The organism is Synergistaceae bacterium (assembly GCA_017540085.1).
GTDB lineage: Bacteria > Synergistota > Synergistia > Synergistales > Aminobacteriaceae > JAFUXM01.
Genome location: JAFYBQ010000011.1, coordinates 1 through 57,671 on the forward strand (window position 1 = coordinate 1; position 57,671 = coordinate 57,671).

56 protein-coding genes (1 of these 56 running past the window's edge) are annotated in these 57,671 nt (G+C 46.8%); 39 read left to right on the forward strand and 17 right to left on the reverse strand.

The window, feature by feature from the left end; genetic code table 11:
* A partial coding sequence (locus IKQ95_01795) for a hypothetical protein (protein MBR4195427.1) occupies positions 1–249 on the forward strand: 249 nt, incomplete at its 5' end.
* An 8-nt stretch (positions 250–257) separates the two neighbouring features.
* A complete protein-coding gene (locus IKQ95_01800; protein ID MBR4195428.1) occupies positions 258–455 on the forward strand; it encodes a hypothetical protein in 198 nt (65 codons plus the stop codon).
* A 6-nt stretch (positions 456–461) separates the two neighbouring features.
* On the opposite strand, the gene IKQ95_01805 is transcribed toward IKQ95_01800, so the two are convergent.
* The 5 genes from IKQ95_01805 to IKQ95_01825 all read right to left on the reverse strand — a co-directional run bounded on the left by IKQ95_01805 (position 462) and on the right by IKQ95_01825 (position 7,793).
* Positions 462–629 carry a hypothetical protein gene (locus IKQ95_01805; protein ID MBR4195429.1) on the reverse strand — a complete coding sequence of 56 codons (168 nt, stop codon included), beginning with the start codon at positions 627–629 and terminating at the stop codon, positions 462–464.
* 140 nt (positions 630–769) lie between these two features.
* Positions 770–2,434, reverse strand: coding sequence for an Ig-like domain-containing protein (locus tag IKQ95_01810; protein ID MBR4195430.1), 1,665 nt, complete (start codon positions 2,432–2,434; stop codon positions 770–772).
* Positions 2,410–2,610 carry a hypothetical protein gene (locus IKQ95_01815; GenBank protein MBR4195431.1) on the reverse strand — a complete coding sequence of 67 codons (201 nt, stop codon included), beginning with the start codon at positions 2,608–2,610 and terminating at the stop codon, positions 2,410–2,412. Before IKQ95_01815 ends, IKQ95_01810 begins: the two co-directional genes overlap by 25 nt.
* 82 nt (positions 2,611–2,692) lie before the next feature.
* The gene (locus IKQ95_01820; protein ID MBR4195432.1) at positions 2,693–3,316 is read right to left on the reverse strand and encodes a hypothetical protein; all 624 of its coding nucleotides are present in this window, start codon (positions 3,314–3,316) and stop codon (positions 2,693–2,695) included.
* Between the two features lies 1 nt (position 3,317).
* Complete coding sequence (locus tag IKQ95_01825; protein ID MBR4195433.1) at positions 3,318–7,793, reverse strand: hypothetical protein; 4,476 nt, start codon at positions 7,791–7,793, stop codon at positions 3,318–3,320.
* Between the two features lie 358 nt (positions 7,794–8,151).
* Between IKQ95_01825 and IKQ95_01830 the strand changes: the two genes are divergently transcribed.
* The 8 genes from IKQ95_01830 to IKQ95_01865 are packed head-to-tail and all read left to right on the forward strand — an operon-like array spanning position 8,152 to position 14,256.
* Positions 8,152–9,543: a hypothetical protein gene (locus tag IKQ95_01830; protein MBR4195434.1), complete on the forward strand. Its 1,392-nt coding sequence runs from the start codon at positions 8,152–8,154 to the stop codon at positions 9,541–9,543.
* A 52-nt stretch (positions 9,544–9,595) separates the two neighbouring features.
* Complete coding sequence (locus IKQ95_01835) at positions 9,596–10,060, forward strand: type I restriction-modification system subunit M N-terminal domain-containing protein (GenBank protein ID MBR4195435.1); 465 nt, start codon at positions 9,596–9,598, stop codon at positions 10,058–10,060.
* Positions 9,988–10,257, forward strand: coding sequence for an N-6 DNA methylase (locus tag IKQ95_01840; protein MBR4195436.1), 270 nt, complete (start codon positions 9,988–9,990; stop codon positions 10,255–10,257). The genes IKQ95_01835 and IKQ95_01840 overlap by 73 nt, the downstream gene beginning before the upstream one ends.
* Positions 10,233–10,691, forward strand: coding sequence for an N-6 DNA methylase (locus IKQ95_01845; GenBank protein MBR4195437.1), 459 nt, complete (start codon positions 10,233–10,235; stop codon positions 10,689–10,691). The genes IKQ95_01840 and IKQ95_01845 overlap by 25 nt, the downstream gene beginning before the upstream one ends.
* A gap of 9 nt (positions 10,692–10,700) precedes the next feature.
* Positions 10,701–11,015: a hypothetical protein gene (locus tag IKQ95_01850; protein ID MBR4195438.1), complete on the forward strand. Its 315-nt coding sequence runs from the start codon at positions 10,701–10,703 to the stop codon at positions 11,013–11,015.
* Positions 11,012–12,235 (forward strand): restriction endonuclease subunit S, encoded by a 1,224-nt coding sequence (locus tag IKQ95_01855; protein ID MBR4195439.1) that lies wholly within the window; start codon positions 11,012–11,014, stop codon positions 12,233–12,235. Before IKQ95_01850 ends, IKQ95_01855 begins: the two co-directional genes overlap by 4 nt.
* 3 nt (positions 12,236–12,238) lie before the next feature.
* Positions 12,239–13,516 carry an AAA family ATPase gene (locus IKQ95_01860; protein MBR4195440.1) on the forward strand — a complete coding sequence of 426 codons (1,278 nt, stop codon included), beginning with the start codon at positions 12,239–12,241 and terminating at the stop codon, positions 13,514–13,516.
* Complete coding sequence (locus IKQ95_01865; protein ID MBR4195441.1) at positions 13,516–14,256, forward strand: TIGR02646 family protein; 741 nt, start codon at positions 13,516–13,518, stop codon at positions 14,254–14,256. Before IKQ95_01860 ends, IKQ95_01865 begins: the two co-directional genes overlap by 1 nt.
* A 120-nt stretch (positions 14,257–14,376) precedes the next feature.
* Here the strand turns inward: IKQ95_01865 and IKQ95_01870 are convergent, their stop codons facing one another.
* On the reverse strand, positions 14,377–14,964 hold the full coding sequence (locus IKQ95_01870; protein ID MBR4195442.1) for a recombinase family protein: 588 nt from the start codon (positions 14,962–14,964) through the stop codon (positions 14,377–14,379).
* Between the two features lie 227 nt (positions 14,965–15,191).
* Here IKQ95_01870 and IKQ95_01875 point away from each other — a divergent pair, with 227 nt between their 5' ends.
* The 15 genes from IKQ95_01875 to IKQ95_01945 all read left to right on the forward strand — a co-directional run bounded on the left by IKQ95_01875 (position 15,192) and on the right by IKQ95_01945 (position 32,025).
* A complete protein-coding gene (locus IKQ95_01875; GenBank protein ID MBR4195443.1) occupies positions 15,192–17,444 on the forward strand; it encodes an amino acid carrier protein in 2,253 nt (750 codons plus the stop codon).
* A gap of 23 nt (positions 17,445–17,467) precedes the next feature.
* Positions 17,468–20,266, forward strand: coding sequence for a response regulator (locus IKQ95_01880; protein MBR4195444.1), 2,799 nt, complete (start codon positions 17,468–17,470; stop codon positions 20,264–20,266).
* A 19-nt stretch (positions 20,267–20,285) separates the two neighbouring features.
* Positions 20,286–21,038, forward strand: coding sequence for a response regulator (locus tag IKQ95_01885; protein ID MBR4195445.1), 753 nt, complete (start codon positions 20,286–20,288; stop codon positions 21,036–21,038).
* A gap of 11 nt (positions 21,039–21,049) precedes the next feature.
* The gene (locus IKQ95_01890; GenBank protein ID MBR4195446.1) at positions 21,050–21,694 is read left to right on the forward strand and encodes a DUF1311 domain-containing protein; all 645 of its coding nucleotides are present in this window, start codon (positions 21,050–21,052) and stop codon (positions 21,692–21,694) included.
* Positions 21,695–21,698: 4 nt separating this feature from the next.
* The gene (locus tag IKQ95_01895; GenBank protein ID MBR4195447.1) at positions 21,699–22,436 is read left to right on the forward strand and encodes a response regulator transcription factor; all 738 of its coding nucleotides are present in this window, start codon (positions 21,699–21,701) and stop codon (positions 22,434–22,436) included.
* A gap of 2 nt (positions 22,437–22,438) precedes the next feature.
* Positions 22,439–23,773: a sensor histidine kinase gene (locus IKQ95_01900; protein MBR4195448.1), complete on the forward strand. Its 1,335-nt coding sequence runs from the start codon at positions 22,439–22,441 to the stop codon at positions 23,771–23,773.
* A 52-nt stretch (positions 23,774–23,825) separates the two neighbouring features.
* Positions 23,826–24,086, forward strand: a complete 261-nt coding sequence (locus IKQ95_01905; GenBank protein MBR4195449.1) for an AbrB/MazE/SpoVT family DNA-binding domain-containing protein — start codon at positions 23,826–23,828, stop codon at positions 24,084–24,086.
* A gap of 171 nt (positions 24,087–24,257) precedes the next feature.
* Positions 24,258–24,668, forward strand: a complete 411-nt coding sequence (locus IKQ95_01910) for a hypothetical protein (protein ID MBR4195450.1) — start codon at positions 24,258–24,260, stop codon at positions 24,666–24,668.
* A gap of 80 nt (positions 24,669–24,748) precedes the next feature.
* On the forward strand, positions 24,749–25,048 hold the full coding sequence (locus tag IKQ95_01915) for an SH3 domain-containing protein (protein ID MBR4195451.1): 300 nt from the start codon (positions 24,749–24,751) through the stop codon (positions 25,046–25,048).
* Positions 25,049–25,096: 48 nt separating this feature from the next.
* Entirely contained in the window at positions 25,097–29,329 is a 4,233-nt protein-coding gene (locus IKQ95_01920) for an InlB B-repeat-containing protein (GenBank protein MBR4195452.1), read from the forward strand.
* Positions 29,330–29,356: 27 nt separating this feature from the next.
* Entirely contained in the window at positions 29,357–29,503 is a 147-nt protein-coding gene (locus IKQ95_01925; protein ID MBR4195453.1) for a hypothetical protein, read from the forward strand.
* A 61-nt stretch (positions 29,504–29,564) separates the two neighbouring features.
* The gene (locus IKQ95_01930; GenBank protein MBR4195454.1) at positions 29,565–30,317 is read left to right on the forward strand and encodes a hypothetical protein; all 753 of its coding nucleotides are present in this window, start codon (positions 29,565–29,567) and stop codon (positions 30,315–30,317) included.
* A complete protein-coding gene (locus IKQ95_01935) occupies positions 30,280–30,534 on the forward strand; it encodes a PqqD family protein (protein ID MBR4195455.1) in 255 nt (84 codons plus the stop codon). Before IKQ95_01930 ends, IKQ95_01935 begins: the two co-directional genes overlap by 38 nt.
* A 58-nt stretch (positions 30,535–30,592) precedes the next feature.
* Positions 30,593–30,955, forward strand: coding sequence for a S26 family signal peptidase (locus IKQ95_01940; GenBank protein MBR4195456.1), 363 nt, complete (start codon positions 30,593–30,595; stop codon positions 30,953–30,955).
* Positions 30,877–32,025, forward strand: coding sequence for a nucleotidyltransferase family protein (locus IKQ95_01945; GenBank protein MBR4195457.1), 1,149 nt, complete (start codon positions 30,877–30,879; stop codon positions 32,023–32,025). Before IKQ95_01940 ends, IKQ95_01945 begins: the two co-directional genes overlap by 79 nt.
* 120 nt (positions 32,026–32,145) lie before the next feature.
* Here IKQ95_01945 and IKQ95_01950 read toward each other — a convergent pair whose 3' ends face one another.
* The 5 genes from IKQ95_01950 to IKQ95_01970 all read right to left on the reverse strand — a co-directional run bounded on the left by IKQ95_01950 (position 32,146) and on the right by IKQ95_01970 (position 35,850).
* Positions 32,146–32,781: a hypothetical protein gene (locus IKQ95_01950; protein ID MBR4195458.1), complete on the reverse strand. Its 636-nt coding sequence runs from the start codon at positions 32,779–32,781 to the stop codon at positions 32,146–32,148.
* Between the two features lie 307 nt (positions 32,782–33,088).
* Complete coding sequence (locus IKQ95_01955; protein ID MBR4195459.1) at positions 33,089–33,679, reverse strand: hypothetical protein; 591 nt, start codon at positions 33,677–33,679, stop codon at positions 33,089–33,091.
* 12 nt (positions 33,680–33,691) lie between these two features.
* Positions 33,692–34,213, reverse strand: coding sequence for a hypothetical protein (locus tag IKQ95_01960; GenBank protein MBR4195460.1), 522 nt, complete (start codon positions 34,211–34,213; stop codon positions 33,692–33,694).
* Positions 34,179–34,889 carry a hypothetical protein gene (locus tag IKQ95_01965; protein ID MBR4195461.1) on the reverse strand — a complete coding sequence of 237 codons (711 nt, stop codon included), beginning with the start codon at positions 34,887–34,889 and terminating at the stop codon, positions 34,179–34,181. The genes IKQ95_01960 and IKQ95_01965 overlap by 35 nt, the downstream gene beginning before the upstream one ends.
* 517 nt (positions 34,890–35,406) lie before the next feature.
* Positions 35,407–35,850, reverse strand: coding sequence for a Stealth CR1 domain-containing protein (locus IKQ95_01970; GenBank protein ID MBR4195462.1), 444 nt, complete (start codon positions 35,848–35,850; stop codon positions 35,407–35,409).
* Between the two features lie 323 nt (positions 35,851–36,173).
* Here IKQ95_01970 and IKQ95_01975 point away from each other — a divergent pair, with 323 nt between their 5' ends.
* The 10 genes from IKQ95_01975 to IKQ95_02020 all read left to right on the forward strand — a co-directional run bounded on the left by IKQ95_01975 (position 36,174) and on the right by IKQ95_02020 (position 45,683).
* Positions 36,174–38,666, forward strand: a complete 2,493-nt coding sequence (locus IKQ95_01975; protein MBR4195463.1) for a leucine--tRNA ligase — start codon at positions 36,174–36,176, stop codon at positions 38,664–38,666.
* 62 nt (positions 38,667–38,728) lie between these two features.
* Positions 38,729–39,121 (forward strand): ester cyclase, encoded by a 393-nt coding sequence (locus tag IKQ95_01980; GenBank protein MBR4195464.1) that lies wholly within the window; start codon positions 38,729–38,731, stop codon positions 39,119–39,121.
* A gap of 103 nt (positions 39,122–39,224) precedes the next feature.
* A complete protein-coding gene (locus IKQ95_01985) occupies positions 39,225–39,845 on the forward strand; it encodes a prepilin-type N-terminal cleavage/methylation domain-containing protein (GenBank protein ID MBR4195465.1) in 621 nt (206 codons plus the stop codon).
* A gap of 18 nt (positions 39,846–39,863) precedes the next feature.
* Positions 39,864–40,793, forward strand: coding sequence for a hypothetical protein (locus tag IKQ95_01990; GenBank protein MBR4195466.1), 930 nt, complete (start codon positions 39,864–39,866; stop codon positions 40,791–40,793).
* A gap of 15 nt (positions 40,794–40,808) precedes the next feature.
* On the forward strand, positions 40,809–41,822 hold the full coding sequence (locus IKQ95_01995) for an LD-carboxypeptidase (protein MBR4195467.1): 1,014 nt from the start codon (positions 40,809–40,811) through the stop codon (positions 41,820–41,822).
* A gap of 45 nt (positions 41,823–41,867) precedes the next feature.
* Entirely contained in the window at positions 41,868–42,785 is a 918-nt protein-coding gene (locus IKQ95_02000; protein MBR4195468.1) for a hypothetical protein, read from the forward strand.
* A 78-nt stretch (positions 42,786–42,863) separates the two neighbouring features.
* The gene (locus IKQ95_02005) at positions 42,864–43,775 is read left to right on the forward strand and encodes an AEC family transporter (protein ID MBR4195469.1); all 912 of its coding nucleotides are present in this window, start codon (positions 42,864–42,866) and stop codon (positions 43,773–43,775) included.
* Positions 43,776–43,851: 76 nt separating this feature from the next.
* The gene (locus IKQ95_02010; GenBank protein MBR4195470.1) at positions 43,852–44,004 is read left to right on the forward strand and encodes a hypothetical protein; all 153 of its coding nucleotides are present in this window, start codon (positions 43,852–43,854) and stop codon (positions 44,002–44,004) included.
* Positions 44,005–44,019: 15 nt separating this feature from the next.
* A complete protein-coding gene (locus IKQ95_02015) occupies positions 44,020–44,709 on the forward strand; it encodes a hypothetical protein (protein ID MBR4195471.1) in 690 nt (229 codons plus the stop codon).
* Positions 44,625–45,683, forward strand: coding sequence for a BACON domain-containing protein (locus IKQ95_02020; protein ID MBR4195472.1), 1,059 nt, complete (start codon positions 44,625–44,627; stop codon positions 45,681–45,683). Before IKQ95_02015 ends, IKQ95_02020 begins: the two co-directional genes overlap by 85 nt.
* Before the next feature lie 29 nt (positions 45,684–45,712).
* Here IKQ95_02020 and IKQ95_02025 read toward each other — a convergent pair whose 3' ends face one another.
* From IKQ95_02025 to IKQ95_02040, 4 genes are all read right to left on the reverse strand, one after another.
* A complete protein-coding gene (locus IKQ95_02025; protein ID MBR4195473.1) occupies positions 45,713–46,276 on the reverse strand; it encodes an RNA 2'-phosphotransferase in 564 nt (187 codons plus the stop codon).
* 50 nt (positions 46,277–46,326) lie between these two features.
* Positions 46,327–47,571, reverse strand: coding sequence for a dicarboxylate/amino acid:cation symporter (locus IKQ95_02030; GenBank protein MBR4195474.1), 1,245 nt, complete (start codon positions 47,569–47,571; stop codon positions 46,327–46,329).
* Between the two features lie 157 nt (positions 47,572–47,728).
* The gene (locus tag IKQ95_02035; GenBank protein MBR4195475.1) at positions 47,729–49,621 is read right to left on the reverse strand and encodes a hypothetical protein; all 1,893 of its coding nucleotides are present in this window, start codon (positions 49,619–49,621) and stop codon (positions 47,729–47,731) included.
* A 110-nt stretch (positions 49,622–49,731) separates the two neighbouring features.
* Complete coding sequence (locus IKQ95_02040) at positions 49,732–51,336, reverse strand: mannitol dehydrogenase family protein (GenBank protein ID MBR4195476.1); 1,605 nt, start codon at positions 51,334–51,336, stop codon at positions 49,732–49,734.
* A 210-nt stretch (positions 51,337–51,546) separates the two neighbouring features.
* On the opposite strand from IKQ95_02040, the gene fusA reads away from it, so the two are divergent.
* A complete protein-coding gene (gene fusA / locus IKQ95_02045; protein ID MBR4195477.1) occupies positions 51,547–53,625 on the forward strand; it encodes an elongation factor G in 2,079 nt (692 codons plus the stop codon).
* A gap of 134 nt (positions 53,626–53,759) precedes the next feature.
* A complete protein-coding gene (locus tag IKQ95_02050; protein ID MBR4195478.1) occupies positions 53,760–54,905 on the forward strand; it encodes a hypothetical protein in 1,146 nt (381 codons plus the stop codon).
* 46 nt (positions 54,906–54,951) lie between these two features.
* Here the strand turns inward: IKQ95_02050 and IKQ95_02055 are convergent, their stop codons facing one another.
* A complete protein-coding gene (locus tag IKQ95_02055) occupies positions 54,952–55,983 on the reverse strand; it encodes a hypothetical protein (protein ID MBR4195479.1) in 1,032 nt (343 codons plus the stop codon).
* Positions 55,984–55,991: 8 nt separating this feature from the next.
* Positions 55,992–56,150 carry a hydrogenase expression protein HypA/HybF gene (locus IKQ95_02060; GenBank protein MBR4195480.1) on the reverse strand — a complete coding sequence of 53 codons (159 nt, stop codon included), beginning with the start codon at positions 56,148–56,150 and terminating at the stop codon, positions 55,992–55,994.
* 209 nt (positions 56,151–56,359) lie between these two features.
* On the opposite strand from IKQ95_02060, the gene IKQ95_02065 reads away from it, so the two are divergent.
* Both IKQ95_02065 and IKQ95_02070 read left to right on the forward strand, forming a co-directional pair.
* Positions 56,360–57,343 (forward strand): CAP domain-containing protein, encoded by a 984-nt coding sequence (locus tag IKQ95_02065; GenBank protein ID MBR4195481.1) that lies wholly within the window; start codon positions 56,360–56,362, stop codon positions 57,341–57,343.
* A 65-nt stretch (positions 57,344–57,408) separates the two neighbouring features.
* Positions 57,409–57,671, forward strand: partial view of a galactose ABC transporter substrate-binding protein gene (locus IKQ95_02070; GenBank protein ID MBR4195482.1) — the beginning only. It continues 754 nt past the right edge of the window; the window shows 263 of its 1,017 coding nt (coding positions 1–263); the start codon lies at positions 57,409–57,411; its stop codon lies off the right edge, out of view.

Sequence of the window (57,671 nt, forward strand, 5' to 3'; positions counted from 1 at the left end):
GGGGTCAAAACTCAAGACGATTTATGGGGCAAAGAGGGCATCATCACTCAGATAAGCAAGGCTCTGTTGGAACGAATCCTTAACGCCGAGATGGATTTCCACCTCAATAACACAGACGAAGGACGCGCAGCGGGCAACACAAGGAACGGATACGGCAAGAAAACGCTCAAGAGAAAGTGTCATAGAAAAATCTCATACACAGTTTACTTGACAGACCCGCTAAATATAAAAATATCCGAAAAGGAGTGAGTGATATTATGGGCGGTCAGGTTCTTGAACACGAAGGCAAAACTATTTACAACGCGGGTATTAAAGAAGGTATCGCGCTGGGTGAAGAACGCGGAATGCGGAAAGCTAATCTTGAAACCGCCAGACGCTTGCGCGATATGGGCATGAGCGACAACGATATACACAAAGCTACTAATATCTCGTTTGATGACTTGCAAATGCTCTAATTTAAGCTACATATTGCTAATCACCGCGAAAAGATATATTTTATAGACAAACCTCAATGCACCATCGAACAAATTATATACTGCGATGAGAATAACGGCTATTCCATCATCAGGTGCAATTCTAGTGTTTACCGCGAATCTTTTACCGCTGTAGGCATTATGTTTGATGTCCATATCGGCAGTGTCTTCTACCTTTATGGCTCTTGGAAACTTCATCCTAAATACGGCTGGCAGTTCTCTTTCCAGCAATGCATATAAACTCCCCTTTCATCTGAAAAACAGAGGGCAGGATAAGCCTGTCCCCCTGTGTGTTCTTAATATGATTTGCGCCTCAAAAGCAATGCCAGTCCCGGAAAAACGAATGCTAAAACAGTATCTGTGTTCCAAAGAGTATCACATCCGCTACTACTGTTGTTAATAGTCAAAGTGCTAGCCGGGTGAATTGTGTACTCCCATATTGCAACATCGCTGTCATCGCAAGTCTCCCTGTCACCCTTCGTGTACGCAAGAAGGATGAAGTCCGTTGATGAGGTAATACTTTCTCCTAGCGTGATAGATCCCGTGTACTTGAGATTCGGCTCAATCTCAGCACTGGAGGTGGAGATGCAATAGTATATCTCGCGATTTCCGACATCTGCGCTCAAGATTATTGTCTGAGGGCCATCGTATTCACCATTCGGAAGCGAGGCGGACGGAGCGGGCAGGTTAGGGATGCCGGCCTCGTAAACACAGCTCGTTAATGTGGTATCCACCCATTCAGCAAGCGTTGCGCCATCCGGCAGTGATACTTTTCCATCTGTCACCCATATGATTGGCTCGATGGGGTGCGAATCCGTATACTCATTCAGCTCCACCCAATCGCTGGTATCATCATTAGGGTCTTCATGAACATAGTACGTGGTTTTCTCATCCCAGTCTATAGCCCTGTCTTCTGACGTGCCATCAGAGTAATAAACAGTTACCGTTTTAGGCAGGTATGCTTCTATCGCACCATGTTCGACAAAAACATCAGGGATTTCACCAACGCCTATAATAACCTTGCCGCTAGTACTAGCAACAAGACTGTTAGTACGTCTGCCTTCCGCAGTGGTGAAGCTGACAGCGGACACGAACGGGGACACAATCTCTTTATCGTAAAGCGAATCTTGAGCGCGAAGCCATGCCAAAGTTACCTCAGGGTAATGGTTCATACCGATGTTATGCGCGTTTGCGATAAACGTCAATAGCTGGCTTAGTCCGCTGGTTCCGTGAAGCTCGCTCTGGTAATCCGCTGCAGCATAGGTCAGAAGAAACTCCATGAGAACCGGCATATCAGTCCGCAACAATTTTTCCTTCTCTGGTGCTTCCAGATTAAGCGGGACAAAACAATTACTGTCATCCAGCCAACGTACCGCTTTCATGATGTAATATTCTTTGTACGGCCACTGCGGTTCGTTCCATTTTCGCAGAGGATAGACTATCAGCTCAAGCAGTTCTTTCCACTTATTAATACCAGCGTTATTCCAGAATGATTTTAAGTTGTCTCCAAACGCTTTCGTCTCTCCTGTCGTACTGCCATAGAGAATCGACATACAATCACGCAGTGCGCCCTGAATGTTGCCGTCGATAAGGTAGCCCATGTCGAGGTCATGTCCGTCTTTCGCATTGTAGTATTCGCGGGTCATACCCGTCCATTCGCACAGATTCTTGACAAACTCGTCCAGAAAATCGTCCATATACATTTTCTCTCCCCTGCGGAAAAGAAGGTTTGTACGCAACAGCCTGAGATCCAGCCCCCAGACGGTGAACTTGTCGTCAAACGTGAATTGATTGTTGATCACGGAAAGCTGCTCCGCCATCTTTTGATAAACCGAAATGTAGTTGTCTGTATCCGTCTTGTAGAATTCGTTGTCGTGTTTGTTGCCGTCGTTCCCCTCAACGATAGAGCCAGCGTCCGAACCCGGAAGATAATGATCTACACCATAACGCTTGAAATCCATAAATCCGGGAGCCACTCTTGGCACAATATCGTTGCGGTTAATGATGCTATGGATACAGTTGTAGTTTGAGCCGCTCTTCTCCGCTGTCTTCCAGCCGCCCATGGGTGCCTCGACACAGTAAGCGAAAATCTTGTTACCTGAAGCAGCATAGGAATCGACCAAACGTTTGGCCGCAAGATTCGTTGTTGCCCCCGCGCGCGAATATCCTGCAATCCAAAAAACAACATCGCCGCTGGTAATTTCGGAACTTAAATTTTGCTACTCGATATATTTCTTAACTTCGGAAAAAACAATCTGCGCTGCTGTAGAAAATCCCTTGGCTTCACCATCATTTTCCCGTTCCGTACCTAGTGTAACATTGCTTGTCCATTCTCTTTCGTAGTTGGATCCCCGGATTGCAATGGGAATAAGGGTGCGGCCGTATGTCAGAGTCTTTTTCCCGATAGTTACACCTATGCTGTCGGTCTGAGGCCGAACCGTGTTGTAGTAGTTGACGTAAATATCCGATTCCGACACCCCGATGTCCTTCATGTACTGTAGAATGTTCCTGTTCTTGTTAGAATAATCCGCGTCTGGTCCTGTCGCCCCTTCGTTGGAGTAGAAGGCCGCCATTGCCATGCACAGGGAGGCCGTTGCAAGGTGGTTGTTGTAAACATAGGGATCTTCCGCGAAAAAGCCCTCCGAGAAAAAGAACGCCGCCGGTATGTCCTTCATTGCGCCGTTAATAGGTACCTCTGACGGGAAGTTGAAAACGCCTCTATACAGCTTGTAAGCCGTACCACTAACCGTATACCCTCCGCTGACTTCCGTCATTGCCGCAAAAGATGGCATAGCCGAAAATGTCATGGCCATCGCCAGCAGCATAATAATAAACTTTCTCACCTTAGTGTTTGAACCTCATCATCATGCCTGAAAGCGCAAGAAGCATTAATACTCCCTGCACAGCCCCGCAGCCACTGCCAGAACTGCCTACACCGATAACCTGCACAGTTTCAGAGTCTGAACCTGCCTTAGTGTCGAACGTCAAAATCTTCTCATCACTCCATGTTAATCCGTCCGATGATGTCTGAACGGAAATGCTGTACTCTCCCTCAAGAGTCTTTCCGGCAATCGTGCTTACTGTTACGGTGATTCTGTCAGTCGCAACAGTCCCGGCATCTGAAGGACTCATCGTGATGTTAAGCAGGTCATCAGCCGCCGCTCCGAAGATATACGCCGATGATTTCATAGTTACATTACCTATCCTCCACAGCACAGGCGAGGAAGCCTCAACAACATAGCTGCGGGTGATTACATCATTCACGAAATTTCCCGCAGGTGCTTCACCGGGAACATCGCCAGTATTGCCGCCGGGGTCAGTGCTGTCATCCTTCGGGGTCTCAGGAGCAGTAGTGCCGCTGCCGGGCCTCTCGTCAAGCATATACTCAACTGATGAGTCTCCGTCAGTAACAACAAGCCTCAGATTCTTTCCGTTCTTTATCTCTTCCTCGTTTAGTATGAACGTGAAGTATATGCTGTCGCCCTTCGCTATAACAGGTAACATCTCACTTTCAAAAACTACCTCATAATCGCCGTCATCATCAGTGAAATCCATCACAATATCCGCCCAAATATCACTACGGACATCATCACTATTGTAGAGCAATGACACCGCGAACTCACTCTCACCGTCAACCATCTCTGAGAAGTCCGTCTCGTCATTCCAGTCTTTCCACATCGTCCAGTCATCATATTCATCATCAGACTCAGCCGATGCTAAGAATGCTGCAACTTGTGCGGTCTTCTTCACGCTTCTGGCCTTGTACTTCATTACAAAGTCTTTCGCTATCATCTGGGCTGAAGTGTCAGTGCCGTGCGAGATTCCGAACGGAAAATACCCTGTGTTGTTGCCTTCAGGAGTCTTCGTTGTCCACGCTTCATGCACCTCATCAATCTTGTTATCGGGATCAATCACAGCGTAGAATTCATACGCCCCCTGTGAAAGTGCCGGAACATTATCCCAGTTGAAGCGGACTAATGCCTTGTTGTTCTCCGTACCTTTCGTCCAGCCTCCTATAGTATTACTGCCTGGTACAGGTTCGCCGATTAATACACCATTCTCATCACTTCCGGCCTTCCTGTAGTACAGCTTCATAGGAACAGTGAGACTCTTTGCTCCGTCTGATGGCAGAAAGCTGGCGTTGTAGATTGGAATCTGAATCTCGTAGCTCAGTCCAGGGTAAATGATGTTGTTCGCATAGGAGGCAAGAGTCTTGCTGTAAATTCGGACTCCTCTGAGCTTCATTGCGTTGCGTTCAGTGCGCGGGAGAATCTGCTTTGACTTTCCGATTTCCTGCTTGCCTTCAACAAACACATACCTGTCGGGCATTACCAGCGCAGGGTCAGGCTTCTTCCAGTAAGGAGAGTCAGAACCCCAAAGTTTTGCGGTATTAGGAAGGTCGGTAACAGCAAATCCGGCCGTCATTATCCCGCTTTCATCAACGTAAAAATCAAACTGTGAGCTGAATGTTACATCGCGCCAGTCAAAAGCCTTGCTCGGATCTGGGTAAACTACTTCTATTTCCTCCGTGCTGTCAAACTTCTTGCTGAATGTCTCAGTGTTCGTATTTGGGCGCATGTCTGATGATTTTCCGAGAAGAGTCTTCAGAGTCCCCGCTACTTTTGAGAACTGGCTGTATGATGTTACCTGCCGCGATTTACTCTCGGATTTACCCGTTGAGGTCGTAACACTGGCCTTGTGCTTCTCCTGATTCGTTGAATACGAGATAGGCATCACTTTTGGGATTAGGCTGAATTGCCGCGATGAATATCCCGGAATCGTGCTTAATGTTGTTGGATATGAGAAGAGATTTCCTTCCTCGTGTGCAGGCTGGTAGAGAGGATTCCCCGCGTTAGCTCCCTGCCTCGCGAATGTGGCCTTGCTTGATCCTACAGAAGGCTCGTCCGGCGCAATTATGGTCAGGTATAAATCTCCTGAAGCGGCCTTTGCGCTGCCGTTCTGGAGATCGCCTATTATCCATGATGGCACAGGCTTCTTCAGAGAATAACGCCACACATGAGTCTTCGTTACATAGAAAAGCTGTGAGTCATTCTTGCCGGCCTCGATCGTGTTTGTGTAGCCTAATGACTTGCTCGCGTTGGTGAGTTTGGTCTCAGTAGCCTTGATTTTGTCGGTTAAGTTATCAATAAGCCCGCTGATTTTGTCGCCTGCTGTCTTGCTGCCAGTCAGAAAATTTGCCGCGAGCTTTACTCCGCTTTTAACGCTGTCCATTGTCTCAGAATCAACATCTATACCAAGCGGGCCGAATGCCTCAAGTGTCGATGTCGCCTCAAATTTTGTGTCCTTTGCGTCTGTTGTCTTGCCTGAACGCGAGTATGTCGTCTTCGCTGATGACTCGTAGTTGAAGTTCATCGGCCATGCCTGCGGGTAATTCCAGAACTCAAGCGGTATAGTGTCGAGATGATACGGGGGAGCCTGAATTAGTACGGCTGGTGTCCAGCGGTCAGAGACTACCACGTGCGAAGGCTCGCCGAGTTCAACTCCCTCATGAAGGAAGTCGTCAGCAACAAGCCCCATTCCGCACCCGCCTTTGTTCCTCAGAACGTTAGTGCTGTAATAGCTGATGTTAGAATAACTGCTGTCCTTCGGCCACGTTATAAAGAAATTTCCATCTGCGTTTGTGATGTTGCTCCATTCTTTTGCAGTATCCTGAATAATAACAGCTACCTCATCACACGTGCGGTATTTCCCCATTCTTCCCATAAAAGGCCCGGCAACAACAGAGAATCTTGATGGGAAATATGGATACTTGACTGAGAAATCTGCCGTGTAATGGTCAGGAACTCCTTCGCCAGCGTAAAACAGGCTGAAAAAATAGCCTCTGTTTCTATCAACATGGAACGATGATATATCCGGCCCGCCTAATACAGGCTGTATTGATCCTTTGTTGCAGTACCAGAATGTTATATAGCCCTGAGTATGAAGCGTTTTCTCCGAATGCCCTAAGTAGCCTGAAAAGAGACCCGGACTCCACGAGAAATGGCCAACCCCGACAAAAACAGCAAGCTCCGTTTTTCCGTCCCCGTCAATGTCAGCCGCAACAGGTTTCAGCCATGCTACTGTTTGAGTCTGATAGTAGCCTGATGTGCTGTGATAATTCCAGTCCTTTACCGTTTCTGCGCTCTTGAATGCTCCGTTTGTCCATTTGCAGATTTTTACGGCTGCACTGCCGCGAACCTCATCAGCAGTTACACTCCGACTATCGGCTTTGACGCTGGTCTCACAGGTCTTATACACAACAGCAAGCTCCGTCTGTCCGTCCCCGTCAAAATCTCCGGCGGCAACCTCTGCGACAGGATACGACAATATTCCGTTGATACTGCCATAGTAGAAATTTTTAGCCTTGTAAACAGTTTCGCTCGCGGTTTTTGTGGCCTCAAGTGCTCCGCTGCTGTTCAGGCGTATAGTGTAGACAGTGAGATATACTTCTGATATTGTTGATGTTACTACTGCCACCTGATTAGTTATTCCTTCGCCCGTGAAATCACCGACAGCAATTTGTACCGAAGAATAACCCGTGCCATTGACAATATCGCGTATCTTCAGAGGTGTTGCGCTGAATGTTGCTTTACCTTCGTCATCTTCCGCAAGCCTAAAGAATGAAATGTCCGTTTTGCACTCCGAACTGCTGCCGCCGCTTTCAAAGGTTCTATGCGTTGCAAATTCCGTGTCAACTGCATGAGCCACAACGAAATATTCCTCTTTTGAGCTGTTGCGGTTAACCCTGAGTCCGCTCTTCACGTCAGTAAGATACGACGGGCCGTAAGTGCTGCGTTCAAGTGTCGTCTTGATTACATCGCCTACCTTCGTGAACGTGGGATTAGCCGTGCCTTTCTGCTCAACGAGAAACATACGGGCATTAAAGCTAGGTATCTGCTGGCTGTCTCTTGCTGTGTCGCTGTGAAGGAACAAATATCTTCCTTTGCCGTTAGCTGTGAGGTACTGTGCAGTTACAGGGTGAACACCGGCGTGATTCAGTGCCGTATCTATCCGTATGTCGCTGCCGAATGAGCTTGCCATATTGGAGTATGCGCTGAGTTCCTTTCCATCGTTCTGATAGGAGCTTAAACGCCAGCCTAATTCGCCTTTCGTGCCGCCTATTGTGGGAAGAACAAGGGCTGAATATTTCGGTATGCTAGGTTTTGCGCCGTTTGTTTCCCGCATAATGTCGTGAATATCATCCAAAGCCTTGCCGTTGATGTCAGTCTTCAATGGACTTACTGCTAATGCTTCCAGTGATGACGCTGCCAACAGCATGGCCGATATTGCCGCTATGATACATTTTCTTGTAATGTTCATGTGTTTATAACCTCCGAAAATATGCACACATTATTTCTTGACACAATAAGTGAATCATGTGCCGTTCTTGCGCGCTCAAATCTTCAGAGCTGGCGGAGGTCTTACCCTTTTTACGCGGTCAGTATGTGAATCCTGCTTCGGGGAATAGGAATAGCCTGAGTCCTGAGTCCTGAGTCCTGAGTCAATTAGGAGCATGGTCAAAAGATTTTGTCAAGGATAATTTTTACGATATTGATGATGATTATCTCAGGCAACATTCAGCAACTCCCTCAGTTTTGGCTTGAATATATTTTACACCATATATTTATGACAAAATTAAATCTGAAAGTGTCATAGAAAAATCTCATACATAGTTTACTTGACAGACCCCGAAATCCTCGAATATTTTACCTCATCGGTGCAAATCGGAATGACAGCGACTCCCCGCGAAACGAAGTACATATCGAACATAAATTACTTCGGTGAACCAGTTTACTGTTACAGCCTGAATCAGGGGATCGAGGACGGCTTCTTAGCCCCGTTCCGTGTGATTGAACCGCGCATGAATATATCTGACGGCTGGAGACCTGAGCCGGGACAATGCGATATTTATGGGAATGAGATAGAAGACCGAATCTATAACAACCTCGATTATAATTACAATATAATAATTCAGGACAGGACAAGGGCAGTAGCGGAAAGAGTGACCGAATACTTAAAGCGTAATGGACGAAAGACGCGGACAATAATATTCTGCGCGAATGAAGACGCAGCCGAAAGAATGCGGAAGGAAATGGCGAACTTGAACGCTGATATGATGAGGGAAAATCCCGATTACGCAGTGAGAATAACTAGCTCTGACAATTACGGGAAGAGCAAGCTGGAATATTTCACGTCAGTAGATGCAGAATATCCAGTGATAGCGACCACGTCAGAATTGCTTTCAACAGGAGTTGACACGAAAACAGTCGGACTAATAGTGCTGGACAAAAACATATCATCAATGACGCAGTTCAAGCAGATAATCGGGCGGGGAACGCGAATCAGGGAGGACAAAGGCAAGCTGTCATTCACGGTGATGGATTTTCGGGGAGTCTCGCGTCTGTTTGCAGACCCAGAATGGGATGGCCCAGTAGATATTTCATCAGACTTTGACCCGGAAGCAAAATCGCCCGAAACCCGCAGGACTCAGACTCACAGAGTCAAGCCCGTAGTTGACAGTGATGGTTGTGAAGTAGAAATTGTTTCCGAGACCGTATCAATATATGATATAGTGGGAAAATTATTGCGCCAAGAAAATATTATTGATTACACCCGGCGCAATATTCGCGGAGAATTTGCCGACCTTCAGCAGTTTATATTACGATGGAACAATGTCGCGAAGAAGCAGGAAATCACCGAGTTATTTAAGAATATGGGCATTGACTTTGATGCACTCAAGAAAGAACAGAATATGCAGGATACAGATGACTTTGATTTTATCTGCTATGTAGCGTTCGGTCAGAAGCCATTGACGAGAGCGCAAAGAGCCGAGAAAGTGAAGAGCAGTGATTTTTTCAGTAGGTACAGCGGTTCGGTGCGTGAAATTCTTGAGGCATTGTTAGACAGGTATGTGAATTACGGAGTCACAGATATAGAAAGACGGGGAGTGCTGAAAATGGAGCCGTTCACGAAGTACGGGAAACCCTCTAAAATAGCCTCGTTATCCACGGTGAAACGTTACAGCGAATTGCTAAAGGAACTGGAAAATCTAATATACATGGCAGGCTGATAGAATGGGAAGTCTTAACGGAGTAATCAAGAACATACGGAACTATATGTGAATGGATTCGGGCATAAGCGGAGATGCTCAGAGAATCGAGCAAATATCGTGGCTTTTGTTCCTGAAAATTTATGACGCAAAGGAATCGGACTGGGCATTTGATGATGAGAATTACGAATCAATAATCCCTGAAAAATTCCGCTGGCGAAACTGGGCAAAAGGCGATAAATCTCCGACAGGTGATGAGCTTCTTCATTTTGTCAATGATGAGCTGTTCCCTGCGCTGAAAAATATACCCGTAACAGCGTCAACAGACATACGAAAGTCAATAGTGCGCTCGGTATTTGAGGACACAAACCAGTACATGAAAGACGGAGTACAGCTCTACAAAGTCGTAAAAGAAATTGACGGAATAAATTTCGACAGCTACGAGGAGTCCACGCCTTTACGGAAATCTACGAGATATTTTTACGCGAGCTTCAGAGCGCGGGCAGTGCCGGAGAATTTTACACGCCGCGGGCCGTAACAGACTTCATTGCGGAGAAAATCAACCCTCAAATCGGTGAGTCATGCGCGGATTTTGCCTGCGGTACTGGCGGTTTCATCACAAGCTGGTTAAAAGCGCTCAAGCCGAAAATAGTAACCACATCAGATCAGGACAAATACGACTCATCAGTTCACGGCGTGGAGAAAAAGCAATGCCCCTATATATCTTGTGCGTAACAAATATGTTATTGCACGACATCGACAGCCCCGACATCAGGCACGGAAACTCACTCGGCAATAATATTCTTGACTACACCGACACAGACCGCTTTGACGTTATCATGATGAACCCGCCCTACGGAGGCAGCGAGAAATCAGACATCATGAATCATTTCCCGAAAGACATCAGAAGCTCCGAGACCGCAGACTTGTTCATGGCCTTGATCATGTATCGCCTGAAAGAGGGAGGAAGAGCCGCCGTAATCCTGCCTGACGGATTCCTTTTCGGGACTGACAGCGCAAAGCTCACGATAAAATTGCGACTCCTTCAGAGCTTCAGCCTTCACACGGTTATACGGCTTCCGGCGACAGTTTTCGCGCCCTACACGAGCATAACGACAAACATACTATTTTTTGACCGCATCGGAAAGACCCGCGAGACATGGTTTTAGCGACTCGACATGCCCGAAGGCTACAAGAATTTCAGCAAGACAAGCCCGATAAAGCGCGATCATTTTTCCCCCGTTGATGAATGGTGGCAGGATAGGCGCGAGATTCAGAACGACGGCGGAACGTTCAAGAGCCGGAAATATTCAGCGGACGAAATTGCAGCGGGGAATTACAGCCTTGACCTTTGCGGGTTCCCGAATGACGAGAAAATCATAATGACCCCTGAAGAGACAATACGGAGTTTTATCCGGGAGCGTGAGAGGCTCGGCGGAATTGTTGACGGGAAAATAGCTGAGATAATGAGGCTTCTTGAGGTGAGCGAATGAAGTTAGCGGAGGATTTGCGGAGGTCAGTATTGCAGGCGGCTGTAGAGGGAAAATTGACGGGAGGGAGTCGGGAGGGCTGGCGGTTTGTTCGGCTTGATGAGATTGTAGCGAAAAGAATAAAGCGCGGGAAGTCTCCTAAATATGCGCCACATAGCAACACGCTTGTATTTGCACAGAAATGTAACACTAAGCGGGGAAATATTGATTTGTCGCTTGCGTTGTATCTTGACGAGTCGACAATAGGGAAATACCCTGAGGAAGAATTTATAATTGACGGAGATATAGTCTTGAACTCTACGGGCCGAGGAACATTAGGGCGCGTAGGACAGTACCGAATAACAGACAATCCGCAAAATATTCCGTTAGTCCCGGACTCACACGTTACAATAATTCGTCCCAAGCAAAATATATCAAGCGAGTATATCTGCTATATACTGAAAAACTATCAGCCATACATAGAAACGCTCGGAGAAGGCTCAACGAAGCAAACGGAATTAAGCGCAAAGAAAATCGCAGGACTCATAATCCCCCTTCCGCCAATCGACGAACAACGCCGTATAGTCTCACGCCTTGACGCAATCCTGCACCTTATCGCCGAGCTTGAGTCAGCAGAGAACGAACTCGAAGCCTTAGAGCGGAGATTCCCCGGCGACATGAGAGACTCGCTTCTTCAGGCAGCAATCGAGAGACGACTCACAGGAAGCAATACGGATAACTGGCGGTATGTTCGGCTAGGTGAAATTATCATCAAATACATTGGCGGGGGGACTCCTGATAAAAGCAATCCTGAATATTGGAATGGTAATATCCCCTGGATGTCGGTAAAAGATTTCGCAGGAGTTAAAGACGGATTCATAGAAGACACGATAGACCACATATCAGAACAAGGCCTCGAAAACAGCGCAACAAATCTCATCATGCCGGGAGCGATTATTATGTGTATGCGTATGGGACTGGGAAAATATGCGAGACTGAAGAAACCTACAGCGATAAATCAAGATTTGCGGGCAATATGGCTTTCTGAAGATGTATTAGCGGATTACTTTCTGTACTTCTATTCCACGCTCAAAATAGAAGGCACAGGAACAACGGTTAAAGGCATAAAACGCAATGAGCTTCTCTCATACATAATCCCCCTGTCGCCAATCGACGAACAGCACAAAATCGTAGCGCGTCTGAATGAATTATTGCCGCTGTGTGAGGCTATGAAAGGAGAATAAATGATGCAAATCAACAAAATCAGGCTTGTGAATTTTCGCGGTATGGAAGATTTGACTGTAGAATTTTCTCCCGGTGTAAACGTCATAATTGGCGACAATGGCGCGGGCAAATCATCACTGTTGAGTGGCATATGCGTTGCGCTCGGAGGCTTATTAGGTAATCTTTACATACAAGATATTAACGCTTCCCAACAAATTGAAGATGAAGATATACGTATGACTTCAGTTTTAGTTGGCGATACAACTGAAAACACAGAGAAACATTTTCCTGTAACAGTTGAGGTTGATTTGATGCTCTTTAATGGGCAGCAACGCTATGAAGTTGCAAAAGAAAACATGTTGTCTCCTTCGATTATGAGAGTTCCCTATCTGCAAAATAACATGCGGGAAGCAATAAGTAATCCGGCGATAAAATTACCCTTGTTAAATTATCAGAGTGCTGAGAAAAAATTTGTTCCTAAAACACAAAGCGCAGATGTAATAAAACTTAGAAATCCAGAGCGCAAGGAAGGATATAAAAACGCTTTCTCAGGTACATCGGATTTTCCTGAGATTTTAGACTGGTGTACTCAAATGGACTATTCTGAATATAGACTTAAACATGAAGTAAGAGAATACAGAAATTTTAAGTCTATAATCTCAAAATTCATGAAGGAACTAATAAACTTAAAGACTGCGCCGCGGGTTGATTATGCCGCAGCGATAGGTCAACTTATGTTTTACAATGGCTCAAACGGAGAGGCTATAAATATTTTGAGTGTCGGTTATCAAAACGTTCTCTGCATGATGATGGATCTTGCCCGCAGGACTGTTTTGTTAAATCCCACAATGGACGAATTGGAGACGCTTGAGGGTGTAGTAATCATCGATGAGATAGATATGCACCTTCATCCTAAATGGCAGTGGAAAATACTTGACGCACTCAAAGCGACGTTCCCGAAAGTTCAATTTATTGTGGCAACTCATTCGCCTATGATAATTTCTTCAGCTAAGGACGCAAAACTTATCAAAATGATAAACCCAAACGAAATTGAGTATCTGACAAGCGCATACGGCTATAATATTTCTGATGTAGTTGAACTGCGTCAGGGAAGTACTGAACTTCCGCGACAAGCCAAAGAACTCAAAAACGCACTTGAAAACAGTATAGATGATGGTAATTTTGAAAAAGCAGAACAATTAGTCCGTGAAGCTGTAGAGATTTTCGGGGAAAATTCATCGCCTGCAAGAGAAATGAGAGATTTTCTTGATGTAAACCGTTGGATTGAGGAGGCTGAATAATGATTTTTATTGAGAAGACCCAACCTTCACAAGAAATTACAGACGCATTGAACCAAGCCAAAAGAGATTTCAAAATTCAATCACCCGAAGAAGCTGCGGTTGCGTTTGACAGTTTAACTAAACGAATAAAAGACCTAATCTGGGACAGCCTTATAGAAGAACAGCATGGTCTATGTGCCTATTGCATGAAGCGAATAGAGAAGAGCGACCCTGATAAAATGACAGCTACAACTATAGAACACTATAAGCCTAAGTCCAGATATTTTGACTTAACGTTGGATTATAAAAATATGCTGGCAGTATGTTCAGGCGGAAGGGGAAAAGACAAAGGGAGAAAATGTCTGTGCTGCGATGCCTCGAAAGGAGATAGGGAAATAAAGATAAATCCCTTTAGTCGCAGTGATATGGAAAAAATCAGGTATAGGTCAGATGGAACTATTTTCACTAAGCCTCTGGATAAAGACTTTGAGCGAGATATTAATAAAACATTAAAATTAAACGGTGAAAGAGATAATAACGGTAATATGCTCAACAATACTTCCACAGAATTGGTGAAATGTCGGCGAGAAGCTTATAAGAATCTTTTTCTAGCTTTTGTAAAAGGTCTAAAAAGCAAAAACAAACTCAGTCGCAGAAATATCGAAAAAAGAATCCATGAATTAGAACAAGAAGAACCCTATAGAGAATGCGTGGGGGTAGTTATCTATTTTCTAAAACGAGAACTTACAAGATATGACTAGAGAGCCACTAGAGAAGGAAATCGAGCGACTTGAAAATAAAGCTATATATGATAAGTTTGCAAGAGTCGTAATTTATTTTCTGGAGAAGAAACTAAAATAGGTGTAATAATTCTCAATTTTTTATTTTCGCAAATGTTCCGTGTTATTCTTCTCCAGCTTTGCACGGTATATAGTAGTAATGCTAATGCCAGTAATTCTCTCAACCTGTTTATAAGAGTGTGTCTCTAATAGTTCCAGCGCGTGATCCAGCTGCACAAGGCTAAACTTCTTTGGGCGGCCATCCTTGAAGTCTGCGTTCTGTCTCGCTATTGCTTTGCCCTCTTGCGTCCTCTGCACAATCATGTCATGCTCGAACTCGGAGAAACTCAGCATGATGTTTCGTATCAGTCTGCCCGTGGGCGTGTCGTCGATGAGCCCCATGTTCAGTACCTCTACGATTACGCCACTTTCACCGAGCGTTTCTAGCAACTGTACTCCCTGAATGAGACTGCGAGCAATTCTGTCTAATTTAGTGATAATGAGCTTGTCGCCACCTTCAATGACCTTCAATAGCTTGTCAAGCTGAGGACGGTGTTCCGATTTGCCACTGAAAACATCTTTGAAGATTTTGACAGCCCCAGCCAGTTTTAGCGCACAGACCTGAGCCTCCATAGAATTGCCCTCGCATGCTTGACCCATAGTACTCACTCGCGCGTAACCGTAAACCACGCAAACCAACCTCCTGTGATGAATAAAACTTTTGACAATGCGAACACCGAAATTCTACAACGCCCGGCGCGAATTTTCAAAAGTGGTCAGTTCGGGTGAAATTATCCAGCCCTAAAAAAATTTCAGCGTAAACGTTAGTTTTTTTGCGTGAACGTAGACTTGACTATCTTCCAAAAATCATTTTTCTCTGAAAGAATGATAAAAATTTTGGGAGATGCTCAAGTTGTATGGAAACGATTATTAGAATAAACAGAGTCATAAATAACTTCGTATGGGGTATACCCGGCCTGACGTTATTGGTGGGTACGGGTATTTATCTGACACTTCTGCTGAGGTTGCCCCAGTTGCGATATTTTCGTTCAGCAATGGCAGAGGTATTCAGTTTCAGAAAAGAAAATGAGAATGATAAATCTGTTTCTTCTTTTGCGGCAATGACTACAGCTATAGCCGCGACTGTTGGAACTGGCAACGTAGCAGGTGTAGCGACAGCACTTCACCTTGCTGGGCCTGGTGCGCTGGTATGGATGCTAATATCTGCTTTTTTGGGAATGTGTACCAAGTTTGCTGAAGTAACATTAGCAGTTCATTACAGGCAGAGGGACGCACATGGTGATTGGCGTGGAGGAACAATGTACATTCTTGAGAATGGATTATGTGAACGCGGAGGTATATGGAAGCCAATAGGTAAAATACTTGCGTTTCTGTTCTCACTCTTCACGATTCTAGCTGTTTTAGGCTCTGGAGCGGCAACAGAGGCAAACTCAGTAGCGGAAGCACTGTTCTTAGGCTGGAATGTGGATCATCTTTACAGCGGCATATTAATGGCTGTTTTAGTGGGGCTAGTCATTATAGGCGGTCTCTCCAGTCTTTCACGAGTTACTGTACTAATTGTTCCTTTCATGTCCGTATTTTATATTGTAAGTTCCCTAATTATCCTCGTAAGTCATGCAGAACATATCCCCACTGTTATCGCTGAAGCATTCCGAATGGCTTTCAGCAATCCTGATCCCTCAGTCATAACGGCAGGTCTTGCAGGCTGGGGAGTGAAGGAGGCAGTACAGAGGGGCATTGCGCGCGGAGTATTCTCGAATGAGGCGGGCATGGGTTCAGCTCCAATGGCGCATGTTACGGCAGATGTAGCACATCCAGTTCAGCAGGGGTTCTACGGGATATTCGAGGTATTCTTGGATACTATAGTTATCTGCACCATGACAGCCCTTATAGTTCTTGTTACAGGCACATTGACCGACACACCAGAACTGACTGGCGCACAACTTGCGCTCCGAGCGTTTGAGTTCGCACTAGGGCCTATTGGTAAGTATATTTTTTCCATTGGTTTTCTGTTATTTACTGTTACAACAACGCTGGGGTGGTATTGGTACGCTGAGACGGCAATAACGTATATGTTTGGCGTTAGGGTTAAGACCGTCATGAAACTTCTGATGATTACGATGATTCTGATTGGCGCGGCCGGAGCACAGTTCTTCGGCTTGGCTGGCAACGAGTTTTTGAACAATCTCTGGGACATATCTGACACTCTTAACGGCTTAATGGCATTGCCAAACCTGATTGCATTGCTGCTTCTATCCTTCACGCTCAGAAGAATAGTGAACGATTACGACGCAAAAAAGAAGCGAGCTATGGCGAAGAAAAGTACGATGTCAACTGATATGCGAAAATTGCTGATTGTGTCAGTATGCGCGACGTTGCTTTCTATGGGAATGGTTTATTTTGGCGGCGGCTTGCGGGATAGAGTCCACGAAAGAGATGTTTCACTGCAAAGAGTGCTTGAAGCCGGACATATAGTTCTTGGTGTTGACAGCGCATTTCCCCCCATGAGCTTTGTGAGTGATAACGGTGAAATAGTTGGCTTTGACATCGAGCTTATGCGTGAAGTAAGCGATAGGCTAGGTATTGAGCTTGTGGTACGGCCTATTGAGTGGGGCAACAAGGAAAACGAATTGCGGGACGGAACGATAGACTGCATAGGCAGCATGTCGGTTGTTTCCGAAGCGGCAAAGTCTATTAACTTGTCTGAATCGTATGTGAAAGAAGACCTTATCTTTGTCATTCGTAGTGATAGCAAGATAAAGTGGTTGCGCGACCTCAAAGGCAAGACGATTGGTGTGCAGGCAGGTTCAACTACGCAGGACGCACTGAATGCGACTGATATTATCAATGATGTTACGGTCGTGCCACTTGCTGATAACATGTTGGCTCTTAGGCAGTTGAAGGAGGGTAAAATTGATGCTGCTCTCGTGGATTCTCTTGTAGCGTTTTATTTCATATTCTCAAGCAACGAACGGTACTTTGTCCTTTCCGATAATCTTGGCGAGGAAGAACTAGCAATAGGCTTCAGGAAGAACGACCGAAAACTAAGAGATAAGGTGCAGGATGTCATCAGCGACATGAAGGCTGACGGTACTTTAGGCAAAATATCTCAAAAATGGTTCGGAAGCGATATTACAATCGTGAAGTAGCGTCCATAAGGAGAGAATGAAAGATGGATACAAAGGAAGAAAAGAACGGCAGCTCCGCCTTGAAGAAAGTTGATGTAACTACGATAATAATCCTGTTTTTTCTAAGTGTTGTCATGGCCTACTACGCAATGCTTCAGCACGAAATGAAGCAGAGAATAATCGTGAACCTAGAGCTCACCGCAACAAAATCAGCCGAACAGATAAATGAATACCTTTCTACAGGTATAGACATCTTAATGCTGGCCTCGCATACACTTGATGACATGATTCGTGATGATAGACCACAGAAGGAAATACTTGACTTTCTTGTGAACCAATCCGCCGCTATAGTCAATATTACGTCTGGAAAGTCAACAGGTATATATGCCGCCATAGGCAACGATTTTCTTGACGGAACTGGATTTGACACAGGAGACGATTTTGTCCCCTCATCACGCCCGTGGTACATTGGTGCAAGAGCCAACATCGGAAGAGTTGCTGTCATAGACCCATATATTGATGTGCATACTAATACAACAATGATCACGCTTGCGAAGACGTTATGCGATGTAAAAAGCGTTGTGGCGTTGGACTTCTCAATGGAGCATCTGCAAGCCTTGACAGAGGAGCTTAACACCCGTAGTCAGACAGAGATGGAGATAGTTCTTGACAGAAAATATAAGGTAATAGCGCACTCCGACAGGTCTAAAATCGGTCAAAGTTATATCAGCGAAAAGGGTACATTCGGCAGTACGCTGATAGAGAAGTTGCGTTCTTCCAATGAAAATTTTTTCTCGTTCAGGTTTGGTGATTCTGATTACATAGTGTACACGATGCCAGTGGCGAACAACTGGCTATGCCTGTCTGTATTTGATACAACGTCAGCGTTTGTTACACTGAGAAAGATATTTATTCTTACGATTATAGTATCATGCCTAGTCATTACAGTGTTGTCGCTTATCATTTGGCACTCAGACAAGAAAGCCCGTCTTGCTCAAGAGTTCAACGAGAGAGCCGAACGAGCGGCAGCAGCGAACGAAGCGAAGTCCTCATTTCTGTCGAATATGTCGCACGAAATCCGAACGCCTATAAATGCTGTTCTTGGTATGAATGAAATGATACTGCGCGAGAGTGAAGAGCCAAATGTTATTGAATACTCCGAGAATATCCGAGCGGCGGGGACTACGTTGCTGGGTCTCATCAATGATATTCTCGACTTCTCAAAAATCGAGGCTGGCAAAATGGATATTATTCCTGTCAATTACGACCTTTCATCAGTAATCAACGATCTTGTTACGATGATACAGACTAGGACGGATAAAAAGGGTCTGCTGTTAAAACTCGACTTTGCCGAAGACATCCCCAAAGTGCTTTATGGAGATGAAGTTCGTATAAAGCAAGTAGTTACGAATATTCTCACAAATGCTGTAAAGTACACAGAGAAAGGCAGTGTAACATTTCATATCGGCTATGAAAAGATTGCTAATAATCCTGATAGCGTATTTTTGAACTTCTCCGTAGCAGATACTGGTATAGGCATAAAGCCTGAAGATATGGCCAAACTGTTCTCCGAATTTGAGCGGATTGAGGAAAAGCGTAACCGCAACATTGAGGGTACTGGATTAGGAATGAATATCACGAAACGCCTGCTTGAGATGATGGGTACATCGTTAAAGGTTGAGAGCGTATACGGTGAAGGGTCAATGTTCTCATTCCGGCTTCAACAAAAAGTCATAAAGTGGGAACCGCTCGGCGATTATGAGGCAGCACACAGAGCGTCGCTGTTGTCTATGAAGAAGTATAAGGAAAAATTCACCGCACCTGACGCTCATGTACTTGTTGTTGATGACACGCCGATGAATTTGACAGTGTTCAAGGGTCTGCTCAAAAGGACACTCGTAAAAATTGACACGGCTAACAGTGGGTTAGAAGCTCTTTCACTTGCAGGGGACAAGAAATACGATGTAATTTTCCTCGACCATATGATGCCGAATATGGACGGAATAGAGACACTTCAAAGACTGCGGGCAGGAACGGAAGGGCCTAATATAAAGACTGCCACGATATGCCTGACAGCGAACGCAATATCCGGCGCACGTGAGGAGTATCTTGCTGTTGGCTTCGATGATTACCTGACCAAGCCGATAGATGCCGTGAAACTTGAGGAAATGATGATACGTTATCTTCCTCCTGAGAAAGTACTTGCTCCCGACAGCGAATCAAATAGCGGTGCTGAACCTGAACAGAAAACCGAATTGCCGGAGTGGTTGTACGGAATAGATGAAGTAGATGTAAAAGCCGGGCTAAAACATTGTGGCGATGAAGAGGCTTATCTGGATACTCTCAAAATCTACGGCAGTTATTCCGCAACAGGGGCGGACGAAATCGCAGGCTTCTGGAGCGTTAGGGACATTGCGAACACTACGGTAAAGGTTCATGCGCTGAAGAGTACATCACGTGCTATAGGAGCGGAGTCTTTGGGAAGCCTTGCGGAGAAACTCGAACTTGCTGGCAAGGCAGGTGATGAGACCGTGTTGGACGCTGAACTAGCTGGACTGCTGGAGCGTTACAGGGCTTTGGGGGCAGCATTATCCCCGTTGTACGCACCTGCAAAAAATGCTCAGGACGACAAGGAGCTTCCGCTTATTTCAGAAAATGAATTACGCGAGGCATATAATTCCATACGTGAGTGCGCGTTGAGTCTTGATACCGATGGTGCGGTGTATGTGTTGGACTATCTGAACGTTTTTCGCCTTCCTGAGAACGAGAAGCAGAGAGTCGAACAGCTCCGTAATGCTGTAAACGATTTTGATTGGGATTGGGTGAACGCAATTCTAGCATAATTTTAAGGAGGTATTCATAATGGCAAAGAAGGTTTTGCTAATCAACCAAAACGCAGTACTGATAATCGGCAGACTGCTTCCGCTTCTGAAAAGTTCAGAGGTTGAATGCGTCAGTATCGAGCCGAATACAGAGAAACTAATGCACGAGAAGGACAGCACGGATATTTTCGTGCTAATTGCGGGGGATTTTGTATACGAGGCCAAAGATTTCCTTGTGTTCTTGAAAGATGTGTATTCTGCCGTCAAAAAGCCGCTTTGTGTCATGGGTTATGACAAAGAAATAAATGTAATAGAACAGAGTATCCCCAAAAACATGATAGCGCGCGAATTTGTCCGTCCCATAGACATCATTACTCTGTCGAATGAGTTGAAGATGATGCTTAACTCTGATGACGCGAGCAAGGAGAAAAAGCAAATTTTGCTTGTGGACGACGACATTACATTCCTCAAGATGATGCAAAAGTGGCTTGGAACAAAGTATCGTGTTGCCGCAGCACGTTCCGGCCCGCAGGCACTCAGTTATCTGGCGGAACATACGGTTGACCTAATACTTCTGGATTACGAAATGCCGCTGATGGACGGCCCGAAAGTTCTTGAAGCAGTCCGCAGTAAGCCGAAAACAGCGAATGTCCCCGTGATATTTCTGACTGGTAAAAGCGACCCGGAGAGTGTGAGGAGCGTAATGAGCTTAAAGCCAGCAAGTTATTTCCTGAAGTCCAGTAACAAAGAGGCGATAATGCAATCGCTGGACAGTTTTTTCGTGAATCATTAGGAGGTTTTATCATGAGGCGTTTATTTATGGTTATTGCGGTGTTGTTAGTGATTTCTGCTCCTGCGTTCGCACTCAGTGATTCGGAATACCGCAGAATGATGAAAGACCCTGAGTTTTCAGCGGCTGACAGGGAATTAACGAGTGCGTACAATGAGGCAAAAAGAATAATGAGCGAGTCTGAGTTCGCCGGATTCAGGGAGTCCCAGCGCAACTGGATAGCCAAACAGCGAGATGTCCGCGCAAAAACATTCATGGAGGATGGATATTCACGAGTCGAAGCGTACACCAAAGCCACGCTTGAGAGGGCAAAAGGAATCCGGGCAAGGCTTCATGTGATTCAAACGTGCGTAATTGATGATGTCGGTGAAATTGACGAGGCATATTATGACAACGGCAAAGGCTCATACCTTCATTTGTCTCTAGTGAGCCGTGCGCAATTCTGGTTTGAGGTGTCATTTGCCGGACAGGGCGACAAAGTTGTGATGATGGGGCATTTTGACCCTGACGACAATACAATCGCGCTTGAGGATGGCGGATTGAAGGCAGTTTTGACGTTCTCAGACAAAGACACGTTAAGCGTGAAAGTCAACGGCGCGTTCAGAAGGGCTTTCAGTGTTGACGCAGGCGGGAAATACACGAGGCATTACGGGAAATAGTGAGTTGGAACTGAATATAGCAGTAGTAGATGATACATTGTCAGACGTTTTCAGGCTCAAGAGTTTTGTAGAGAGCTGGTTTGCGGCAAGTGAGCATAAACTCACCGTGATAATGACATTCGCGAGCGGAGAAGAAATGCTGAAGGCTTTTGAGCCTAAAATGTTTCAGATAGTGTTCATGGACATAATCATGAAGGAAATTAACGGTGTCGAGACAGCAAAAATTCTCAGGGATTACGACCCCGAATTGTTGATAGTGTTCACGACAACTTCACGCGAATATGCCTTTGACGCTTTTCCCGTTCACCCGTTTGATTACGTCCTGAAGCCCTACAGCAAAAAGGATGTCAGCAAAGTACTTGATGAGGCACTGCGATTCTTTACGGCAAGCGATCCGGCAGTAAGGATAAAATCAGCCCGCTCCGAATGTACAATCCCATTGCGTTTAATCAGCTCGGCAGTCTCAAATAATCATACTGTCGAGATAATTTTAACGGATGGCAAAACCATATCAAGCACAATGACATTCAGACAGGCGGAAAAACTTTTTTCGGACAATTCGCGCTTCCTTCTGTGCAATCGTGGAATAATCGTGAACATGTCGGAAATTTCAGCACAGGAGGAAGGAGTCTTTATCATGAAGAACGGAACACGTTATCCTATTCGCGTAACAGGTCAGTCAAAAATCAAGGCGGCATTCTCTCAGTACCTTATACAAAAACTGAAAGGGAGCATTGAATAATTATGAATATGAATATATTTTTGAGGTACGTTATTGAACTTGCGATAATAATACCTGACGCAGTATTTGTATTTTTGCCGGTAATAGACTCACTGTGCTGGCGCAAATGGGTAACCTATAGTGTTTTGGGAGTGCTTCTGCCTGTTTTTGTGGTTAGTGCGGCATGGGTGAGCAGCATAGAAATGTTCCCCGTTATTCCCGTTCTTGTAGTGAGTGTGATGTTTCTGTTCTTAGTATTTTCCTTCTCGGTGAAAGTGAGTCTTGGCCGTAAACTTTTCTGTTTCTTCAGTTCCATAATGCTTGGAGCGTTCTGCCTGTTGTATTCGATTTCGATTATGGCATCGTTCGAGGCTGAGAATGAGCTGTGGGCCTCAACACGTCTTCTTACGATTGAGTCTGGGCTAGTGTCATTATGTATTTCGTTGTTCATAGGTGCAGTAACATTCAGCCTGCCTACAAAAAAAATCTCCGAGCTACTGAATGAGGAGCTTGTGAACGGAATGTGGGATTATCTTTTTCTGTTGCCTTTAGGTGCAACGGTATTAATATGGTGGCTGACACCGATATGTCCCAAAGTGCTTTTGATTGCGCGTTCTCGCGTGTTTATGCTGGTGCTTCTGCCGTTAATACCGCTGATGATTCTGCTGATTTACTATTTGCTCTGGTGGACTGCCTCTAGATTCTCGGAAAGCGCGAGGCTTCAGCAGGAGAATATGCTTCTCACAATGGAGGGAAAACGCTACGAGGAATTGCGGAATTATATGGACGAAACACGGACACTCCGTCATGATTTCCGCCAGCATATATTAGTGATGACTCAGCTTTCAGGAGCTGGAAAATTCAGCGAGCTTCAGAATTATTTGCAACAGTTCAGCGAAGGGACAGAGACGAATTACACGGGGTACTGCGACAATATAGCCGTTGACGCAGTAGCTTCACATTACACGGCGTTTGCGGAGTCTCAGTCAACAAAAATCGACTGGAGAATGACTCTGCCTCACGACCTACCAATGAAGGAGTCAGATTATTGCGTGATACTGGGTAATCTCCTTGAGAATGCGTTAAGGGCTGTGAAAAACTTATCGGAGGAACGCCGGAAAATAACGGTGATCTCATCACTTCTTTCAGATACGATAATAGGACTCTCAGTCGATAACCCTTACAGCGGGCGAATCAGATTCAGGCGTAACGGCCTCCCGCGTTCAGACCGAGAGGGACACGGAATAGGACTTACCTCAGTGCTGAATACGGTGAAGCGTTATGACGGTTCAATGAATATCACGGCGGAGAAGAATAAGTTTTCCGTTGATATAGTCCTGTATTGCAACGGGCAGTGATTACGCCTGCACTATAATTAAACATAACATAAGGAAAGAAGGCGCATTATTGATGCTAACAGTATTACGTTCGCAATCACAGGTAACAATTCCTGCTCCTGTAATATCAAGTCTTGGGCTGAAAGAGGGAGACCAGCTCGAAATTTTTGCGGACAACGGAATAATTAGCATGATACCTGTTACCGTTTACCCTGATAAATACGTTAAGCAGTTGCAAGATGAAGCCCGGCAGCTTACAGACGACATAAAATCAGGGAAGCAGCCTGTATTTGACAGCGTTAATGATTTGATTGACGCGCTGGAGAAATCCTGATGCTGAAAATCACATACTCGGAGCGTTTTCACACGACATCTTGAAGAAGTTTTAACTAACGACTCTGCGTAAACGTTATTTTATCTGCGTGAATGTTGACTTGCCTGTCTTTGATTCTGAATGATGAGCTGAAATAATAATCACAAATCCATACAAGGAGGCGTTTTCTTCATGAAACGTTTAATTGCGTTATCGGTATTATTGGTGGTGTTGCTTTCATCGGCGGCGTTTGGTGCAAGGCAGGATTTCGGGAAGTTCTCGGTCGATGTTCCTAAAGGCTGGAGAGCAGTGCAGGATGACTCAAGGGTTACCCTTACGAAGGGCAATATGATAATGGAGATCGAACTTGCTTCAATGGGTAAAAAATCACTTGATGCAAGAGCGAAAGAAATTGCGAGGCAGCACGGCTCAAGCGACTGTGAGGACATTGAAGACTACTACACTTTCACATACGTTGAGGACGGAATAGAGAGCTTCGGCAGAGTCTCCGAACCAAAAAAGGGAATGTACCTGCTTGTTCTGATTACTCCTCACGATAATGATGTGATGTTTGACATCGAGGACTCAATCAGGGTGAAATAACCACAGCGGACAGAGGCAACCCGAATTTATATATACGTCGGGAAAATCAGCTATCGCAGTCTGAATTAGGAGGTTTTATCATGAGGAAAATTTTTGCGGCTTTGATTGTTGCAGTAATGTTTTGCGGCTCGGCATACGCTGAAAGGTTCTCGAACTTCCCGGCTTACGGCATTTGCATGGGGGACAGCGTGAGGTGCAGGGAAAATCCCGGCAAAAAGTCAAAGATAATTAAGCGTATCAACAAGGGCGATGAAGTCCAAGTTGTTGGACAGCGCACAGCAGGCGGTGAATTGTGGTATGAGGTTTATACCAGTCCTGACAGCGAAGACGAGGAAGGCCCTTTCTGGGTATCGGCAAGATATATAGAGCCTGAACACTAAGAAGGGAGAATCCCTCATGAAACGTATAAATCGAGAGGAGGTTTCATAATGCGGAAATTCATGCGGAGTAATTTTTCTGCGTTTATTCTTGCGTTTGCGCTGATTGTCTGCACGTGCATTCCGGCATTCGCTACCACCAGTTTGCAGTACGTCTACCGTTCAGCCGACAGCAACGGAAATGTTATCTCGCAAACTAGGACTGCTAATAAAGTTAATCAGCTCATATCAAAAAGTGAGGTAGTCTTGGAAGACTCTAAGTGGTATTACCCTTACAGTAAGACAGTAGAAATTACAAGCATTACTGTCAGCGGTGATGCTCATCTCATTCTTTCGAAGGGACACACTCTCACTGTCAAAAAAGGTATTCATGTGCGGAAGGGAAGCAGTCTCACAATTTACGGTCAGCCTAATGGCGATGGTACACTCATAGCCACAGGCGATAGCGGCCAGGCAGGTATTGGCGGCTTGAATGGAGAGCCAAACAACGCAATCACAATTACCATTCACGGCGGTAACATTCAGGCAACAGGCGGCGGAGGCGGTGCGGGCATTGGCTGTGCTGGTGCATGGCCCTCCTCAATCACGATATACGGCGGAACTATCACGGCACAAGGCGGAACAAACTCAGCGGGCATTGGCGGCGGTGTCGGAGCTGTCAGACCAATGATTAACATCTATGGCGGCAGCATAACGGCGACAGGCGGCCAAAATGGAGCAGGTATCGGCGGCGGTTTTGATAGAAACCCAGTAGAATCAGCAAATCAGCCCGGTACAATCACCATCTACGGCGGGACTATTACGGCAACGGGCGGCAAACACGAGCATGTTAGTGCTTATTCTGACCTATCTCAACGCTACGCAGCGGGTATCGGCGGCGGTGATAATTCCATATACTACACAGTCAACATTTACGGCGGCAATATTACGGCCAGCAGATATGACTATCACAACGGGTATGGCATTCGCGGCCAGATAACACTCAGTTACAGGAACGCGGGCGACTCAATTTATGCCACAAACTACGGAGGAACGGTAACGGTTGCTGACGGCAAAACTTTTATCGTTGACGGTACAGAGATTAACGGAACACTTGAAATCATTAAGGAAGAGGTGTCAACATCGCCAACGGAAGTATTAGTATTCGATACTTGTCCGGCAATAGACGGCAAGACTCTCACGCCGCAATCTTCGTACAAGGTCAACATAGGGACGACTGGAATAACAGCAAGCACCGCGAAAGCGTTTACGGGTGAGACTGTAACGCTGAGTCCCGCTGAAGGCTATACACTGACCGGCATCACGGTAGACGGCGCGGCAATCACGGGAAACACATTCACGATGCCCGCGAAAGATGTTACGGTTACGGGAACGGCAACCCCGATAACGTACACGATTACGTATAATCTTGACGGCGGAACGGTTTCGACAGCAAATCCTACAACGTACACTGTTGAGACGGAGACATTCACGCTCAAGAATCCGACGAGGAGCGGCTACTACTTCGTGGGCTGGAGCGCGTTCGCGGGCGGTGTTAAGAGCATAAATCTTATGATACTTAAAGGCTCAACGGGCGACAGGACATACATTGCGAATTGGGAGCAAAGTCCGGTTGCTTTAGGCTGGACTGACAGTTACAACGCGGACGGCACAGAAGAGAGGCCTTATTTAATCAGCGACTCTTACGGCTGGGATTTTCTGGTAAATGAATTGCAAACGAAAAACTACAGCAATTACAGCGGAAAAATTTTCAAACTCACAGATGACATCACAGTAACGGAAATGCTCGGAACAAACGGTAAAGAGTTTTCGGGGATTTTTGACGGCAACGGAAAGACCCTGACGTTCGATTATGAAAACGCTACAGCTCTCATCATTGCCCCATTCAAATACGTGAAGGGCGCAACGATTAAAGATTTAACTGTTGCGGGAACAATCAATAGCAGTAGGAAAGATGGTGGGAATAAGTATATCGGCGGACTTATCGAAAGGGTTAATAAAGGAGAGACGACAATCGAGAACTGTAAATTTGTCGGAAAACTTCTTGCAACGGACAGTGCGAACGCATACGGAGGCGGATTCGTTGTTCATAATTCCGGAACATTGACGATAAACGGGAGTCTCTATGCTCCGGCAGAGCTTGAGGACGGCGAGACTGAACCCAGCAAAGAAGGTACAGCGACATTCGCGCGCAATAGTACATACGGAACGAGTACAATCACGAACAGTTACTATACGCGGACGCTTGGGACTGCACAAGGTGAACAGATCTATACGGTTACGGCTGATTATGACATCACGATTGAGCTTGCTGGAGACAGCGAGAACGTCCTGACACATGACGGGACGATTTACGCGGGAAGCGGTAAGACTTTGAGCCTGACAATCAGCGGAGGCAATACGAAAGACGGCTACACGTTCAGGGGCTACAAGGCGAGTGCTGGAACGCTGACGGAATCGGGCGGGAAATATTCTCTGACAATGCCGGAAGGAAATGTAACGATAAGCGCGGAGTTTGTCGAGAATATCAGCTATATTGACGCAGACGGACAGAATGCAACGACCAGCGATTACACGGTACTAACGTCGAGCATGACGAGCCTGACCGCCGGAACGTATGTAGTGAAGGAGAACGTAACATTAAGTGCGCTGACATTAACGGGCGATGTGAATCTGATACTTTGCGATGGAGCGACACTGAGCGTTACGGGAAATGTCAGCGGGGCGAACTCCCTCGTGGTTTATGGGCAGGACAGCGGAACGGGAACACTCACAGCCGCGAATATAACCCTGACAGGTAACAAGAATTTATCTGTTTACGGCGGAAATTTGACGGCAGGGACGATTAGCGTTGCTGGTACGGTTACGGTGAAACGTGCAACGGTCAACAATGAGACGTATGACGCAAACGGCGACAGTACCACGAATTACACAGTAACGTTTGATTCCAACGGAGGAAGCGCGATTGATTCGCAGACGCTGAAATTCAAGTATGGCGGAATCGTAAAGGCAACGAAGCCAGCAGAACCGACACGAGATAATTACGGCTTTGTGGAGTGGCAGTTGAACGGAACGGCCTATGATTTCAGCACGGCTGTAACTGGAGACATGACGCTGACGGCTAAATGGACTGCAACCGAGTACACAATCACATACAACGGTACAGACGAAGCGACATTCACGGCTGCTAACCCGACGAAGTACACGGTCGAGACTACAACATTCACGCTGAACAATCCGACAAAGAACGGCTCAACGTTTGCGGGCTGGACAGGAACGGGGCTTAGTGGAGCTACAATGACCGTAGAGATCGCACAAGGCTCGACAGGTGCGAGGACTTACACGGCGACATGGACGGGCGGAGGTTCAGAAGCTGAAACGAATGCGCCGAGCTTCAAAACTTATCAGCTGAAACTTGAGGGAAGAATCGAAGTGATTTTCTACGCTGATATTCCTGAAAAATTCCGCAATTTCGATACGATTGTAATTTTTGATGTAAGCGGCGACAAATCGAATAATAATCCCCGTGTGTTTGATGAAGATTTCAAGAATGATTCGGGCAGTTATTACGGTTTCAAATGCGAAATAACTTCCGTGCAGATGGCAGACGTAATTACGGCGACTCTGAATTACAAAGACGGCAATGAGACAAAAACAACAACGCTGAAATGCCGGGCGAAAGATTATCTTGATTATGGCATAGAACACGAGACAGATGCAACAACACGTGAGCTTCTGAAAGCCATAAAAGATTACGGGCATTATGTACAGCCTTCCTTAGCGCAAGAAAATGGCTGGACCGTAGGAAAGGAACACGCCGAAATGGACTGCGCTACTGATGAAACGACTTTTGACGGCTATATTTCCGGCGCACAAAGTGATGTGTCGGCGAATTACGCTGCTGAAATCAGCTCAAACACTGCCGGAATAACAACAACATACCAGCTTGACCTTAAGAGCGATACGGAGATTTATGTTTATGTGTCTCCTGCTTCAAGTGTAAGCGCGACATATCTTGACGGTTCAGAGTACAGCGTTATTCAGGATGGCCGTTACTGTGTGAATATATCGGGAGTTTCAGCGCACCTTTTGGGCAGTCCTTATACAGTAACAGTGAAATACGGAGACAGCAATGAATTTAACATAAAAGTTTCGGCGTTGTCCTACGTAAATACAGTTTTGAGCAATTCAAGCGATTCAGTCATACGGAGGGCTGTAACCTCTCTGTACAGGTACTACACAGCGACAAAGGCATACAGGCAGGCTCACGGCTATAACGACTGAGCAGAAACAGAAAGGAGGCGTAATGTTATGGCTCGGAAAGCGGAATACAAGAGGCTTGAAATCGAGGTCATAGATTACGAGTACGAGGACGTAATCACCACGAGCGGGGGTACTGGCGGCGGAACAAAAACGCCCGAATACCCCATTACGGGTAGCAGTTACAGCTTGTTTTAATGTGTGGAATGAGCAGGGTAATGGAAACATTTTAACCCTGCTTTTCTCAACAAAACGAACCATGAGTAATGTTTATAGAATAGCGGACAAGAACATAAAAATAACCTCTCTGTTCTCGTTCATACACGTTTATTGCAAAGGATATGAGACAGAGTGCGAGCCGGATTTCGAGATAGAAATCACAGATAATGACATAAAAGCGGAAAGCCGAACACTTCAGGTCGAATCGGCAGGAGGCTGGCTTGAAATCTCAGCAGTATACAGGAAGATAGCGGAAATAATGCCGAAGTATGACACGCTGATGATACACGGCTCTGCGGTTTCAGTTGACGGAGAAGGCTATTTGTTCACGGCGAAAAGCGGAACAGGAAAATCAACACACACGAGATTATGGCGCGAACTTTTAGGAAGCCGTGCTGTGATGGTGAATGATGATAAGCCGTTTATCAGGATTTCAGAAGACGAAGCGAGGATTTACGGAACGCCTTACTGCGGCAAGGAAGGACTGAACACGAATATGTCAGTACCGTTGAAGGCGATATGCGTTCTTGAGCGTTCGGAGACGAATCGGATTAGGCAGGTTGACTTCAGCAACGTGTACCCGATTTTAGTTCAGCAGACATATCACCCGTCAGATAGGGAGATGTTTAACAGGACACTTGAATTGTTGGACAGACTAAGCCGACATGTGAGTTTTTACAGGCTTGCCTGCAACACAGAACTAGAAGCGGCAGAAATTTCTTATAACGCAATGAAAGGATACACAGACAATGAGATTGAAAGACGAATTTTTAACCCACACGAGCGGCGGTGAAGCGTATTTAGTGCCGTCAGGGAATTTAGCATTTCGTGGATTAGTGAAGGGTAATGAAACGCTCGGAGAAGTCATTGGATTTTTGAAGACGGACACGACGGAAACTCAAATCGTGAAAAACCTGCGTAAAAAATATGACGCGCCAGCCGGGACAATAGAATTTGACGTGAGAAAAGCAGTTGAAGTATTGCGTAGCGTGGGAGCATTAATTGAGTAGCCTCGAAAAATATTTATCGGAACAAGGGCGAGTGATCTCTGCGAATGTAGGAGTGAGTATGCTGCCGTTACTGCGTGAGGGCAAAGATTTATTTTTCATCGAGAAGAAAGGCGCGGAACGCTGCAAAGTTGGGGACGTAGTTTTGTATCGCCGAAAGCGTCAGTATGTACTGCACCGAATAATCGAGGTTAGGCCGAAAGATTATGTAATACTAGGCGACAACTGCGCGATTAAGGAATACGGGATCAAGGACAGCGATATTTTAGCGGTGATGACATCTTTTATTCGCAACGGCAGAGAACACAGTGTGAATGAACTTGCGTACAGGATATATTCATTTGTGTGGCTGAGAAGTGCGCCGATCAGAATATACCTGAGACAGAGAATAATTCCCATGATAAAAAGGCTGATACGGAGATGAAAATAGCAGAGACAGTAATCTATCTAGCCTCATGCGCTGTGAATGGGACTAAGCCGGAGACAGCTAAAATAGCGGGAATGGATTTAGATTTGTTGTTCTCGTTTGCCTCGTATCACATGCTGAGTGCTGTTGTAGCTATGGCACTGGAGAGAGCTGGCTGTAAAGATGGACGCTTGAAGAATGCAATTTCTTTTTCAGTGAGGAAGGCCACATTTTTTGAAGCAGCGAATCATTCCGTATTGAAAAGTCTTAATGAAGCTGGTATCTGGTACATGCCGCTGAAAGGAGCAGTGCTGAAGAATTATTATCCTCGTTTCGGAATGCGTGAGATGTCTGATTACGATATTTTATTTGACGTAGCGCGGGCTGATGATGTGAGAAGGATCATGAAGGGACTAGGCTTCACGGTTGAGATTTTTGGAACAGGCAATCACGATGTATATTACAAGAAGCCGTTATGCAACTTTGAAATGCACCGGGAGTTATTCAGTGTTGCCTTTGATGAAAGGATATATGATTACTATGCTGACGTAAAAAGCCGCCTTATAAAGGATGAAGGGGACAACAGCGGTAATCATTTCAGCCCTGAAGATTTTTACGTGTACATGACGGCGCACGAGTACAAACATTATTCAGCCGGAGGAACAGGATTACGCTCACTGCTTGATATGTATGTGTTCCTGAAGCATTTTGAAGGAATGCTTGATTTTGACTATATTTCGGAGGAAATAAAGAAGCTGGGAATTTCGTATTTCGAGAAGACGAACCGCTCACTAGCTGTAAATCTTTTCGGTTGTCATGAACTAATGGAAGACGATCGAGAAATGTTCAAATACATTCTGAACTCAGGAGCTTACGGAACATTGGAGAATAGTGTCAGCAACAAAGTAAAAAGATTTGGCGGTGGAACTATGGCAAAAATGAAATTTATGCTTTTAAGAATTTTTCCGCCTATTTATCACTCTTACTTGTTGTATCCTTTTCTGATAATATACCGTCTAATTAAAGCATTAACTTGGAGATGGCGGGAAACATTGCAAGAGGTAAAAATATTATTTCGCTCAAAATGAAAGTTCATAGTATTATAAATACCATAACTCGCAGTGTTTGAGCCAGTTTAGGCATAATAGGCGGCTGTATCTATAGACAATGAAAGGTTTTTAGCTTGATGAACACATTGTCGCTCAAGCTCATTTTGCGTAAGTGTCTGGCGGTGTCAAATTTTTTACCTTCCGCCCACGTTCCTTACCAATAGCGATACCTTCTTTAATGCCGACATTGTAAATAGTCTTGCCTTCATGTTCAAGAACCTGACCGCCCATAATATCGTTCACTCCCTTTCGGACATTTTTATATTTAGCGGCTAAATTTTCAAGCACCTTTTTACTCATATCGAGAATGGTTCTTCTGTAATAAGCTGATATTAATCCATCACCCATAGCTTTTTCAAGCCTAAGCATAAAGTCAACATATATACTTTTCAAAGTCTCTAATGCTTTCTTGTCTTTGTTGAACTTCGGGAAGTCCTCCTCAAGGTTGAAAATGTAGAAAGGTAGAAGGAAGAACAGATTTTTATCGAAAAGCTGCTGCAAAGAGTAAGCATTAACCTTGATGATATGTACATCAAAGGAGACAGAACCGCCCAGAGTGTTAATGATGATGTTCATAGAATCTGGAGTATTGCTGTTTGAGCGCAGGAAGAGGACAGCGGCATGAGGGATAGTGACAATGAGCTGGTAATTGGAGACAGTACCTGAGTCGAGAGCTTCCTGAGTAATGTACTCAAAAATTCTGATGAGCATAGTATCATCTTTTTTGACTGGCATTCGATGATGAATTTTTCTTCAGTGCCATCGCTTGAGATAATGGAAAAAGAGCTGTCAGTAATGCGCTTCTGTTCATTGCCGTCCTGCTGGTTAATGAAATGCTCATTAGGGTGAAAAACAATCTTTTCGCTGCCCGTGTAATGTTTGCCGAAAACTTCATTGACGAGAGGAATGAGAAGAGTAATGCAGTCATTCATCATGGTTCTGTAGGGTAGGAAAGCACCGCCTTGTATCGTTTCCGAATATAGGTCTGTGCAGTCCCCCCTCCAAACCGTGCTTGCACCTCTCAATGCACACGGCTTTCCATTTATACTTTTGACGGATTAGTGATTTTCTGGTGGCATTCATGGCATAATACTAACGTTTTGCGTTTTCTGGCTATCATTGCCTGCTCCCATTTCGTTTTACCTTTTAGGTTTTTCATCTTGTTCACGTGGTGAATTTCGTATTTATAGTTTTCTCCTTCTACTCCGCACAATTCGCATTTTCTCGCTTTCAATCTAGCTTCTATTGTGCTTCGCGTGTTTGTACGCACTCGTATTAGGATTGTATCTATATCCTCGCTATATTCCCTTCTATGGAAGTCTGGATATTTCGCTATAAATAACGACTTTTTACCTTTCGTTGTTTCGTAAGGTATACCCCATCTGTGTCCTATTCTGTATTTTTTTATAATTTTAGATATGCTTGTCCTATGTTTACTGGCTAATGTTTTAAGACAGCTATATTCCATAAGGTAAATGAAATAGTTTAATTTTGCAAAATTGCTTGCCATTCGGTAATAATTACAAATTCCCCTTGTTTGGGCGTTATACGTATCTACTATTTCAAGGTCGCTGTATACTGTCAGTGCGCTCTTGTGAATTGGGGTCATCTTTCCGTCTTGAGCCTGTTCCACTATGTGGTGTCCCTATAGAAATTCTTCTATTTTCCGCATAGGTATTAGCAGTTCAACTTTATTCTTGATTGTTCGTTGACGTATGCCGTTGATCGTTTTCTTGACCTTGTTAGTGCGTCTGACGTTGATATTATATCCGAGAAAATTTGCATTTTCTGAGCTGTGCGTTATTTGAGTTTTCTCTTCACTCAGTTCTAATCCTAATTCTTGGGCTAGAAATAGTTTTAGCTCCTCTTTGATTTTCTCTGTTTCCTTGCGTGTTCCTGATATACCTATTATGAAGTCATCAGCGTATCGCACGTATACTAATTTCTTGTCGGTGGCATTTTTGCTGGGTAACTTCCGTAACTCGACTTTAGCTTTATGTATCTGTTGAAGCATTTTCTTTCGGCCTAGAGGGTCTGTTAGCATAGAATACTGCTTCTTTAGCGTCATTATTCTATAGCGTTGCTTATTGTAGACATGAGTTCGCCTGTTTCCTAAAAATACTTCAAAGTCATTAGACATTAATTTTACTTTTTTTGTCCAGTTCATTCAGATATATATTAGCTAGTATCGGTGATAATATGCCTCCTTGAGGTGTACCGCTGTAAGTTTTGTGATATACCCAATTTTCCATGTATCCGGCTTTAAGGAATTTTCTGATTAAATTTAAGAACTTGCTGTCCCTAATCTTTGATGACAAAATACTTAATAAGATATTATGCTCTATACTATCAAAACAGCCTTTTATATCTCCTTCTATAAACCACTTAATACCTCTAAAACTGTAACTTATCTCTTTTAGAGCAGTATGGCAGCTTCTTTGTGGTCTAAATCCATGTGAATGGGAGCTAAAGAGAGGCTCATATATTGCTTCTAGTATTGAGCGTATAATTTCCTGTATTAATTTATCCTTAAAAGACGGAATACCTAGCGGACGCATTTTACCGTTGCGTTTTTCTATGTAGGTTCTTCTAACTGGTCTAGGCTCGTATTTCAGCTCTTTGAGTTCCGTTATAATTTTATGTATGTAATCAAGACTGAAACCGTCTGCTGTATCGTTATCCGTCCCTTTTGTCCCAGAACCGCGATTTGCATACAAATTTTGATACGCAATAAAATAGGTATCCTCCCTGAGTAAATACCTGTATAGGCGTGTAAAAATTTCCTGTGAATGCTTGCTAGAATTTTCCCTAATTCGTTTCAAAATTTCTGATGTCGGTTTCACTTGAGGTTTTCCTCCCTTTCATCATCAATTTTGAAGTCGTATAAACTACATTCCTTCGCCATGTAAGGGATATTACCCTCTCAAACTACTACGAATGTTCCGTATTCATAGATAGTATTCAAGTCCATTGACTATAGCCCGTAGGCATCTATCCTTAGAATATCCCCAGTTAGCATTGTTGCTAGGTAAATACGGATTGTCGGTTTCACTTTAGACCTTTTAACACAGGCTCTCCTGCTCGTGCTGTAACTATTGCAATCATTCTATGTCTGCATTCCGTAGAATTAGACAGTTACAGAGTAGGTATCAGGCTAATTTCCCGCTTCTTGACGAAAAAGACACTCAAGTCTCGCGTTAAGTAGATAACTTAAACCTCATATCCGATTGTTGTTGCAGTTCAGTCGTACCATTTAGCCTTTGGATAACTTACCGCTTTCCTGCCGTGCTTTGTTCCCGTATCGGCTTTCGCCTTTCGGTTAGGCAGGTCAACTCGCTCATGATTGAGAGTGTTAGTACCTTAAACTAATATCAACAATGCCCTATCTGGGCGCACGAATACATCATCATTGAAGTACACGAATTTTTCCGACAGCCCTTCAATTCTGTGCATGTTAAGCTCTATCGGGTGTGAGCTGAACGTGGGAAGCCATTTATGCGGGATATAGTCTTCATGCCTCACAAAATGTAGTTTAGGGTGATTCAGGTTGAGCCACTTGGGGATCTGGCCGCATGTGATGAAATGAATCCTCCTGACCCACGGCGCGTATTTCTCCGCGGCTCTGAACCAGTACGGGAGAATGCCCCAGTCCCGGTAGCGAGCTTCATCCCCGTCTAAGACTTCCGATTTTCCGTCCGTGCTGTACTGCGCTTTCTGCTTCTGCCACTCGGGGTCTGAGCCGTCAACCCATGGCATCACAAAATCTATGTCTGAGCATGAATCATCCCGGAAATTATCGGCCATTATAATCTCGTCAGCCTTTCTTTTTACTGAATTTCGCTGATTATATCACGCATACCGTATAATTCTGCGGCGAGTCAGGCTATCAGTCTCCCAAAATTGACATAAGAGTGGCGGTGTTCAGGGACGGAAAAATACTGCTTGTTCGCGAGTGCTCCGGGAAATAAACTCTGCCCGGCGGATGGTGCGAATATAACGTATACCCGGCTGACAGCACAGTGAAAGAAGCCGGCCTCAATGTATCAACACTGGACAGCGGAATTTGATTAGCGCGTGTATAATTCCTCCGTAAACAACAAATCCCAAACGGAGGTAAAAATTCATTCATGCCCTATAATTTTGCCGACATAGAATCAAAATGGCAGGAACGCTGGAATGAGTCCCGCTGTTTTGAGTCACATACAGACCCTTCACGGGAAAAATTTTTCTGCCTCGAAATGTTCCCGTACCCCTCCGGCGCGCTTCACATGGGACACATTCGGAACTACTCAATCGGAGACCTTCTCGCAAGATTTCACCGAAAGAACGGGAAAAATGTCCTCTACACAATCGGCTTTGACTCTTTCGGAATGCCCGCCGAGAATGCCGCAATAAAGTACAAGACAAAGCCGCACGACTGGACACTCTCGAATATCGCCTACATGACACAGCAGCTCAAGCGCATGGGCTACAGCTACGACTGGCGGAGAGAGGCAATTACCTGCCTTCCCGACTATTACCGCTGGAATCAGTGGATATTCCTGCAGATGTACAAGCGCGGGATAGTGTACCAGAAAGAAGCCCCGGTGAACTGGTGCGAGACCTGCGGGACTGTCCTGGCGAATGAGCAGGTTGTTGACGGAGGCTGCTGGCGGTGCGGGAATCCCGTCCACAAAAAGAGCCTCAAGCAGTGGTTCATCAAAATCACAGACTACGCGCAGGAATTGCTTGACGACATAGAGAAGGAATTAGCAGAAGGATGGCCGAGACGAGTCCGAATCATGCAGACGAATTGGATCGGACGCTCTGAGGGCGCGAGGCTGTCATTCAGAATCCCGGAGCTTGATTATAATCTTGAGGCATTCACAACGAGGTTTGATACAATTTTCGGCGTTACGTTCATAGCACTTGCCCCGGAACATGAATTAGTCCGCAAAATGATGGACTCAATGAATCCTGACGAGGCACAGAAGCTCGCGGCGTTCGTGAAACAAGTCTCTTCACAGTCATCAATAGAGCGTTCAGACGCGGGCGCGGAAAAACTCGGCTTCAGGACTCCTTTTTACGGCGTTAATCCCGTCAACGGCAAGAAGATTCCCATCTGGGTGGCAAATTATATCCTCATCGACTACGGAACGGGCTCGATTATGGGAGTCCCGGCACACGACCAGCGCGACTTTGATTTTTGCAGGAAGTACGATATTCCTATTATCCCCGTCATAAATCCTGAAGACGGCACAAAGTTAGACGGCGCGACAATGGCGCACGCATTCGAGGACGACGGCATAGCGTGCAACTCCGGGAAATTTGACGGCATGAAGACCGCTGACGCAATCCCGGCCATGATTGACTGGGGCGAAAAGGAGGGAATCTGCAAACGTGAGGTAAACTTCAAGCTCCGGGACTGGCTCATATCCCGCCAGCGTTACTGGGGGACTCCGATTCCGTTCGTCTACTGCGAGAAATGCGGAGTCGTTCCTGTCCCTGAAGATCAATTGCCTGTGAGACTGCCGGAAGATGTTGAAGTGAAAGACGTGGGACGCTCCCCGCTTCTTGACCTGCCTGACTTCCTCAACACTACCTGCCCTCACTGCGGAGGCCCTGCAAGGCGCGAGGCTGATACGATGGATACATTCTTCTGTTCGTCATGGTACTTTGACCGCTATTGTTCGCCCGGCTGTGAAGAGTCTCCGTTCAGGAAGTCCGATGTAGATTACTGGATGCCCGTTGACCAGTACATAGGCGGAATCGAACATGCCTGCCTTCACCTGATATACGCCCGGTTTTTCGCAAAATTCCTCAGCGACATAGGACTCACAGAATCCCGCGAGCCTTTTACACGTTTGCTGACTCAAGGAATGGTGATTAAGGACGGCGCGAAAATGTCAAAATCTCTTGGCAACACCGTAGACCCTACAGAGATGGTGAAAAAATACGGGGCTGACACGATTCGGCTGTTCATACTTTTTGCGGCTCCCCCGAATAATGATCTTGAGTGGTCAGACAGGAACGTAGAAGGCGCACACAGGTTCTTGAATCGTGTGTGGCGATATGTTGAGGAGAACGCCGAAAATCTCAAACAGAACGAGAAAATTATTCCCATGTCGGAAATAAAATCCCCGGCGTTACGGGAGCTGAAGCGGAAAATTCACACGACAATAAAGAGCGTTACAGATGACATTTCAGCGGAGAAACAGTTTAACACCGCCATAGCCAGACTCATGGAGCTTACGAACGCAATATACTCCGTCAGCGATGACTCCCCGCAGGCATGGGACATCAAGCGCGAGGCTGTAGACTCCCTGCTCAATTGCCTGTCGCCCTTCTGCCCGCACATTACCGAGGAATTGTGGCAGATGCTCGGACATGATGAGATGTTATGCGTTTCGCCGTGGCCTGTTGCTGACGAGTCCGCTATGGTTCAGGACAGTGTTACGGTTGTGGCTCAGATTAACGGGAAAATGCGCGGGAAATTTGAGCGTCCCGCAGGAATGGATAAGGACGAACTAGCAAAAAGCATAATGTCCGAGGACTTCATAGCCGAGAAAATCGCCGGAAAAGAAATCGTGAAGGTTATCACAGTCCCGGACAAGCTCGTGAATATTGTCGTCAAAGGTTAATGACGGTCTCCCCTGCTCATAACGGGCGGGGGATTTTTGCATGATGGAAGGAAGTGAAAACATTGAGGGAAATAATAGAGCGTTTCAGAATCATGATTAACACGAACGACAAAAAACTTGCTGAGGAGCTTATCGCACCCGGCGCGGAATTTCAGAGCCTCACTTCGCCCGAAAAACTTTACGGCGGAAGCGGGTATTTATCTGTCGTGGATTTCATGCGGAAAAGTTTTTCTGATATTCACTGGGAGATTGAAGACACTGTTTCAGAGGGGAACAAAATCGCGGTGAGCTGGATTTGCTCAGGGACTCATGACGGCAATTTTATGGGCATTCCGGCAAGCGGCAAAAAGTTTTCATTCCGCACAATGAATTTCTACTATCTCAGCGAACACGGCAAAATCATAAAAGATGTGGCGGCGCAGGGGATAGCAGGCTTGCTTGACGCGATAAGGTGATGAAGTCTCCTGCTCACTGACTGAAAGAGGGCGGGAGATTTTTTTTGCGTTGTTGATAAAATACACACACAACGAACCACACACAACTAGGAGGAGATTATTCATGTTACATTCCGTAAAGAAGAAGGGGTTTACGCGCATCGAACTGTTAATCGTAATCGTTGTGATTGGAGTCCTCGCGGCCATATTAATGATGGCATCTTCCGAAATAATATGGACAGCAAAAGCCGTTAAGATTATCAATGACTTGCGTGTGCTTCGTACTGCATTTCAGCAATGGTATTTTGACAACTCGAGGAATATAAAGGAAGCGGCTTCTAATGCCTCGGACCAAGGTTATCATCTCGTGATAGACGGAAAAGAGATAAGATTTCATGAGGCACTGAAATCAGATAATTACGGCGTGAAGCGTTATCTCGAAAACTCTCACTTTAACCTCAATAACGGCAAATCAGATGACTGGCAGAACATGTACGCGACAGTAGGGGGGTACTCAGTGTATTTGGGTTTCACTAATACAGTAGGCTATGTTGTGTACAGGATTTCGGACAAAAGCGACAAAAGCGACTATTCGCGGCTAAGAGACAAGCTCAAGAGCAGGGCAAAGTCAGCAGGACTTGTTTACTATAATTACAGCGGGAAAAAAGAAACATCCTACAACAGAGAAAATTTTGTGTGCATGAGAGCTTTTATTGTGGACGACAAAAACCTGAAAACTGAGTAAGCAGACACGCATAGCATTATGCCTCACTTGATCGCAATCGAATATTCAGAAGCCCAAAGAAGGCAGCTAAAATCAGAAATTGACCGACTCAGCAAAGCGGGTTACTCGTTGTCGGCCAAATATGACGCTGAGACTTTCGGGACTTGGGATAAACTTTTCGAGTCCGCAATAACGCCCGGGCTTTTCGCCGAACGTGAATTAATCGTTGTCGAGAACGCTGAAATTCTCGGAGCTTTCCCCGAAAATTTATCGGCCATGATTGAGGATGACAAAGCTGATACTGTAATAATACTCGTCTTCAGCACTGACACAAAAAACTTGAAGGCAGTCGCAAAATCTATCACACTCATAAAGCCGGAAGCCCAAATTCCTCCGTGGAAACGGCAGGCGTGGATAATGTCTCTCGCAAAGGAGCAGGGACTCAGAATCTCGCAGGACGCGGCGAATCTTCTTGCCGACAGCATAGAGTCTCAGGAGGAATTACGCGCGGAGATTCTCAAGCTCGGAATTTATGCTGACGGCCGTGAAATCACCCTGAAGGACGCGCAAGACCTATCATTTGACGAGGGAGGCCGGGCAATGATGATGTTTCTTGACGGAATATGCGCCTGCAATCCTCACGATGTCGCAAAAGCAATCAGCCACCTTAATGATGACTCCCCCCTCCCGATAATCGCGGCAATCACAAACAGACTCCGCCCCGCGCTTATTCTCTCACTGTTTCAGGGGAAATACGCTGACGAGGCATTGAAGGCCGCAGGATTTGACCCCGCCAAAAAGAATTACGCCATCAACAAAGCAAAGTCGGCCCTCAAAATTTACGGTGCCGAGAGAATCAAAATATTCATGGCCGAATCTGCCCGGCTGTCATTCTTGGAGAAGACCTCACGCGCTGAAGGCTGGCAGGGATTCGAGTCGGTTATATGGAGTCTTATGGCTAAAATTTAAGCAGGAGGAATAACAATGAGGAATTTATACGTATTAATCATAGCTGTAATTTTGTCCCTGCCGAATATCGCGGAATGCGCCGGGATATTTCACACGCTCAAATCAGGCGATGTAATCGGGATATTAGCACCGTCAACTTACGCTGAAAGCTCTGACCTTTACGGGGGCATAGAGGCTCTAAAGGCAAAGGGCTACCGCGTGAAAGTCGCACCGTCAGCAACCGCAATGTATGAGCATTTCGCCGGGACTGACAGAAGACGCGCAGAGGACATCAACGACATGTTCCGGGACGATTCCGTGAAGGCAATAATCTGCGTCAGGGGCGGTTACGGTGCGGCGAGGACTCTCGGAATGCTCGACTATGACATGATAGCCCGGCACCCTAAGCCCTTTATCGGTTTCAGCGATATTACGGCACTTCATATCGCGCTCGCAAAGAAGGCCAATATTCCGACAATACACGGGGCTATGCTTGTCTCGTTCACGACAGAAAGATTCATGTCCGATTACACGTCCGGGAATTTCTTTGCCGGACTCACGAATCCGAATCCCATCGGCGAAATACCAATGCCGGAAGGATATAAACTCGAAACCGTAACACCCGGCCGCGCTGAAGGCGTAATCATCGGCGGGAATCTCACTGTCTTAACATCGCTTGTCGGGACTCCGTATGAGCTTGACGGGAACGGCGCAATATTGTTCCTTGAGGAAATCGGCGAGAAACCGTACAGGGTTGACAGAATGCTGAATCAGCTTTACCAGAACGGATTATTACGGAGGGTGAGAGGGATTCTTCTTGGTGATTTTGTCGGCTGTGAAGATGAAGACGCTGACGGGATAAATGATTTCACGCTTGATGACGTTCTGAGGCATTACGCGAGAATTTCACGCAGGCCGGTGATAAAGGGGGTCCCTGCCGGGCATGGGAAGTACAATATGTTTCTGCCTTTCGGAGTTCATGCGGTGATGAATGCCAGCGATGACGGATCAGCAAGTTTAGTGATTGACGGTTCGCCGTTCGTGAAGTAGTTAGAGTATAATATCTACATCCAGTTTTTACGGAGGTGAAAAATTATGCAGGTTACGTCAATGTTATCTGCTGGCTACCTTGAGCCGATGCAGAATGTCTCCCGTATACAGAAAATAGCGGAGTATGAGAAAGAGACAGACCAGTCGAAGCAGCTCAAGGAGCAGGAAATTTTAGCGGAGGAACAAGCCCTCAAAGCCAAGCTCGGAGACTCGGCGCAGGTTCATACGGTATATCATTACACGATGGGTACGGACGGAAAACGCTACATAACGGGAGCTTCCGTAACCATGAAGGGCAGTGAGGAAGACCTTAACCGCGTTGGCGGAGGACTCGCGACAGAGGACATACAGAGCCGGAGCCGCGAAATCAATGAAGCACTCAGGAAAGAGTCCGACAAGGACGAAAAGAATCAGACCGTAATCAAAGCTCAGGACGAAAAACGCAAGGCCGAAGCAAAGAAAGACAAGGCCGAGGACGAGAAAGACTCCCAAGTCCGCGAGCTTAAACAGATTCAGCAGGAAGTAATAGCCCATGAGGCAGCCCATCAGGCCGCGGCGGGCGAGCTAGGCGGAGGAGTCAGCTACACTTACATACAAGGCCCCGATGGTCAGAAATACATAACAGGCGGGGAAGTCCCGATACATTTCAGGGAAGGCGCGACTCCTGAAGAGACCCTGCGGAACATGCAGAAAGTTCAGGCGGCGGCAAACGCTCCGGCAGACCCCTCCGGGCAGGATATGAGGGTTGCGGCAAAAGCGGCGGCGCTGGCGGCAAAGGCAAGAAGCCAAATCGCGCAGGAAAATCAGCAGGAACAGCACACCGAGACCGTAGCGAAAGGGACTCCGATATTTGAGGCCGTCAAGAATGAGAGTCAGCAGCAAGACCCGGAAAAGAACGGCGTTATGTCAGTCCTTGCGGCGGTGAAAGAATTGCAGATAATGAGCCTTATACCGGCGGCGTAAAATCATGATGATGACTTTGTGAGTCCTTCCGCGAAATTTCTGCGGGAGGATTTTTTTGCACACTGAGAGGATATTAACATGAATGTTTTTGAACGTATGCTCAATACTCAAGCCCTAATGTTTATCTATGTCGTTACGGGAATCATCATGGCAAAAACTGGAATCCTAAAGCGTGAAGCCCGGTCAAGTTTCATACATCTTCTGCTTGATATAGCACTCCCCTGCATGATATTAAACTCGTTCAACATTGAGACAAGCATAGAACAGCTCATAGCCGCCGGAGAAATTATGCTCATTTCGTCATCCTGCGTGCTAATTTCATGGGTTACGGCAAAAATTTTCTGGCGCAAAAAGCCTCATGGCCGCAAAGCCGTTCTTGAGTTCGCGACTCTCTTCTCAAACGCCGGAAACGCAGGTATGCCTATCGTTAATTCAGTTTTCGGGGCTGAAGGAGTCTTCTATGCCTCGTTCTACTTGCTGCCCGTCCGTATACTGATATGGACTGCGGGACTCTCTCTCTTTGTCGAAACAAGCGGGACAAAGCAGCGGATGATGATACTTGCGCGGACTCCGAGCGTTGTTGTTGTGTTTCTGGGAATCGCGCTGATGTTTCTACCGTTCAGGCTTCCTGCTGTGCTGTCTGTTGCGGTGAAGAATATCGGCGACATGACCGGGCCTCTGTCGATGATGTTAATCGGGGCGGCACTGGGCGAGTCGAATCTCCGCGAGGCTTTCGACACTGACGCATTAATCCTGACGGGAGTCCGTCTCGTCGTTCAGCCGTTAATCTTCCTGTTCCTGTTCCGGGGGATTGGAGTGCAGGCTCTGCTGTGGCAGGTGGCAGTGATACTTACGGCCATGCCTGCGGCGGCAAACACTGAGATTTTCGCGGAGATGTACGGAAAAGATTACGTGTTCGCGGCAAAATGCGTAGTAGTCTCGACAGTCATATCACTTTTCAGCGTCCCGATTCTGACTCTTCTCTTCTGAAGTAAAGCCGTAATTTTTGGTGTATAATCTCCGAAATCTCACACACTCGATTCAAATAAAGAAAGATAATGATACCATGAGGAAAAGCAAATATTTCCTGCTTGTAGCCTCGGCGGTTCTTGTTTTTGTCGCGCTCATTTCCGGCGGGTGCGGGGGCAGCGGAGGAGGGACTGTAGCAATCACGGGCGAAACGAACGAAAACGGCACGAACGAAAACGGCGGAGGATAAAGCGCAGAGCTTGACTTGCCGTCAATGTTCGACATCAGGGCAACGGTTGAGTTCACGGCAATGATTGATGAGCTTAAAGCCGAGGGAGTCTGGGCAAAAATTGAATCTCAAGAGCTTGTTTTCATCAATGATTCTGTTGACTCGGAAGTCATCAGCAAATTCAAGAACGGTGCAATACTCACAGTGTACCAGCCGACAGAATATGACATGGCCGGGCTTTTCGAGTTCCTCAAAAGAATGTCAGCTGATATTTCCGGGATCGACACAGGCACAGACATCGAAATCATAGCAGTAACGAAGCGCACCGCAGTCGGCTCAGTTGTCAGCGAGGATAATATAGTGCGTCTCGATAATATTTTCTTTTATCCGGACATAAGCACGCTGGTTTCTGTTGACGCGGATTCAACCATCGAGGATGTGGAGAAGGAATATATCGACATGCAGGTTGAACGGTGGAAGAGATACTATTACTGGCGCGCCTCTCTTGACGAAAAAACGCGGGCGAACGCGGGCGAGGCGGCGATGCTGAAGTCATCCGCGGCTGAGGACAACAATGTTATCGACATATCGCGGGTTCTTTCGGGTAATTATGACTTGTATATCTTGATGACGAGTACATTATGTACAGAGGCACCCGCACAAACATTCTTGAGTATAATGTGCATTCGGTGCATTCATTCACAGATCACAGCGATTATTTTGTAGTAAGCTCAAACTTCAGCACGAAGCCCAAAAAAGTAGATACGCAGGCGAGAGTCGTTCTTCCTTACCAGCAGCTTGGAACCGCGCAGACTACTGAACTGGCCTATACATGGTTCAGGGGACTCAGAGGATACACAAGCGGGTTTGACAGCAAAATAACTTTCGGCGAATGCGTCAAGACCTCAATGCCTGACGGAGTATCAGCGGGGACTCAGTATAGCGAGAATTTCATGTGGAGCAATGACGGTGTTTTTGCCGGGCATAGTTTCGGGGAATTTTACGGGGTTCATTTCTCCGGAAACGTCAGTTTTGACGCTACAAATATCACCGTTCTGAACAACTCTGACACATCATCGGCGGCGTTCAGCTCGACAATTGACAGGCCGGTGGATGAAACATCTTCATGGAGCCAGGCCGCGGCAAATGAGGCTTCAAAGAAAGAGCTGAAGTTTCCTGCGTTTACTGTGATGAAAGTCGGCCAAGATGAATGGAAGAAAGGATATGAGTCCAAGGAGCTGACATTCAGCGGTGCAGTGAGTGAGGGTACTGTTGTCCGCAATTACTATTTCCGAAATCGTCAGTCGCAAACTATCTTTGAGGCTAAAAGGCTTGACATGGCATATACCAAAAATTTCTCGATTGCCTTCAAGAATCCCAATCCCCCGATGCACTCGACAGTACATCAGAGATATTACGCTTGGCACAAACAGAAAGGCGCGGCGGCAGTCAGGATTCATTCTGAATGCGACTGGCAGCTCATAGTTGAGTCAACGGCAAGAGACTGGATAACATTCGACAAAACAAGCGGGACAGCTACAGGCCCTGAAGGTGAGTGGGTGAGGTTCACGTATCCCGAAAACAATACAGGACAGGCAAGACACGTCAATATAATGCTGGTGGCCTATCCCTACGATGACAAGTCAAAAATAGAGGCTACAGTCTTTGAGATGTACCAGTCAGCCGGCGATACCATATAACATAAGGACAGACATTTTCCCCCCGGCTTTCACTGCTGAGGGGGATTTTTCTTGCTGTCCTCCAAGTATTGCGGAGGGACAAATTTCACCTGCCACACTCCGTTTTCTGAAACAAAAAATTTATGGTCGTCCCTGAACATTTTCCCGGCTCTGACTGTGAACACAAACGGTTTTCCCTTTCGCCTTCCTGTTTTCATGGCCGTATCGTAATCATTCGACAAGTGAACGTATAATCTTGTCATCGGCTTCAGCCCCTCGGCTTTTATGATTTGCGCTGTGTCCTGTGATGTTCCGTGATAAAGTATTTCAGGCGGCTCTTGTTCTTCAAGCCCTACATCAACATTCACTGAATGACCCTGATTAGCCCGAATATATTTCCCGTCATCGCTGAAGGAATATCGGCCTTTTCTGTCATTCGAGACTATCTCCCGGAGAATCGCAATATCAATAGGGTGTATATTGCTGATACCGTCGATGAGGTCGCTGACTTTTGCCCAGCCATGAGAGTCCAAAGTTATACCGATGATTTCCGGCTCATGTCTCAAAATTTTTGCTATAAATTTACTGAGTGAAGAAAATTTTTCCCGTGCCATAAAAAAATCCCTCCCGCAGTCATTATACAGGAGGGAGGAATTTCACCGGGCTATGCTCTTGCGACTCTCGCTTTCTTGAGCCAGTCTTTTCCGTCAACAAAACGCGACACAATGAACGACACAACATAATCCCCCGCCGCATTAATCATCGTGGCAGGAGGGTCAACAAGATTCCCTATCGCAACAAGAATCGGGAACGCAAGCTCCATATGATTCGGGAAGAACAGAGCGCAGATAATGTACTCCCCTATGTAGCCCCCGCCCGGTACTCCGCTCATACCGACAGCCGAGAACACCGCCACAAGAACAATCATAGGCAGATCCGAAACCGTCAGAGGCTGGCCGAGTACGCCCATGACAAACGCAATTTTCAGCACACACGAGAAGCAGGAGCCGTCCATGTGCATTGTAGCTCCTAGGGGAAGCACTATGTCCGAAACATCGCGGGAAATCCCGGTGTCAGCGGCGGCCTCCATGTTTGTGGGAATCGTCGCAACGCTTGAGCATGTACCCAGTGAGACAACAGCAGGCTTTGTTATGTGCCGGAACATTTCCCGGACTCCCTCTGCCCCCGCTCCTATCCACGCCATAATCGGGAACGCCGTGAACACATAGATGAAGCACACCGGGTAGTACAGCAATAACGCCCGGGCGTAATCCTCCGAGATTTGCGGGCCGTATGTCGCAACAAGGTCGGCGAAAATCGCGAAAAACGCAACAGGCGCGTAATATGTTACGATGTTCACGAACTTCAGCATTACGGCTGTGAGGCTCTCAATGAATTTCCGCACAGGCTCCCCGGCCTCGCCGCTGAGATTGACCGCGAAACCGAAAAGCAGCGAGAACACTATCAGCGGGAGCATTGCCCGGCGCGTGAGAAGCCCGACAAAATCCTCAACCGTGAAGAAGTTTACGATCATCTGCGTTATTGTGGCATGATTTCCGATCTCCTCGTGGGCTATGTGAGTCCATGCTGACGTTACCGGCGGGAAAATCATAACTAGCCCGAAATATATCACCGCCGCGATTGCCCCGGTGATAACAAATGTTGCGACAGTTACCCACATTATTCGGCCTGAGCGTGAAAGATCCCGCGTTCCGGCGATTGCACCTGAGATTGACGCAAACACCATCGGAACAACAATGCAGAACATCATACGGATGAATATAGTTCCGAGAAAAGCAATGTTTGACGAAAATCCCGGGTAAATATAGCCCGTTATAGCTCCCAGAATCATGGCGAGCAAAAGAACCGTGAGGAAAAAATAATTTCTTGCTACAGAATGAGCTTTCATTAATTCTGCCTCCTGTGAATTTTTTTGTGAGACAGGGATATTATAGACTAAGTGAGGTCGTTAAAGTATGTGCGCTTCAAATCTCCCTTCATTTTTTGCCCCGGCAGAAAAAAAATCCCCCCCAGCTTTCATGGCCGGGAGGGAAATATATTAGTCCCTATTCAGCACCGATTCTCTCGTTGTTTGACTGGTGTAGCTCAAATAATGTTCTCTCCTGCTTTGTCTTGTCATTGTAGGGATAAGATACGAGATACATATTCGCGTGCCTTCCGCTCCCTGAAGTGTTTTCGTGAATCGTGAAAACTACCCACTCGCCTTCAGAACCCGTTGCTTTTCCGCTCGTCTTCTCGAAAGTTATCCAGCTTTCCGCGCCATTCTCAAGCTCGATATTCCAGTCGCTTTCGGAGAATACCCTGACCGCCGCGGCTATTTCGTGCCTGTTACAAGCGTAATATCTCTGATGAGTCGTTGAATGTTTCGGCGGGATTGGTGTCTTGACGCTGAGATGGAAATTTTTGCTGAATACCGCGTTGATTCTGGGATAATGCGTGTCATAGTAATCATATCCCTTCAGCGACGCGCCTTCACGGATTCTCCCGCTGAATGAGACCTGCACAGCGTCATACCCTGCTTTCCAGTCGCCCGATGAGACTTTGAACACCGAGTATGTCGGAAGCCTATTCGCTGTTATCGAGGCACTATAAGCAGAAAATCCGCTCTCTGTTGATGACGAATCCGCAGGCCAGTCAAATAAAGCCGTGAATTTTGCTGACTGCTGCCCAGAGTCATTGAGGACGGTTATATTTGCCGCGTCATAGGAAAGAGGCTTGGAGAAAGATACTCCGTCAAAGACTCCGAAATCATCCCCGGCAAAAATCCCTTCACCGTTCCACGTGAAATTCTCGCGGTACACTGTCCCATGCGCCGCCCCGTCAGGCATGGAGGTTGTCAGGAGGCTGCCGGCATTGGCTGAGTTTTTCGTCATTGAGACATCAAGCTCCGCCGCCCTGGTGAATCCCCTGATGTACGGAAATTCAACAGTATAAACGCCCTGCCTTATAGGGGGGAGGCAGTAACTATCCCCGGCGGTGATTGGGTTTGTGTAAAGGCTTGAGCCTACAACGAAATAATCGCAGTGATCCGTGAACGAATGAACAGAATATATCTGATAATCAAGCATGTTGTTGCGTGATGCCGAGTAAGACATGTAATTTCTGCTCTGCTTCTGACCGTGCCATGTGTCTATGCGGGTGTTGTCCGGGGAAGTTTCCTGAGCGTCCCATGTCCATAGCTTGGTGTAGGAGAAATCGTAAGTGCCTGAGACGACCTTCGAGACATCAACAATATTGTTGTTCCCTGACGCTATTCCGTCAATGTTCGCGGCGGTGCGGAGGTTTGCCTGAGTCCTATCGTCAAGCGAGGCCAGCCAGTAAAAATATCTCCTCCAGCGATCAATCTGCATTTTAAGATATGCTTCCTCGACCTCATCGGGAGAAGTATAACCGTCAGCAGAAACTAGCGTACTTATATCCGGCACAACGTAAACGAAAATATTATCGAGCTGTAATATATTGTCTTCGCTGATAGCTGTACCGCTTGCAGTCCGCTTTGTGATGGCGATGATTTCAATGTCCGCGCTTATGTCAAGCATTGAGATGTCAGCCGACATGCTTTTGAGGAACGCGAACGCCTTTTCGAGGTCATTTTCTGTAGGGTAGTACATAGTAAGCACTCCGCCATTGTTATAGTTGCTGATGACCTGCGAGTCAATGGAGTCGAAAACGTTGTAGAAGGTGAGACTGTCAATTTTGTCCCAGATTCCCTCGGCTTTAAGTTCGTCAGTCATGGCGGTAAATTCTTCTATGGCTCTTATCTCGAACATTGAAGGAAGGTAAAGCTCTGCACTTTCTCCGCTTTCCTGCCCGTCATTGTTGGTTACCGCGACAGTACCCCCTCCGCTGCCACCGCAACCGCCGGAAGCCAGCACCGCAAAGACAAGCATAGCCGCGGCCATGAGCCAGAGATGGAATTTGCTTCTTGAAATTCTCATAAAGTATCAGGACCTTTCATCGATAAAAATCGTGGTATTGAAATAAGTATATTATACACAAAAAAAGACCTGATTCCCCCTCAGCAGGAATCAGGCCGGCAATTTCTCACTTACGCAAGATACTTCTTCAGGGTCTCACGCACTGCACCATACCCGGAAATCTCAGAGCGGAATATAGCCTCTATCTTTTCACCGAGTCCAGCCTCATAGAGATTCACGCCGAATATATGCGCGTTGCTCAGAATCGGTTTCAGCTTTTCGCCGACAGTCTCAGGCTTCCCGATTTCGACTCCCGCCAGAATTTTCGTCATCTCGTCATTCATAGGGTCAGGGGATAATTCATACTTCCCGCCTTTGTCATCAATTCCGAGAAGGTATCTCAGCCATCCGGCAATGGCCAGCGGAATCCCCGTCAGATTCTCAGCAGTCCCGGAGCGTTTCACCCACGCTTTGACCGTCTCGCCGAAACGGAACGCCAGCCCCTGCGAAATATCCGTGGCGATTCGTGCGCTCGTGTCGCCTAAGTACGGATTCGGGAAACGCACCTTCATGCACTCATCGAGAAATTTGCGGGGCGACAAGATTTTAGGGTCATCGACAACCGGCAGACCCTCCGAATATCCGACAGCCTCAGCAAGCCGGGAGAGTTCCGGGTCATGCATTCCGTCAGCAAAAAGAGTGTACCCAAGCAGAATATCATACGTGCAGAGTGCCGAATGAATCGGATTCAAGCAGGCTGTAACCTTCATGCGCTCGGATAGGTTGACGGTGTTCCTGTCGGCCATGTATACGCCGTAATTTGACGCTTCAAGCTCAGGCCGTCCGTTTGGGAATGAGTCCTCGATTACGAGATAGCCGGGGGCTTCAGCGTTCACGAACGGGGCAATGTATGTGCGCTTTGACGTTACGACAATATTCATATCCTCAACGCCGAGTCCCGTGAGCATTTTTGCGACCTCCTCAGACGGGCGCGGGGTAATCTTGTCGATCATCGTCCACGGGAATGACACGCGGCTTTCATCTTTCACGTAAGCGACAAATTCAGCAGGGACAAAATTTTTCTCCTGCCATTTTTCCGCCGTCTCTATGACGCTTTCACGGAGCTTTCTGCCGTTCTGCGAAACGTTGTCCATTGACACAAGCGCAATGGGGAACGCTCCTGCCCTGAACCGCTCAAACAACATGGCCGTGATGACTGCCATCGCTCCTTTGGGATTCGCAGGGCCGTTTGACATGTCGGACTCAACGAAGGGGAAATATTTTCCGTCTGAGCCGTGAAGGGCGTAACCTTTCTCGGTGATTGTGAATGATACAAGCTGAAGAGTTTTCGCGGTGAAAATTTCGGTGAGTCGTGCGCGGTCTTGAGGGGCTTTTACGGCTTCAGTGAGTGAGCCTAACACCCGCTTGTCGGTCTTTCCGTCCTCATGGAGAGTTACGGCGAGTGCTAAATTGTCGAACGGGTAATATATCTTGTCGGCCACATCGTAATCGAACGTCTCAGCGCAGATTATGCCGGTGTCCATTTTCCCGGAGCGTATGAGGCTGTCCGCTATGCCTCCGACAAAAATACGGAAAATATTTCCGATGCCGAAATGAATCCAGCGGGGATTTCTGCGGGTGTTCTCTGCGATTTTCTGAGGGTCATACGGGGGGAGGTCGATTCCGGCGTTTTTCCATGCGGCAGAATCTTTGAGGCCGTCATAAGTCAGGCGCATAATGAATCAATCCTTTCACTGTTTATATTTGCTGTTATGGGTGAAAAAATTATAGCAAAAAATTCTGTATAAGAGACGCTCATAACGATAACTGAAGGCCGCGGCTTTCCGTCTGCGCTTTACTGCGTTAATGAAAATTTTTGACGGGATTGTAATATAATACATTCATTCACAATTCACATCACAGAATCAGGGAAGGTGTTTATCATTATGGGGGTACGCAAACCCGAAGACACTCGGAGCTTCGCACTATGCGCCCACGGCGGAGCGGGAAAAACTTCTCTCGCTGAAGCAATGCTTTTCGACAACGGCAACATTACCCGCATGGGCAGCGTTCAGAACGGGAACACAGTCAGCGATTTCCAGTCAGAAGAACAGAAGCGCAACATCTCAATCTCAACATCACTTCTCACACTCGAACGCAAAGGAAAAACATTCTACGTCCTCGACGCTCCCGGCTATGCGGACTTCACCGGCGAAATGAGCGCGGCAATCAGAGTCGCAGACACAGCGGTGATTCTCGTCAGCAGTGTGGGAGGAATTGAGGTTCAGACATCAAAAGCATGGGAATACGCCGAACATCACAACGCGCCCGTGTCGTTCGTTGTCTCGAAAATGGACAGGGAAAACGCTGACTTCTCGAAAGTCCTCGATGATATAAAGTCCCAGTTCTCACAGAACGCCCTGCCCGTGTTCCTGCCGATAGGGGCCGGGGAAAAATTTTCGGGCATTGTCGACGTTCTCAGCGGGAAAGCATATACCTACAAGCCGGACGGAAGCGGGAAATTCACGGAGGGCGAAATCCCCGCGGATCTTGCTGACGAGGCGGCCTCAGCGCGTGAAGCACTCGTTGAAGCCGCCGTTGAGATGGACGACGCATTGATGGAGAAATATTTAGAGGGTGAAGAAGTTTCGCAGGCAGATTTTGAGCGTACACTCAAGAAAGCAATCGCCGCAAAAAGAATCATGCCAGTGTTCGCGCTGTCAGCCACCGCAAATATCGGAGTCCCTCAGTTTATGGACTTTGTTGCGGACTACTTCCCTTCACCTGTTGACATCGGAGCGATTGACGCTGACGGGGCAAAGGCTGAACCCAAGATTGACGCGCCGTTCTCGGCTCTGTGCTTCAAGGTCATGGCCGATGCTTTCGTGGGCAAGCTCTCATTCATCCGCGTGTATTCGGGGACTCTCTCGTCAGAAGGCAGCAACATCTACAACGTCGACAAGGGAGAAGATGAGCGCATATCCTCGTTCAAGCTCATGACGGGCAAAGACGGCAAGGACGTGAAAGAAGTCATAGCGGGCGACATCGTAGCAATCCCGAAATTACAGAGCGCGAGAGTCGGTCATACATTGGCGACAAAGGGAGGCTTCTCCGCGAAATTCCCGCCGATAGAGTTCCCGAAACCCGTCTACAGTGTCGCGGTAATCGCAAAGACACGGGCGGACGAGGACAAACTCGGCACAGCTATTTCACGAATACTTGAGGAAGACTGCTCGCTGACTTTCGAGAAGAATGCCGAGACACGCGACAACGTTTTATCCGGCATGGGCGACATGCACATCAACATAGTGCTGTCAAAGCTGAAGGAACGCTACAATGTTGATCTTGACACAAAGACTCCGCAGGTGCCTTACCGCGAGACTATCCGAAAAATGTCCGAGGCTCAGGGAAAGCACAAGAAGCAGTCCGGCGGGCATGGTCAGTACGGTGATGTATATATCCGCTACAGGCCGCTTGAACGGGGCGAAGGCTTCAAGTTCATAGACAGCGTTGTGGGCGGTGCTGTTCCGCGCAACTTCATTCCGGCGGTCGAGAAAGGACTCAGGGAGTACATGGTTTCCGGGCCTCTTGCGGGATTCCCGGTTGTCGACTTCAGCGCAGAGTTATATTACGGCTCGTATCACGATGTCGACAGCTCCGAAATGTCGTTCAAGCTCGCTACTCGTCTGTCATTCCGCAAAGGCATAATGGACGCGAATCCCGTATTGCTTGAGCCTGTGATGGACGTTGAAGTTACAGTGCCGGATCAGTTCATGGGCGATGTAATGGGCGACTTCAATTCGCGGCGCGGCAGGGTCATGGGAATGGAGGCTCACGGAAAATTGCAGATCGTCAAAGCGCAGGTGCCTCTGTCGGAAATGTTCAGGTACGCGACAGATCTGCGGTCAATGACTTCCGGCGAGGGGTCATTCTCGATGGAGTACTCTCACTATGAGGAAGTCCCCGGAGACATCGCAAAGAAAGTTATCGCCTCACACAAGAAGGAAGAAGAAGACGACGAATAGCGACATTCCCCCCTCCTGGTTCGGGCCGGGAGGGTTTTTTCTGTCATGAAGAAGGGAGACAGACACGGCGGAACCTGAATGACAGTATCAACAAAGTAATCATAATCGGCAAAAATCATCATCACACGCTGAACATGGCCAGAGTTTTCGGCATCAACGGAATAAAGCCCTATGGCATTGTCGTGGGCAGGCGTGCGAAATCCGGCTTTGTCCGGCGTTCAAGATATTGGCAAAAATGCTGGGCGGCAAAAGACGAGGCGGAAATGATTGAGATTCTCCGGCGCGAATTTCAGGGCGAGACGCTGAAGCCCGTAGTCATTCCGTGTTCTGACCCGGAGACTATAGCAATCGACAACAATCTTCACGAGCTTGAGAAAAAACACATTCTCGGCAGCTTCAATCACGAGCAGGGCAGAATCCCTCAGCTTATGGACAAGTTTTCGCAGGTTGAGTTCGTGAGGGACAATCTCGGTCTGAACATGGCCGAAAGTTTTATCATCAATCTTGCTGACGGGGACATACCCGCCGGGCTTCCGTTTCCGTGCTTGGTGAAGCCTGTTGTCAGCGCGGAGGGAAACAAGTCCGACATCAGGAAGTTCGACGACAGGGACAGCCTCCGGGAATATTTCGACGTTCTCAGGGAGAAGGGCTACACGCGGATTTTGGCGCAGAGGTTTCTTGATATTGATTACGAGTTTTGTTTGTCTGGCTGCTGTGGGGAAAATATATCTTACCTTGTCTCGAAAACGTTACGGCTTTGGCCTAATGTCGGCGGTACAGGGTCAATGCTTCAGATTATTGATGACGAAAAAATACATGAAGCAGGAAGAAACATACTGAGAAAAATATACAACTTAGGATATTCAGGGCTGATAGACTTTGATTTATTCTGCGTTAAGGACGGTAATATATACGTTGGTGAAATAAACTGGCGGGACAGTGCGCGGGTCTTAATGTGTATGGGAACAAAAGTATATTACCCTCTCGCTTGGTACTGGTCTGTTACAGGCCATCCCGGCAAAGCGCAGAATATCCCCTTGACCACAAAGGACACATCACAGTACGGAATGTGCGAAGAGGCTGACATCTACCACGTGTTTCACGCTGACCCCGGATTCCCCCGAATGAGCCTGCGCGAATGGCTGAAGGATGTCAGGAGGGCGGGAAGTTTCGCGTTCTGGTATCATGATGACAAGCTCCCTGCGCTATGGGGCTACCTGTTCAAACTGGTACTGAGTCCGATAAAGCAGTTTGCGCTGAAGCTAATCGGCAGGAAGTGAGTCCGTCCCTCCTCACGGGAAAGCCTGCGGGGAGGGATTTTTCCGCTCACAGGAAGAAATACCGTATCACGAAAAGAAGCGCGATTAACGCCCCGCCCAGTAACCCGAAAAAGAACAGATCACTCATGAACGAGAGTCCTTTTTGGGGCTGTTCGGACTGCGGAGTCTCCTTCACGCGGATTTTGATGTCTTTCGTTATGGCGACATAGCCGCGAATCTCATCGCTTATTTTCACGTAAAGAAATTTCTTGCCCTGCGTCTCTCTGATTTCGTCAACCGGGAACAGAGGCTCAATGTTATTCTCATCAAGATATTTTTTTACCAGTGCGCTTGTCCCGTCCCCCTCGACAGTAATGCCGATAATATCCCCCGGCATAATCTCGGACGAGGCTTTTCCCTTCACCGGGTCAACCTGCGGATTACATTTGATGACTGTCCCCTCAAAATTTCCTTCCTTCTCGGCTTCTTCTTTCTCTTTGGCTTCCTTCTCGGCCTTCTCTTTCTCTTCCTGCTCTTTCTGCATACGGGCGAGTTCTTCTGCTGACGGCGGGAGCGGCTTAATGATTTTTGCGCGCTCAAGCTCCGGGCGGGCGATTGGCTCGGCTTCTGTTGACGCGCTGAATACACACTGCGATGTAGTTTCAAACGCACGGCGGTACATGCTCTCAAGCTGGCGGATTTTTACCTTCGTGTAATTCTCGAACAGCTTTTTTTTCTCCTCGACTGTCAGAATCTCTTTCAGGTCGGCCTGAAGTTTCTCGCCCCAGTCCTTGTCAAGCGGTCCCATTGAAGGAAGGCTCTTGACGAAATTACGCCAGTCCTTTGCGACTTCCGGGATCTGTCCGTTTGCGTAGGGTTTTGCCAGCCAGAATATCTGGAACACTGTACGGCCTGTTTTACCCTCGAATATCACGCAGAACCCCCCGCCCATGTCCCCGCGTGAGGGCGTGAATGTTGACTTTATGCCGAGAAATTCCGGGGTATTCTTCTGCTTTGCCGGGTCAGACGGCGGAACGTCATCCCTCATAGGCTCTGTGAGTTTCTTAACGTCCTGTACGCTGAAAAGTTCGTTGGGCATAATCTCACTCACCTTGCTGAATAGCTCTTTGCGCTCCAAGATTTTCCGCGGGGGATTTCTCCTGAGACAAGCTCCAGGCAGCGGCTCCGGCAGTCCGGGCATTTCCTGTCAGTTTTGGAGTCAGACTCAAATTCCTTTTTGCATTCTAGGCACCTGAATACGGCCATGATATTTTGTGAATCCTCCTTGAAATATTTTATGACAGTGAACAGCCAGCATTATAGCCCGTCAAATATTTATGGGCAAATTACTTAGTCAGCCATGAAAATTACCCGTCAAAATCCGAAAGATTTACGCAGTTTTTTTCCGGCGATATTAATTATAATAGAGATAAATTTCACAGCGACACAAAAAAATTTTCTGGAGGCTGTATCAGTTGAGGCTGAAAAAATTTCCCGTGATACTCTTCATCCTCATTATGTCCGCGACATCGTTATATGCTTCTGACATTTACGACATTGAGCCGTCATTCTCGCCGTACATGGCCGGGAGGGTCAAGCGTGAAGTTCTCTATGAGGCTCTCGCGGAGGTCAACTACGCCCGGAGGCTTGCGGGAGTCCCGGACAATGTTACCCTCAATGACGAGTACACGAGCCGGGCGCAAATGGGAGCGGTGTTGCTTGACGCTAATGACATTCTGACGCACACGCCCGGGAAGCCTCACGGAATGCCGCAGGATTTCTACGAGGCAGGCTATGACGCGGCTACACACGGCAACATCATGTACTCGAAACTGCGTCAGGGGTCAAAGACACGAGGCAACATAAATCTCCGGGACACGATAAAAAGCTACATGGAGGACACAGACGGGCATAATGTCGGGGCAGTCGGCCACAGAAGATGGCTTCTCAATCCCAGACTGAAGCAGGTAGGATTCGGAATCAGCACACGCCGCGGATATTCAGTAACGTATGTGATTGAGGATTTCCCGGTTAAACGCAAGAAACTGACACGGGCGGAATACGCGCAATATTTAGAGTGGCTGAAGTGGCCGATTTCTGATGAGTTTATCGCGTGGCCGTCCTCAAAGAATCCTCACCCGTTAAGCTGGTTCGAGGCAAAAACAGCATGGTCGGTAACCCTCAACAGCAATGTATTCCGAAAGTGTATCGCCGGAAAAGTCAGCGTGAAATTAACCCGGCTGAATGACGGAAGAGTGTGGAATTTCGGCCATGCAGGCAATGACGGATATTTTGCGGTCGCCACGAATAATGTCGCCTATGATGAGTGCCTGATATTTTGCCCGGACAATGTGAACGGCTACAGGAGCGGGGAATATTGGCGCGTTGAAGTTGACGGTCTCACGCGGAAAAACGGCGGGGCAGGGAGCTTCAATTACACCGTAAATTTCACGGACTAGGGAATCCCGCGCAAAGGGAGAAATCCTCACGCGCTGGAAAATATATTAGGAGGTAAGTTTTCACCATGAAGAAATACGCAGCAATACTCGCAGCAGCAGTACTCGCAGTATCAGCGGCAGCCGCATTCGCCGCAACGGACGCGCTTGTAGGGGCATGTATCTACAAGTTCGATGACACGTTCATGACAGGAGTCCGCAACGCAATGAAGGCCGAAATGGAGAAGGAAGGCGGAGAGCTTGAGATAGTCGACAGCCAGAACCGCCAGCCTACACAGAATGACCAGGTTGACGCTTACATCTCCAAGGGCGCAAATGCTCTCATCGTCAA

Coding starts and splice junctions, on each gene's coding strand:
- IKQ95_01800 (MBR4195428.1), top strand. CDS start 258: ATGGGCGGTCAGGTTCTTGAACACGAAGGCAAAACTATTTACAACGCG.
- IKQ95_01805 (MBR4195429.1), bottom strand. CDS start 629: ATGGACATCAAACATAATGCCTACAGCGGTAAAAGATTCGCGGTAAAC.
- IKQ95_01810 (MBR4195430.1), bottom strand. CDS start 2,434: ATGGATTTCAAGCGTTATGGTGTAGATCATTATCTTCCGGGTTCGGAC.
- IKQ95_01825 (MBR4195433.1), bottom strand. CDS start 7,793: ATGAACATTACAAGAAAATGTATCATAGCGGCAATATCGGCCATGCTG.
- IKQ95_01835 (MBR4195435.1), top strand. CDS start 9,596: ATGGATTCGGGCATAAGCGGAGATGCTCAGAGAATCGAGCAAATATCG.
- IKQ95_01845 (MBR4195437.1), top strand. CDS start 10,233: ATGCCCCTATATATCTTGTGCGTAACAAATATGTTATTGCACGACATC.
- IKQ95_01850 (MBR4195438.1), top strand. CDS start 10,701: ATGCCCGAAGGCTACAAGAATTTCAGCAAGACAAGCCCGATAAAGCGC.
- IKQ95_01855 (MBR4195439.1), top strand. CDS start 11,012: ATGAAGTTAGCGGAGGATTTGCGGAGGTCAGTATTGCAGGCGGCTGTA.
- IKQ95_01860 (MBR4195440.1), top strand. CDS start 12,239: ATGCAAATCAACAAAATCAGGCTTGTGAATTTTCGCGGTATGGAAGAT.
- IKQ95_01865 (MBR4195441.1), top strand. CDS start 13,516: ATGATTTTTATTGAGAAGACCCAACCTTCACAAGAAATTACAGACGCA.
- IKQ95_01875 (MBR4195443.1), top strand. CDS start 15,192: ATGGAAACGATTATTAGAATAAACAGAGTCATAAATAACTTCGTATGG.
- IKQ95_01880 (MBR4195444.1), top strand. CDS start 17,468: ATGGATACAAAGGAAGAAAAGAACGGCAGCTCCGCCTTGAAGAAAGTT.
- IKQ95_01885 (MBR4195445.1), top strand. CDS start 20,286: ATGGCAAAGAAGGTTTTGCTAATCAACCAAAACGCAGTACTGATAATC.
- IKQ95_01890 (MBR4195446.1), top strand. CDS start 21,050: ATGAGGCGTTTATTTATGGTTATTGCGGTGTTGTTAGTGATTTCTGCT.
- IKQ95_01900 (MBR4195448.1), top strand. CDS start 22,439: ATGAATATGAATATATTTTTGAGGTACGTTATTGAACTTGCGATAATA.
- IKQ95_01905 (MBR4195449.1), top strand. CDS start 23,826: ATGCTAACAGTATTACGTTCGCAATCACAGGTAACAATTCCTGCTCCT.
- IKQ95_01910 (MBR4195450.1), top strand. CDS start 24,258: ATGAAACGTTTAATTGCGTTATCGGTATTATTGGTGGTGTTGCTTTCA.
- IKQ95_01915 (MBR4195451.1), top strand. CDS start 24,749: ATGAGGAAAATTTTTGCGGCTTTGATTGTTGCAGTAATGTTTTGCGGC.
- IKQ95_01920 (MBR4195452.1), top strand. CDS start 25,097: ATGCGGAAATTCATGCGGAGTAATTTTTCTGCGTTTATTCTTGCGTTT.
- IKQ95_01925 (MBR4195453.1), top strand. CDS start 29,357: ATGGCTCGGAAAGCGGAATACAAGAGGCTTGAAATCGAGGTCATAGAT.
- IKQ95_01930 (MBR4195454.1), top strand. CDS start 29,565: ATGAGTAATGTTTATAGAATAGCGGACAAGAACATAAAAATAACCTCT.
- IKQ95_01940 (MBR4195456.1), top strand. CDS start 30,593: ATGCTGCCGTTACTGCGTGAGGGCAAAGATTTATTTTTCATCGAGAAG.
- IKQ95_01950 (MBR4195458.1), bottom strand. CDS start 32,781: ATGCCAGTCAAAAAAGATGATACTATGCTCATCAGAATTTTTGAGTAC.
- IKQ95_01960 (MBR4195460.1), bottom strand. CDS start 34,213: ATGAACTGGACAAAAAAAGTAAAATTAATGTCTAATGACTTTGAAGTA.
- IKQ95_01970 (MBR4195462.1), bottom strand. CDS start 35,850: ATGGCCGATAATTTCCGGGATGATTCATGCTCAGACATAGATTTTGTG.
- IKQ95_01975 (MBR4195463.1), top strand. CDS start 36,174: ATGCCCTATAATTTTGCCGACATAGAATCAAAATGGCAGGAACGCTGG.
- IKQ95_01985 (MBR4195465.1), top strand. CDS start 39,225: ATGTTACATTCCGTAAAGAAGAAGGGGTTTACGCGCATCGAACTGTTA.
- IKQ95_01990 (MBR4195466.1), top strand. CDS start 39,864: ATGCCTCACTTGATCGCAATCGAATATTCAGAAGCCCAAAGAAGGCAG.
- IKQ95_01995 (MBR4195467.1), top strand. CDS start 40,809: ATGAGGAATTTATACGTATTAATCATAGCTGTAATTTTGTCCCTGCCG.
- IKQ95_02000 (MBR4195468.1), top strand. CDS start 41,868: ATGCAGGTTACGTCAATGTTATCTGCTGGCTACCTTGAGCCGATGCAG.
- IKQ95_02005 (MBR4195469.1), top strand. CDS start 42,864: ATGAATGTTTTTGAACGTATGCTCAATACTCAAGCCCTAATGTTTATC.
- IKQ95_02010 (MBR4195470.1), top strand. CDS start 43,852: ATGAGGAAAAGCAAATATTTCCTGCTTGTAGCCTCGGCGGTTCTTGTT.
- IKQ95_02020 (MBR4195472.1), top strand. CDS start 44,625: ATGTACAGAGGCACCCGCACAAACATTCTTGAGTATAATGTGCATTCG.
- IKQ95_02025 (MBR4195473.1), bottom strand. CDS start 46,276: ATGGCACGGGAAAAATTTTCTTCACTCAGTAAATTTATAGCAAAAATT.
- IKQ95_02030 (MBR4195474.1), bottom strand. CDS start 47,571: ATGAAAGCTCATTCTGTAGCAAGAAATTATTTTTTCCTCACGGTTCTT.
- IKQ95_02035 (MBR4195475.1), bottom strand. CDS start 49,621: ATGAGAATTTCAAGAAGCAAATTCCATCTCTGGCTCATGGCCGCGGCT.
- IKQ95_02040 (MBR4195476.1), bottom strand. CDS start 51,336: ATGCGCCTGACTTATGACGGCCTCAAAGATTCTGCCGCATGGAAAAAC.
- fusA (MBR4195477.1), top strand. CDS start 51,547: ATGGGGGTACGCAAACCCGAAGACACTCGGAGCTTCGCACTATGCGCC.
- IKQ95_02050 (MBR4195478.1), top strand. CDS start 53,760: ATGGCCAGAGTTTTCGGCATCAACGGAATAAAGCCCTATGGCATTGTC.
- IKQ95_02055 (MBR4195479.1), bottom strand. CDS start 55,983: ATGCCCAACGAACTTTTCAGCGTACAGGACGTTAAGAAACTCACAGAG.
- IKQ95_02060 (MBR4195480.1), bottom strand. CDS start 56,150: ATGGCCGTATTCAGGTGCCTAGAATGCAAAAAGGAATTTGAGTCTGAC.